The organism is Intrasporangium sp. (assembly GCF_051961875.1).
Lineage (GTDB): Bacteria > Actinomycetota > Actinomycetes > Actinomycetales > Dermatophilaceae > Intrasporangium_A.
The window spans coordinates 1-41558 of the sequence record NZ_JBQCCV010000232.1 but is presented as its reverse complement, the minus strand read 5'-3'; the positions used below and the strand labels follow the sequence as shown (position 1 = coordinate 41558).

The following is a 41558-nucleotide window of genomic DNA, read 5'->3' as shown; positions in this document are numbered from 1 at the left end:
GGGCCGCCTCGAGGATCGCGCGGAGGTCGTCGGGCGGGATGACGTACTTCCGGTCGTAGACCATGACGCTCTCGCGCTGGCGCAGCAGGGGGGTCAGTGTGTCCGATGGCGCGTCCGGGGACGCCCCACGGGGTGCGGAGTCGGACATCAGTAGGCCCGGCCCACCACCGCGAGCACGCCGTCGGCGTCCTCGCTCGGCGGGACGCTCCCGTCGGGCATCGTGAGGCACCGGACCGTGATGCCCGAGTCCGCGAGCTTCGACTCGCCCTCGACCCCGAGGACCGACCACGGGATCGTCGCCCAGCCGGCACGAGCGGCCTCCGCCGCCTCGTCGAGGCTCACCGCCGCGACCGTGCGGGACTCGCGGAAGGCGAGGGCAGCGTCATACAGCGCCTGCTGGTCCTCGGTGAGCTGGGACGGCACGGCCTCGCGGACCTGGCGCAGCGGCATGCTGCGCTTCGACCCGTCGAACCGGCGCACGAGGACGACCGAGCCCTCGGCGAGGTCACGGGGGCCGACCTCCACCCGCAGCGGGATGCCCTTGAGCTCCGCGTCGACGGCGCGCCGGCCGAAGGGCGTGTCGACGCGGTCGTCCAGCTCCGCGCGGACGCCGGCACCGAGGAGGTCGGCGACGAGCTCGCGGGCCGCCTCGAGGACGCCCTCCCCCGCCTTCACGACGGTGACGAGGACCTGGACGGGCGCCACTCGCGGCGGCACCCGGAGTCCGTTGTCGTCGCCGTGGGTCATGATGAGGCCACCGACCATCCGCGTCGAGCTGCCCCACGAGGTGGTCCAGGCGTGCTCCTCCACGCCCGCGTCCGAGAGGTAGCGGATGTCGAAGGCCTTCGCGAAGTTCTGCCCGAGCTCGTGCGACGTGCCCATCTGCAGGGCCTTGCCGTCGCGCATCATCGCTTCGAGGGCAAGGGTGTTCGTAGCGCCGGCGAACCGCTCGGCGGCAGTCTTGCGGCCGAGCACCGCCGGGATCGCGAGCAGCTCACGCATGAAGGCGTCATAGACGTCGATGTGGATCCGCTCGGCGTAGGCGCGAGCATCCTCCCGCGAGACGTGCGCCGTGTGCCCCTCCTGCCAGAGGAACTCGCTGGTGCGCAGGAAGAGCCGCGGGCGCAGCTCCCACCGCACGACGTTGGCCCACTGGTTCAGCAGCAGCGGCAGGTCGCGGTAGCTCTGCACCCACTTGGCCATGTACTCGCCGATGACCGTCTCGGAGGTCGGCCGGACGATGACGGGCTCCTCGAGCTCCCTGCCGCCGGCGTGGGTCACGACGGCGAGCTCGGGGCTGAATCCCTCGACGTGCTCGGCCTCGCGCTTGAGGTAGGACTCCGGGATGAAGAGCGGGAAGTAGGCGTTGCTGGCCCCGGCCGCCTTGATCCGTCCGTCCATGTCGGACTGCATCCGCTCCCAGATCGCGTAGCCGTAGGGCCGGATCACCATCGTGCCGCGCACCGGGCCGTTGTCGGCGAGCTCCGCCTTCGCAATGACGTCCTGGTACCAGCGGGGGAAGTCCTCCGACTGTGGGGTGAGCACGCGCTTGGCCATGCGCTCGATCCTACGGGCGCAGTGCTGCTCGACCCCGGTGGGCCGTCGGGCTCAGCCGGCGCGCAGGGTCGGCAGGAGGAACGCCCGCCAGCCCTCTACGCCGTCGTCGATGGCGTGCTCGCCGCCGTGGTCGGCGATCACCTTGCTGGTCGCGTCCCGGGTCGCCGCGTCGAACCGCCCGGTGATCTCGACGTCGCTGCGGCCCCAGACGTGGCGGCACATTGCCTGGACCGCCTGCACCTGCACCTCGGACCGAGGGATGAGCCGCGGCGCACCGTTGGGACCGAACCGCCCGGTGTCGACGTGGATGTGGTTGCTGTGGTTCGAGTCGTAGAGGTAGGTCACGACGTCGGCGAACTCGAGGTGCAGCCCCGCTGCGAGCCGCCAGTAGAGCCGCAGGCGGGTGCGCACCTCGGCGGCGGTGTCGTCCCGCCACTTGTCGTAGCGCGCCGACACGAGGTCCTTGCCCCCGGCGCGCAGCCGGGCGACGTCGAACGCCTCGCCGGAGCCGTGCCACGACCCTTCGGCGCCCGGAGTCCATGCGCCGAAGGAGCGCACCTCGTCGGGGCGCTGCCCCGTCTCCTTGAGATGCGTGGCGAACCACCGCTCGAGCCGGGCCCCGAACGCGCTCGTGGAGTAGAAGGCCGTCGGCTGCCCGTCCACCTCATACACGTATGCCGCTGACGCCACGCTGGTGTGCGTCTGCAGCTGCGTCCGCTCGACCGCGACCGGGCTCGCGTGCACCTCCGGGGTCATCGTGACGGGCAGCGGAGTCTCGACGCCGCCCGTGAGGACGGCGCTGCCGGCGCCGAGGAAGGCGGCCGCACCGAGTGCTCCGAAGGTCAGCATCCCGCGTCGGGTCAGCCTGAGCGGCGGCGGCTCGGGGCTGCGGGCCGGCACGCGGGCGGCACGCCGGGACGCCGCACCTCGGGAGGCGGCGCTTCGCGACGCGGCGCCTCGGGAGCGAGAGGGCGCTGGTCGGCTGGGCACGGCCACAGTGTGTCCGGAATCGCGTGTGCCCGCAGCCGCAGTCCGCGGCGTGTCCTCTGCACGTTGGAGCCAGGCGCCACGCAGCTGCTCGATGTCACACTTCGCGAGCCCCGCGTGTCCTCTGCGGTGAACCACCCGACACACCAGGAGGACATGATGAGCAGCACCGCCCGCATCCCGCTCGAGCACCCGGACACGATCATCACCCGCGCCGTGCGCTGGTGGAGCAAGCGGAAGTTCGGCGCGGTCCTCGAGCCGGGCCTCGCGTTGATGCACCACCGCAGGATCCTCATGTCGATGTCCCGCTTCGAGATGGGCGTCGAGCACTGGCGCAGCCTCGACGCCGGCCTCAAGGACCTCGCCATCGCATCCGTCTCTGCGCGCATCGGCTGCAGCTGGTGCATCGACTTCGGCTACTACCTCTCCCGGAGCCACGGCATGGAGGTGGCCAAGCTCGAGCAGCTCACGCAGTGGCGCACCAGCGACGTGTACTCGCCGCTCGAGCGTCGGGTGCTCGAGTACGCCGAGGCGATGACGGCCACGCCGCCGGAGGTCACCGACGAGATGGTCGAGGGGCTGCGCAAGGACCTCACGAACGAGCAGCTCGTCGAGCTCACTGCCATGATCTCCCTCGAGAACATGCGCTCTCGGACCAACTCTGCCCTCGGCCTCACGAGCCAGGGCTTCAAGGACCACTGCGAGGTGCCAGTCGGATGACGGACGATGCGACCGAGATCTTCGAGGCGCACCGCCGCCTCCTCGTCGGGGCGGCCTACCGCATCCTCGGCACCCACGCCGACGCGGAGGACGTGGTACAGGAGGCGTGGATCCGGTGGAGCACGGTCGACCCGGAGAGCATCGACGACGCCCGGGCCTACCTGCTGACGGTGACCTCCCGACTGGCCCTGAACCGGCTGCGTCACCTGAAGGCACGGCGCGAGAGCTATGTCGGCCCGTGGCTGCCGGAGCCTGTCGCGACCGGACCCGGGGTCGAAGGCGGTGCGGCGGCCGTGCTCGCCGACGAGGTGTCGATGGCGCTGCTCATCGTCCTCGAGTCGCTGAGCCCCCTCGAACGCGCGGCCTTCGTGCTCGGCGAGGTCTTCGGCATGTCGTCGAGCGAGGTCGCCGGGGCGCTGGACCGCTCACCGGCGGCCGTCCGGCAGCTGGTGCACCGCGCGCGTTCCCACGTCGAGGCCCGCCAGCCGCGGCACGTTGTGGGCGGCCCACAGCACCGGGCTGTGGTCGACCGCTTCGTCGCAGCGGCCACGGTAGGCGACCTCGAGGGGCTGCTCTCGGTGCTCTCCCCGGACGTCACCCTCGTGACGGACGGGGGCGGTTTCCGTCGAGCGGCGCTGCGTCCCATCCACACGGCCGACAAGGTCGTGCGCTGGCTTCTCGGTGTGCTGGCCGCCCCCGAGGTGGCCGGGCTCTCCCACGACTACCGCGAGGTGAACGGCGAGCTCGCCGTGGTGGCGTCGGGCCCGGATGGCACCGACAGCGTCTTCTTCTTCACCGTTGAGGACGACCGCATCACCGAGGTGTACGCGATCCGCAACCCGGAGAAGCTGACCGCCGTGTGAGGACGACGGGGTCTCGCGATCAGGTGCGGGCGGCGATCGCTTCCGCTGTGGCGAGCACCTTGCGGGCCGTGTCGACGTGGAGGTTCTCGATCATCCGGCCGTTCACCGTCACGACACCGCGACCCTCTGCCCGGGCCGCCTCGAAGGCGTCGATGATCTCCCTCGCGCTCGCGACCTCCGCCTCGCTCGGGGCGAAGGCCGCGTTGCACGCCTCGACCTGGCCCGGGTGGATGAGGGTCTTGCCGTCGAAGCCGAGCTCCCGTCCCTGGCGGCACTCGGCCGCGAAACCTTCCGTGTCCTTCACGTCGTTGTAGACCCCGTCCACGATCGCGACACCGGCCGCTCGCGCGGCGAGGACCGCGAGCTGCAGGCTCGTCTGGATCGGTGCCCGGCCCGGCACGTTCTCGGCTCCGAGCTCCTTGACGAGGTCGTTCGTGCCCAGGACGAGGACCGCGAGCCGGTCTGAGGCGCGGGCGATCTCCTCGGCATGCAGGATGGCGACCGGCGTCTCGATCATCGCCCACAGCCGAGTGTGGTCCGGAGCGCCGGCCGCTTGCATCGCCGCCACGAGTCCGCGGACCTCGCCGGCCGAGCCGACCTTGGGGACGACGATGCCGTCCGGTCCGGCGGCCGCAGCGGCAGCGAGGTCCTCATCGTGCCATTGCGTGCCGATGCCGTTCACGCGGATCGTGAGCTCGCGGTTGCCGTACTCGCCGGACCCCGCTGCAGCGCAAGCGTTCTCACGCGCCTGCTCCTTGGCATCGGGAGCGACTGCGTCCTCGAGGTCGAGGATCAGCCCGTCGACGGGCAGGCTCTTGGCCTTCTCCAGCGCGCGCTCGTTCGAGCTCGGCATGTAGAGGACGGAGCGCCGCGGACGGTAGGTGGACTGAGCGGTCACGAGAGGTCAGCCTTCCTGGGAGGCCGGCTCAGCGGCATACAGCTCGGCGAGCTCGGGGTCGGTCTCGGAGAGGCGCTCGGCCAGCTCGAGGATGACGAGGCACTGCTTGAGCGAGGCGTCGTCCTCCATCTTGCCGTCGAGCATGACGGCACCCGTCCCGTCGCCCATCGCCTCCTTGACGCGGCGCGCATGCGCGACATCCTCCGCGGACGGGGAGAAGACGCGCTTGGCGATGTCGATCTGCGCCGGGTGGAGCGACCAGGCACCGACACACCCGAGCAGGAAGGCGTTGCGGAACTGGTCCTCGCAGCCGACGACGTCCTTGATGTCGCCGAACGGGCCGTAGTAGGGGAAGATCCCGTGCGCCGCACACGCATCGACCATGCGCGCGATCGTGTAGTGCCAGAGGTCCTGCTGGTACGTGGCGCGGCCCCCGTGGATGTCGCCGTCGACGGCGTCCTGGCGCACGACGTACCCGGGGTGGCCACCACCGACCCGGGTCGTCTTCATCCGACGGTCCGCGGCGAGGTCGGCGGGGCCGAGGGAGATGCCCTGCATCCGGGGGCTGGCACCGGCGATCTCCTCGACGTTGACCACCCCCCGCGCGGTCTCGAGGATCGCGTGGACGAGAATCGGCCGGGCGAGCCCGGCCCGCGCCTCGAGCTGCGCGAGGAGCCGGTCGACGTAGTGGATGTCCTCGGCTCCCTGCACCTTGGGCACCATGATGACGTCGAGCTTGTCGCCGATCTCCGTCACGAGCGTCGTGAGGTCGTCGAGGACCCACGGGCTGTCGAGCGCGTTGACCCGGGTCCAGAGCTGGGTGTGCTCGCCGAAGTCGGTGGACTTCGCGATCGAGACGAGTCCGGCGCGCGCCGCCTCCTTGCGGTCGGCCTTCACCGCGTCCTCGAGGTTGCCGAGGAGGACGTCGACCGTGCCGACCATGGCCGGCACCTTCGCAGCCATCTTCTCGTTGCTCGGGTCGAAGAAGTGGATCATCCGGCTGGGCCGGGCCGGCACCTCGGTGACGGGTGCGGGTGCACCGACGGCGAGGGGCCGGAAGAAGTCCTTGGCACTGCGCATGCTGGGCACGCTAGCAACGCCGCCCAGCGTGGCGTTATGACTGACTTCACCTATGACCGACGTCACCGGGCTGCCGCTAGGGTGGGCGGCGTGAGCGACGTGCCGCCCGTGAACGCGAGCGCCCTGCTGGCCGAGGCCATGTCGAAGTCAGGGATGCTCTGGGTCGAGGCGCCCGACGCTCGCCCGTGGGGGGTCTGGCACGTCTGGGCCGACGGCACGGCATATGTCGTCAGCGGCCCTGGCGAGCAGAGCCTGCCCTGGCTGCCCGATGAGGTGCGGATCATCTTGCGCAGCAAGGACACCGGCGGGCGGCTGCTGACGACGCGCGCGCGGGCGACGATCGTGCAGCCGGGTACCCCGGAATGGGCGACGGCCGCGGAGCTGCTCAAAGCGGCGCGACTCAACGCCGTCGACGACAGCCTGACGCGCTGGGCCGAGCAGTGCACCATCACCGCGCTGCGGCCCTTCGACCAGCCCGTGGAGGGGCCGGGCCACTACGACTCGGCGTCACACCGCGCCGAGCCGGTCGAGACGACCGCGACGACTGCGTCATGGCGCCCGTGGCACTGGCGCGGGCGGCACCGGCGAGGGTCGCGGCGCCGTTCGTGACGAACCTCTAGCCTTGGGGGCATGAGTGCGAGCACCCGCGTCTTCGTCGCGCGCCTGACCGGTCTCGCCGTCTTCGACCCGCTCGGCGACCAGGTGGGTCGGGTGCGGGACGTCGTCGTCATGTTCTCGCACACCCGCCCCGAGCCGCGCGTCATCGGCCTCGTCGTCGAGGTCCCCGGCCGGCGCCGGGTCTTCCTCCCGATGACCCGGGTCACCTCGATCGACGCCGGCGCGGTCATCACGACGGGCCTGGTCAACATGCGCCGCTTCGAGCAGCGCACCAACGAGACGCTCGTCGCCGCCGAGCTGTTCGACCGGACGGTGATCGTGCGCGGCCCGGAGGCCGAGGCGGCCGGGATCTCGACGGCGGTCGTCGAGGACCTCGCCATCGAGCAGCGGGCCCGCCGGGACTGGTTCGCGGTCAAGGTCTTCGTCCGCCAGGCGTCCGGTGTCTCGTCGGCGTCCCGGGCTATGTCACGGCTCACCCGCCGCCGATCCGGCAAGACGATGCTCGTCGACATCCGCGACGTGACCGGGCTGCACGAGCAGTCGGCCGCCCAGAGCGCGGAGCGGCTCCTCGAGACCTACGACGACCTCAAGGTCGCCGACCTCGCCGAGGTGATCCACGACCTCAACCCGAAGCGGCGTGCCGAGGTCGCGGCGGCCCTCGACGACGACAAGCTCGCCGACGTCCTCGAGGAGCTGCCGGAGGACGACCAGGTCGAGATCATCGCCGGGCTCGACACGGAGCGCGCGGCCGACGTCCTCGAGGCCATGGAGCCCGACGACGCGGCGGACCTGCTCGCCGACCTGCCGCCGGACCAGGCCGAGCAGCTCCTCCAGCTCATGGAGCCGGACGAGGCCGCGCCGCTGCGACGACTGCTCAGCTATGACGAGAACACCGCCGGCGGCATGATGACGACGGAGCCGGTGGTCCTCGCGCCCGAGGCGACGATCGCCGAGGCCCTCGCGATGGTCCGCAAGGAGGAGCTCGCCCCCGCGCTGGCCTCGGTGGTCTACGTGTGCCGCCCGCCTCTCGAGGTGCCCACCGGCCGTTACCTCGGCCTCGTCCACATCCAGCGGCTCCTGCGCGAGCCGCCGCACGCCAGCGTCGGCACGATCATCGACAAGGACGTCGAGCCGCTCGAGGCCGGGGCGGCTCTCGGCGTGGTCGCCCGGACCCTCGCGACCTACAACCTCGTCTCCCTGCCCGTCGTGGACGACGACGGCCGCCTCATCGGTGCCGTCACCGTCGACGACGTGCTCGACCACATACTTCCCGAGGACTGGCGTGAGGAGCGCCACGAGCTGGAGGTGATGCCATGAGTGACCAGCCGACACGTGCTCCGCGGCGCACCGACCGACTCGACCAGCCTCGCGAGCAGCGCGCCAGCCTGTTCCCGCGGGTCGCGTTCTCGCAGGAGGCCTTCGGCATCGTCGCCGAGAAGTTCGCCCGCTTCATGGGTACGGCGAAGTTCCTCGCCTACATGACGGTCTTCATCATCGTCTGGATCGCGATCAACGCCATCGGGATCTTCGGGCTCCACTTCGACCCGTATCCGTTCATCCTGCTCAACCTCTTCTTCTCGACCCAGGCGTCGTATGCCGCGCCGCTCATCCTGCTCGCGCAGAACCGACAGGCCGACCGCGACAGGGTCGCGATCGAGCAGGACCGCGCCCGCGACGAGCGCAACCTCGCCGACACCGAGTACCTGACCCGTGAGGTCGCCTCGCTGCGGCTCGCCCTGCGCGAGCAGGCCACCCGCGACTTCGTGCGCTCGGAGCTGCGCGACCTGCTGGGCGAGCTCGAGGAACGCCAGCTCATCGTCCCCCGCGAGGACGCACGTCCGCCCGATGGCCCGCATCGTCAGGACTCAGAGGGCGCCCCGGGCGGGGAGGTCTCCCGGTATGCCGGTCAGCCGGCCCCGCGCGGGCCGCGCGCCTCCAGAGGGGCAGGCTGAGCGGCATACGCGGCCATGTCGCCCCGCCGTGTGGTGCGGTAGACACCGGGCGCGACCGGGAGGGCCCGGTGCGCGACATACGATGTTGACCATGTCTGCCGCCGCACTGCCGAGCCGTGAGGACCTGCTCACGGCACTGTCCACCGTCAACGACCCCGAGATCCGCAAGCCGATCACCGAGCTCGGCATGGTCAAGTCGGTCGACGTCGACGAGGCGGGCCATGTGGCTGCGACCATCTACCTCACGGTGTCGGGCTGCCCGATGCGCGACACGATCACGAAGGACTCGACGGCCGCCCTGGCCAAGCTGCCCGGGGTGACCGGCGTCGACATCACGCTTGACGTCATGAGTGACGAGCAGCGTGCGGCCCTGCGCCAGCAGCTGCGCGGCGGTGCGCCTGAGAAGGAGATCCCCTTCGCGAAGCCCAACTCGCTGACCCGCGTCTACGCGGTGGCCTCGGGCAAGGGCGGGGTCGGCAAGTCGTCGGTCACGGTCAACCTCGCCGCCGCCCTGGCCGAGCAGGGCCTGCGGGTCGGCGTCGTCGACGCGGACGTCTACGGCTTCTCGGTGCCGCGGATGCTCGGTGTCGAGCACCGCCCGACGCAGGTCGACGACATGATCCTGCCGCCGGTCGCGAACGACGTGAAGGTCATCTCGATCGGCATGTTCGTCCCGGGCAACCAGCCCGTCGTCTGGCGCGGCCCGATGCTCCACCGGGCCCTGCAGCAGTTCCTCGCCGACGTCTTCTGGGGTGACCTCGACGTCCTCCTGCTCGACCTGCCGCCCGGCACCGGCGACATCGCGATCTCGGTGGCCCAGCTCATCCCGAACGCCGAGATCCTCGTCGTCACCACCCCCCAGCAGGCCGCCGCGGAGGTCGCCGAGCGGGCCGGTGCGATCGCCCTGCAGACGCACCAGCGGGTCGTGGGCGTCATCGAGAACATGTCGTGGCTCGAGCTGCCGGACGGCACGCGGTCGGAGATCTTCGGCTCCGGCGGTGGCCAGGCCGTCGCCGACTCGCTGTCGCGCAGCATCGGCGCGCCGGTCGAGCTGCTCGGCCAGATCCCGCTCGACACCCGGCTGCGTGAGGGCGGCGACACGGGCACACCGGTGGTGCTCGGGGAGCCCGACTCCCCCGCGGCTGTTGCGCTGCGCGGCATCGCCCGTGGGCTCGCCCACCGCTCGCGCGGTCTCGCCGGCCGGTCGCTCGGCCTCACGCCCGCAGGGCGCTGACTCAGGTCGCCTCGTTGTCCCAGGGCGTCGGCTTGCTGGGGTCGTGGACGACCGGGACCGGCATCGCCACGGTCTCGGTCGCCGCGGCCGCCTCCGGATCCGGGCTCGTCAGGGCCTCGCGCACGATGCGCCGCGGGTCGTACTGGCGCGGGTCGTAGGCCCGCCAGTCGATGTCGGAGAACTCGGGCCCCATCTCGTCCTTGAGCTGGGTCTTGGCCCGCTCCGCCATGGCCTTGGCCTGGCGGACGAAGCGCCCGAGCTTCGCGGCATACTCCGGGAGCCGCTCGGGGCCGAGGACGATAACGGCGAGAACGATCAGGAAGATGAACTCCCATCCGTTGATGTCAAACACCCGCCACTCACCTCCTCGATGTCCAGCGCCGCACCATGCTACGAGACCTGCCTGCGATCAGTCGCTCGGTGCCGCCTCGAGGGTCATCTTGAGGTCGAGCTCGCTGGCGCCGCGCTTCACCTTCAGGGTCACCGTGTCGCCGACGCCCCGCGCCCGGATCGAGACGATGAGCTGATCGGGGGTGCGGATCCGCTTGCCCTCGAAGCCGACGACCACGTCACCGGGCCTGATCCCGGCCTTGTCCGCCGGTCCGCCCGACGTCACCGCGTCCGGGCCGGTCGAGACCTCGGCGCCCTCACCGGTGAAGGTGCGGTCGAGCATGACGCCGATGATCGGGTGCGTCGCGTGCCCGGTCGCGATGAGCTGGTCGGCGGTGCGCCGGGCCTGGTCGCTCGGGATGGCGAAGCCGAGGCCGATGTTGCCGCTGGACGAGGACGTCGTGCCGGGGACCCGGGCGATGGCCGAGTTGATCCCGATGACCTGGCCCTTCATGTCGAGCAGTGGCCCCCCGGAGTTGCCCGGGTTGATGGCGGCGTCGGTCTGGATCGCGTTGATGTAGGACGCCTCGTCGCCGGCGCCGGGTGTGACCGGGCGGTTCAGGGCGCTGACGATGCCGCTCGTGACGGTCTGGTCGAGGCCGAGCGGGGCGCCGACCGCGATGACCTCGTCACCGACGACGACCTGGTCGGAGGGCCCGAGCACGAGTGGGGTGAGGTCGGTGCGGGAGAGCTTGATGACCGCGAGGTCGTAGCTGCTGTCCCGCCCGACGATCGTGGCCGGCTCGGTGTCGCCGTTGCTGAGGACGGCCTCGATCGAACCGCTGCCGCTGGCGGCGGCGACGACATGGTTGTTGGTGAGGACGTGGCCCTTGCCGTCGATGACGAAGCCGGAACCGGTCGCGTCGCCCTGGCCACCCTTGACGCGGATCGTGACAACGCTCGGCAGCGCCTTCGCGGCGATGCTCGCGATGCTGCCGCTCGGGCGCGCCGTGGCGCCGGGACCGGCCTGTGGCAGTGTCGAGCCCCGGAGGGGACGGTCGGCGAGCAGCTGTCCGGCGACACCGCCGATGACACCGGAGACGAGGCACAGGGCGAGCACGAGCGCGACCAGCGGCCCACGCTGACGGCGCTGGGCGGCAGGTGGCGGGGGCGGTGGGAATGCCGGCCCCAGCGGGACGGTCTGGTCCATCCATGGGTATGTCGCCGAGCCCGACGGGCCCTGAGGCTGACCCGCCGCCGGGGCGCGCTCGCTCCCGTCGGCCTCCTCCGGCGCGCTGGTGGCGGGCTCGCCAGCATGGGGCAGCGGCTGCGTCGGCGCGAACCGCGCCGTCTCGTCCCGTCCCGTGGAGCCCGGGTCGTCCGCGGACGCCTGCTGCACCGGCGGGGGGATCAGGCCGGCACCGTGCGGGTCTGGGGCGCCATCGTCCGCACGGTCCTCCTGGGCGGCCGAAGGGCCCCAGGCCGCGTCAGCGCGCGCCGGGATCCCCGGCCCGTCGGAGGGGTGGGCGGGCACCGGCACATCGAACCAGTCCCGTGGGTGGTCTTCCTCCGCAGGGGTGGACGAGCTGGGGGTGACGTCGATGACCTCGGTGCGGTCGGTCGGCGCGGGTGCCTGCTCCTCCGGCGGGGACGCCTGCTCCTCGGGGCCGGGCGTCCTCGTCTCGTCGCTCATGGACCAGATTCTGCCGAACGAACGACGCTGATTCGAACCGGGGTGAGCACACCGGGTAGGCCGAGTGCGGTGGTCGCGGCCCAGTCCGGGGGTGTGAGCTCCCCGAGGCCACCCGCATCACTGAAGCCGCCGGAGCGCGCCAGTCGCATGGTGCGCGGCGTGGAGAATGTGCCTGCGGACCGAGCCGAGACGGCCTGGCTGAAGGACGACGGTCCGAAGCTCGTGGCGTCCACCGGCACGCGGGCCGCCGGTGCCGGGGTGCGCGCCCCCGCCTGGAGCGGCACGACGGTGAGTCCCCAGGCTGCGGCGACGGACGCGGTCGCGGCGAGCGAGGCGACGACCGCGGCCCGCACCGGGGACCGGTGCAGGGCGGGTGCGTTGGGCGCCACGGTCGGCACCGGCTCTCGGGTCACCGGCTGGACGTCCCGGAACGGGCTGGCCGGCAGGTGCATCCGCACCCGGGCGGGGGCCTGCGGGACGTCGGGCACCTCGTACGGGTCCACCGCCAGGCTCATGAGGCTGGAGCGAAGGGACTGCGGCACGCCGGTGTCGGCGCGGAGTGCGGCGACGATGCGGCGCTCCTGCTCTGCGGCTGCCCGGCACACCTCGCAGGCCACGAGGTGCTGGTCGAAGACACGGAGCGCCGTCACCGGCAGCGCTCGGTCCACGTAGGCGCGTACATGTCCGCGCAGGTGTGGGGTCACTGCGTACCCGCCGCGACTCGGCGGCCCGGCAGGCGGAGGCCCGCGCGGGTGGTCTTGGCCTTCGCAGGGGCGTCCGGCGCCCGGTGTGCGAGGGCCTCGCGCAGCTGCGCGCGCCCCCGGTGGATGCGGGACCGGACCGTCCCGAGCTTCACACCGAGGGTGGCGCTGATCTCCTCGTAGGAGAGTCCCTCGATGTCGCAGAGGACGACGGCGGCGCGGAACTCGGGCGAGAGTGCGTCGAGGGCCCGCTGCACGTCGTCGTCGAACCGGGTGTCGTAGTAGGTCTGCTCGGGGCCCTTCTCGGAGCTCGCGATGCGTCCGGCCGCATCCTCGGGAAGGGCGTCGAACCGGATGCGCTGCTTGCGGCGCATCCGGTCGAGGAAGAGGTTGGTCGTGATCCGGTGCAGCCAGCCCTCGAAGGTGCCGGGCTCGTAGGTGTTGAGGGACCGGAAGACCCTCAGGAAGACGTCGTGGGTCAGGTCCTCCGCGTCGTGCGGGTTGCCGGTCAGACGGTAGGCGAGCCGGTAGACGCGAGCGGAGTGCTGCTCGACGATCTCCTCCCAGCTCGGGGGACTCCAGGCAGCGCCGGAGTCGACGCCGTGCGCGCCTCGGTCAGTCGTGGTCGTCACGCGTTCATTCACCTCTCGGAGGGACCGTCACACAGCAGAACGCCTGTCCTGCTCGATTCGTTCCCTCATCCTCCCCCGGCCAGCCAGCCGGTCCCTGTGCCGAACCTGAGGACCCGCTGTGGAAGGGCCAGTCTAGGCGGTCCACCGAGGTCACGGGCGGGTCCCAGTAGGGTTGCGCCATGAGTTCGCAGAAGCTGGCCGCGTGGGCCCACGCCGAGGAGTTCATCGCGCCATCCGAGCACGTCGACGCGGCGCGGCGACGTGCGGAGGAACTCGGGGTCGGCTCGATCGACAACGGCGCCGGCGCGACGCTCAGGGTGCTTGCCGCCGCCATCGCGGCCAAGGCGGTCATGGAGGTCGGCACGGGCGCGGGCGCGTCCGGTCTGTGGCTGCTGGCGGGCATGGCGCCGGAGGGCGTCCTCACGACGATCGACATCGAGCCGGAGCACCAGCGGGCGGCGCGCGATGCCTTCACCGCGGCGGGGATCGCGCACCAGCGCACCCGCGTCATCACCGGACGGGCGTCCGAGGTCCTGCCACGGATGACCGACGGGGCCTACGACATGCTCGTCGTCGACGCGGACCGCGCCGGCTACCCCGCGTACGTGGAGCAGGCGAGCCGCCTGCTCCGCCCAGCGGGCACCCTCGTCATGTCATGGACCGACAAGGAGGCGGACCCGGCGGCTCGGGACGCAGACACGAGGACGCTGCGGGAGGTCGGGCGCCACATGCGCGACCAGGAGCACTTCACGACGGCGCTCCTGCCGGTCAGCTCCGGCCTGCTCGTCGCCGTGAAACGCTGAGGCGAACCGGCACGACGAAGGCCCCTGATCCGCGGATCAAGGGCCCTCATAGGAGCGCCGGCGTCAGTTGACGCCGTCACACCCCTGGATCGCGTCGCGCAGGGCTGCTGCCTCGTCCGGAGTCATCTCGACGACGAGACGACCGCCACCCTCCAGCGGCATGCGCAGCACGATGCCGCGGCCTTCCTTGACGACCTCCAGCGGTCCGTCTCCGGTCCTCGGCTTCATTGCTGCCATGACTCCCCTTCCCTAGAATGCGTGGGTGCTGCCCACCATTATTCCGGACCGCACCGACGGTTCCTAATTTCGGTGTGGCCTGGGCCACGCCGTACCCGCTCCGACTTCCGTCGGCGGCGGTGATGGGCCAGAGTTGCGGCATGACCGAGACCGTGCACGAGGCCCCGCTCCAGCTCGAGACCGCCGACGGGGTCGCCTGGGTGCGGCTACGCCGTCCGGACGCGATGAACAGCCTCGATCGCGCGCTCAAGGAGGCGCTGCGGGACACGCTGCAGCAGGTCGCCTCGGACCCGGACGTCCGCTGTGTCGTCCTCATCGGGACGGGCCGGGCCTTCTGCGTCGGGCAGGACCTCAAGGAACACGTGGCCAACCTCCGGGCCGGCGACGAGAGCCTCGGCGCCACTGTGGCCGAGCACTACAACCCGATCGTCGAGGCACTAGCCGGCATGGACAAGCCGGTCGTCGCGGCCCTCAACGGCGTCGCGGCGGGGGCGGGCCTCAGCTTCGCGCTCGCCTGCGACTTCCGCGTCGCAATCGACTCCGCCTCGCTCAACACCGCCTTCGCCGGCATCGCCCTCTCGTGCGACTCGGGCGCCTCGTGGCACCTGCCACGGCTCGTGGGGCCCGCCAAGGCGAAGGAGCTGCTCTTCTTCCCCCGCTCGATCCCCGCCGCCGAGGCCCTCGAGCTCGGCCTGCTGACGAAGGTCGTGCCGGTCGAGGCCTTCGACGACACCGTCCGCGAGTTCGCCACGATGCTCGCGCAAGGACCGACCCTCGCCTACGGCTCGATGCGCCGGGCGATCGCCTTCAGCTCGACCCACGACCTCGGCGAGGCGCTCGCGCACGAGGGTGAGCTGATGAGCCGCACCGGCGCCACCGCCGACCACCGGGCCGCGGTCGATGCCTTCCTCGCCAAGGAGAAGCCGACCTTCACCGGCCGCTGACCCATCGACGGTGCACCTTTCCAGAGAGAGTGCAGTAGTCCGAATCGGAAGTGCGCCGGCTGAAATCGACCGGTGGATCAACTGCCCGGTCGAATCGCAGAACTGGACTGCCGACTGCGAGGAATGCACTGCTGCCCGCGAGGAATGCACTCTGGATGGTGAGGAAGGCATTCGCGATCAGCGCGGCGCTTTTGGGGTTACGGCGGATAGTCGGTCGGGGGGACGAACCGCCACAGGGTGTCGGTCCACCAGTACTGCCCGATGACGAACAGGACGAGCAGCGGCACCGCCCGCACGAGCAGCCGCGCCCAGGAGTTGCCGCGGCGGTCCGCCCAGCCCGCGCCCACCAGCGGGACGAGGAGCGGGAAGAGGGGGATGAGGTAGCGGATGATGCTCGTGAACGGGTCCAGCACCGCCGCGAGGTAGAAGGGATAGGCCAGCGACCAGCTCCTCAGGTCGGCCCTCAGCGCGGCGGCCCACGGGCCAGCCACCATCGCGATGATGACGAGGGGGACGACGACGAGCAGGAGCGGCCCCCAGGTGTCGCCCAGCCACCACTTGGCCGTGCCGAGCCAGGGGGTGAAGGGCTGCACCTCCCCGGATCCGCGCCAGGCCGCCATGGTGTCGGTGTAGGCGCTGGCGCTGCCCGTGCTCCACCATGCGATGGCGGGCCACAGGAACCCGGCGACGGCGCACCCGACCAGCGCGGCGGCCATCGCGGCATACTCGCGCACGGGGATCGGCCGGCGGTCCCGGGCCCGCCATCGGACGATGACCACGACCAGGGTGACGATGCCGAGGGGCACCGCGATGGGGCGTGAGAGCCCGACGAGGACGGCGATAGCGGTCGCGACGAGCCACCGTCTCCGGTCCAGCGCGTAGAGGTAGCCGACGAGGAGCAGCATGGCGAGCGACTCGGTGTAGGCCAGCTGCAGGGTGACCGACGCCGGGAAGCTGGCCCAGAGCACGACCACGACGAGCGCCGCCCGGCTGCCGATCCGCCCGCGCAGGAGCAGGCCCATGAGCAGGGCTGCACCGAAGCCGCAGAGGAGCGCGATCGTCGACCCCGCGGCCGGGAAGTCGAGCCCGGTGACCTGCATCAGCGCCCGCGACGCGAAGGGAAAGAGCGGGTAGAACGCCCACGGGTTCTGATCCACGTGCCCGCCTGCCCCGACGGGCAGGACGCCGGGATAGCCGTGCAGCGCGATCCGCTCGTACCACTGGCCGTCCCACAGTGCCGTGAACCGCCAGTACGTCACCGGCACGTCGAGGCCGCCCGTCATGCCGCTCGGCACCTGCCGCGGCAGCACGGCCAGGAGCACCACCGTCGTGACGGCCCGGCACGCCGCATAGAGCGCGAGGACCGTGACACCGAAGGTGAGGCGGGAGCCGCCCGTGCGGGTCGTCATTCGGCGGAGGGCGCCTCACGCCGCTCGGGCGGCCCCGCCTCTGCGGGACGCCCGGCGACCGCCGCAGCGTCCCCGTGGTCATCCGCCGGTCCCTCGCCCTCCTCGACCCGCGCCGCGTCTGCCTGGTCCGCAGCCGGTCCGGCCACAGCCGGACCGGCCACTTCCACCCCTCGGGCCACTGGTGGCGCTTCGCCCCGGAGCACGGCGAGCTGCTCGTCCTTGTCCTTCAGCTCCCGCCGCAGTCGCCCGATGACCGAGTCGACCTCGCTCATCCGGTAGCCACGCAGCCCCACGTCGAACCGCAGCTGCTCGAGGTCGCTGTCGGTCAGCTCGTCGTCCGGGAGGGCCTGGTGGCTGAGCGTGGAGGTGGCGCGTCCCATCCCGCCCCCGACATACCCGAGCACCAGCGCGGCCACCCCGCACAGGACGACGATGCCGACGAGGAGGATGAACCACTTCACGCGAACGGCTCCTCGTAGGTCTGGATGATCTTGACGGCCTCGGCCGGGTCGTCGGTCAGGGTGAGGCGGTCGATGTCGCCGGGACCGATCATCCCCTTCGTGAGCGGACCGTCACTGAGCCAGCCGATGAGGCCCTGCCAGTAGCTGGTGCCCATGAGGACGACGGGGAACTCGGTCACCTTCCGGGTCTGGGCGAGCGTGAGCGCCTCGAAGAGCTCGTCGAGGGTGCCGTAGCCACCGGGCAGCACGATGAAGCCGCGCGAGTACTTGACGAACATCGTCTTGCGGGCGAAGAAGTAGCGGAAGTTGATGCCGAGGTCGACGTAGGGGTTCAGGCCCGTCTCGAAGGGCAGCTCGATGCCGAGCCCGACCGAGGTGCCGCCCGCCTCGAAGGCGCCCTTGTTCGCTGCCTCCATGGCTCCCGGGCCGCCCCCGGTGATCACGGCGAAGCCCGCCTCGGCGGCGAGCCGGCCGACCTCGACACCCATCGCGTAAGCCGGGTCTTCGGGCAGGATCCGCGCCGACCCGAAGACACCGACGGCCGGGCCGAGCTCGGCCAGCGCGCCGAAGCCCTCGACGAACTCCGACTGGATCCGCATGACCCGCCACGGGTCGGCGTGGAGCCAGTCCGCCGGCTGCTGGCGGTCCAGCAGCCGCTGGTCCGTCGTCGTCTCGGGCACACGGGTGCGTCGCAGCGTCACCGGGCCGGACCGGCGCTCGGTGTCACGCCGCACCAGGGGCTCTTCGTCCGGCTTCTCGGTGGGTCCAGGTTGCGTCACAGGGCAACCCTATGCGCGGCGGCTGGGGAAGGTGGGCGAGCGTGTCAGGAGAGCCAACGCAGCAGCGCCTGCTCCGCCCGCACGTACTGCTCGACCGGGCACCGCTCGTCGTCCATGTGCGCGAGGTTCGGGTCACCGGGGCCGAAGTTGACCGCCGGGATCCCGAGCTCGGAGAAGCGGGCCACGTCGGTCCACCCCTCCTTGGCCGACACGGGCAGCCCCAGGGCCGCGACGAACGCCTGGGCGGCCGGCAGCTGCAGCCCCGGGCGGGCCCCGGCTGCGGCGTCACCGAGCACGCACTCGAACCCGTCGAACACGTGCTGGACGTGCGCGAACGCCTCGTCCACCGACTTGTCCGGGGCGAACCGGTAGTTGACGGTGACGACGCACCGGTCGGGGATGACGTTGCCCGCGATCCCGCCGGAGATCCCGACTGCCTGGAGCGCCTCGTGGTAGTCCAGCCCGTCGACCGTGACCGTCTCGGCCCCGTATGCCGTGAGCCGGGAGAGCACCGCGCCGGCGTCGTGGATCGCGTTGTGCCCGTTCCAGGGCCGTGCCGAGTGGGCCGCGACACCGGTCGTGACCACATCGACCCGGAGGGTTCCCTTGCACCCGCCCTCGATGGCGGCGCCCGTCGGCTCGAGCAGCACCGCGAAGTCGCCGGCGAGCAGCGCCGGTCGGTCGGCGCCGAGGCGGGCCAGCCCGTTGAACTCCGCCTCGATCTCCTCGCAGTCGTAGAAGAGGAAGGTCAGGTCGCGGCTCGGCTCCGTCACCTGGGCGGCCACCTTGAGCATGACGGCGACGCCGCCCTTCATGTCGACCGTGCCTCGTCCCCACAGCTCGTCACCGCGCAGCCGAGTCGGCACGTTGGGCTCCCGGCTGTCCGGGAAGGCCGTGATCGGAACGGTGTCGAGATGGCCGGCGAGGACGACCCGCTCGGCCCGACCGAGGTTCGTCCGGGCGACGACCGTGTTGCCGTCCCGGATCACCTCGAGGTGTCCCAGCCCACCCAACGCCGCCTCGACGGCGTCGGCGAGGGCTGCCTCGTCGCGGCTCTCGGAGGGTATGTCGCAGAGGGCCGCGGTCAGGTTCGCGACGTCACTCGACAGGTCGAGAAGGGCACGGGCGCGGGGCGGGTCGGTGAGCGGCATACGGGGAAGGCTATCGGGAGTCAGCCCACCACTCGGGCTGCGTTTCGTGCGGTGGGCCGCCCCCAATACCCTTGCCACATGGCTGAGCGCACCGCATGGGGACACGGACTCGCGACCATCACCGAGGGCGGACAGGTCCTCGACACGTGGTTCCCGCAGCCGGCGCTCGGCGCGGCACCCGAGGGCGCGGAGGCCCCGGACGAGCTCACCGCGCTGGCTGGCGAGGACAAGCGACGCCGGGTGCGCACCGAGGTGCGGCTCGTAGAGATCGACCTCGACGCCGCCCCGGCCGACGCCGGCGACGCCTACCTGCGCCTGCACCTGCTCTCCCACTGCCTCGTCCAGCCCAACACGATCAACCTCGACGGCCTCTTCGGCGCGCTCGCCAACGTCGTGTGGACCAACCACGGCCCGTGCGCGGTGGACGGCTTCGAGCAGACCCGCCTCGCGCTCCGCGCGGACGGCCCGGTTCAGGTCTTCGGCATAGACAAGTTCCCGCGGATGACCGACTACGTCGTGCCCGCCGGCGTCCGGATCGCCGACGCGGACCGGGTGCGGCTCGGCGCGCACCTCTCCCCCGGGACCACCGTCATGCACGAGGGCTTCTGCAACTTCAACGCCGGCACGCTCGGCAGCTCGATGGTCGAGGGCCGGGTCAGCCAGGGAGTCGTCGTCGGCGACGGCTCCGACGTCGGCGGCGGCGCCTCGATCATGGGCACGCTGTCGGGCGGCGGCACGGAACGGATCAGCCTCGGCCGGCGTTGTCTCATCGGTGCCAACGGGGGTGTCGGGATCTCCCTCGGCGATGACTGCGTCGTCGAGGCGGGGCTCTACGTCACCGCGAGCACCAAGGTGACCCTGCCCGACGGGTCCGTCGTCAAGGCGCGCGAGCTGTCAGGGTCGGACAACGTACTGTTCATCCGCAACAGCGAGACCGGCGTCGTCGAGGCCCGCGACCGGAAGGGCACGGGGATCACGCTCAACGAGGCACTGCACGCGAACTGAGCCGGACGACCGGCTCCCGAAGGGAACCGATGCCCAGCGACCGTCCCGGCCTGGCTCTTGCCGAGTCCCGCCGGAAACGACCGCCCGCCCGCCGGGCCCGGCGCCGGCGGCGCGGCCCTGTCGTCGTGCTCGTCGTGCTCGCCCTGCTCGTGGGCGCCGGCTGGCTGGGGGTCTCGGCCCTCGTCCGCAGCACCCAGAAGCCGGTCTGCACGATCAGCGCGGCCGGGATGACCGAGACCTTCGACCCGGAGCAGACCGCGAATGCCGCGCTCATCGGCGCCATCTCGCTCAAGCGTGGGCTGCCGGCCCGGGCGGCGACGATCGCGATCACGACCGCCTACCAGGAGTCGAAGATCCGCAACATCCGCTTCGGCGACCGGGACTCGCTCGGGCTCTTCCAGCAGCGGCCGAGCCAGGGCTGGGGCACGGCCGAGCAGATCCTCGACCCGGTCTACTCCACCAACAAGTTCTACGACGAGCTGGTCAGGTTCAAGGGCTACGAGACCGCCGACATCACGACGATCGCGCAGAAGGTGCAGCGCAGCGCCTATCCCGAGGCCTACCGCGACCACGAGGGTCAGGGCCGCGTCCTCGCCTCGACCCTGACCGGCTGGTCCCCCGCTGGGCTGACCTGCCGGCTCGACCCCGCCACGTCGCACGCCACGCCGGCCCAGGTCGCCGCGGCCCTGGTGCAGCAGGCCGGGGTGCAGGGCTCCGCCGCGGGGGACGCGCTCACGGTGCAGGCCCGCGACGGCCGCCAGGCCTGGGCCGTCGGCCAGTGGGCCGTGGCGAACGCCGAAGGGTTCGGGATCACCCGAGTCTCCGTCGGCGACCGGACCTGGGACCGCGCCAAGGGCGATGCCGGCTGGTCGGGCGGCACCGCCTCGACGACGGTCCGTATCGCGCTGGGCTGATCCAGCCCGCTGGGAGGGCGCAATGCGGAAGGCCCGCCCCCGGCAGGGGACGGGCCTTCTCCGCGGGAGCTCGTCAGCGGTTGTCGACCGACACGTAGTCGCGCTCGGCCTCGCCCGTGTAGATCTGGCGCGGCCGGCCGATCTTCGTCTCGGAGTCCGTCATCATCTCGCGCCACTGGGCGATCCAGCCGGGGAGGCGGCCGATGGCGAACAGGACGGTGAACATCTTCGACTCGAAGCCCATCGCCTTGTAGATGAGGCCCGTGTAGAAGTCGACGTTCGGGTAGAGCTTGCGCTCGACGAAGTACTCGTCTGCGAGGGCCACCTCCTCGAGCTGCTTGGCGATGTCGAGCAGCGGGTCGTTCGCACCCAGCTTCTCGAGGACGTCGTCGGCCGCCTTCTTGACGATCGCGGCGCGGGGGTCGTAGTTCTTGTAGACCCGGTGGCCGAAGCCCATGAGGCGGACGCCCGCCTCCTTGTTCTTGACCCGCTCCATGAACTTCTTCGGGTCCTCGCCCGACTCGTGCAGCTGCCCCAGCATCTCGAGGACCGCCTGGTTCGCGCCGCCGTGCAGCGGGCCGGAGAGGGCGTGGATACCGGCGGAGACCGAGTTGAACATGTTCGCGTGGGCCGAGCCGACGAGGCGGACGGTCGACGTCGAGCAGTTCTGCTCGTGGTCGGCGTGCAGGATGAAGAGCTGGTCGAGCGCCTTGACGACGACCGGGTCGAGCTCGTACGGCTCGGCCGGCATGCCGAACGTCATGCGCAGGAAGTTCTCGACAAGCCCCAGCGAGTTGTCGGGGTACATGAACGGCTGGCCGACGCTCTTCTTGTGGGCATAGGCGGCGATGGTCGGCAGCTTCGCGAGGAGCCGGACCGTGGAGATCTCGACCTGCTCCTGGTCGAACGGGTCGAGGCTGTCCTGGTAGAAGGTGCCGAGGGCCGAGACCGCCGAGGAGAGGACCGGCATCGGGTGCGCGTCCCGGGGGAAGCCGTTGAAGAAGGCCCGGAGGTCCTCGTGCAGCATCGTGTGGCGGCGGATGAGGTCGTCGAACCGCTTCAGCTCGTCGGACGACGGCAGCTTGCCGTAGATGAGCAGGTAGGCGACCTCGACGAAGGTCGACTGCTGCGCGAGCTGGTCGATCGGGTAGCCGCGGTAGCGCAGGATGCCTTGGTCGCCGTCGATGTAGGTGATGGCGCTCCGGCAGGCCGCCGTGTTGACGAAGCCGACGTCATAGGTGACGAGACCGGTCTGCTTGAGCAGGGGCGAGATGTTGAGCCCGTCGTTGCCCTCGACCGCGTCCACACCCTCGAAGTTGACTTCCTTGTCCCCTACCTTGAGGGTCCCGTCCACTGCTTCGCTCACTGTTCCTTCGCCTCCTCGGGGCCGGCCCTGGCGGACCGGAAGTCTTTATCGTCCGCGACGTTACCCCAGCAGGGCGCCCTCGGAGAAAAGTGGGCACCCGGGGGTCCCACCCGGGGCCGGTGGTATCAGAGCCGTGCGCATGCCGCCTCGATCCGCTCGTCGGTCGCGGTCAGTCCGATACGCACGTGCCGCTCGCCGAGGGGGCCGTAGAAGGACCCTGGGGCGACCAGAATGCCCCTGTCGGCGAGGTCGGAGACCGTCCGCCAGCAGTCCTCGTCGCGGCTCGCCCACAGGTAGAGGCCCGCCTCGGACTGGTCGACCCGCAGCCCCGCCCGCCGGACGGCCGAGAGCAGCCGCTCACGTCGTCGCCCGTATGCCGCTCGCTGGGCCTGGACGTGCTCGTCGTCCTGGAGCGCCACCGCCGTCGCGTGCTGCACCGGGGTGGGCATCATCATGCCGGCGTGCTTGCGGACCTCGAGGATCCGCGCGATGAGCGCGGGGTCACCCCCCACGAAGGCGGCCCGGTAACCGGCGAGGTTGGACTGTTTGGACAGGGAGTAGAGGGCGAGCAACCCCTCGTGGCTCTCCCCGCAGACATCCGGGTGCAGGATGCTCGGCGTCGCCTGGCCGACCTGGTCCTGCCGCCAGTCGAGCTCGGCGTAGCACTCGTCGCTCGCCACGACGACATCGTGGGCGCGAGCCCAGTCGACGACCTTGCGGAGGTGATCGACCCCGAGCACCTGCCCGGTCGGGTTGCCCGGGCTGTTGACCCAGAGCAGCCGCGGGGTCGTCGCACTCGTGAGGGGGCCGAGCCCGGTCAGGCTGTGCACGACGACCGGAGTGGCCCCCGCGATCCGGGCGCCGACGTCATACGTCGGGTAGGCGATCGCGGGGATGCCGACGATGTCTCCGGCGCCAAGGCCGAGGAGGGTCGGCAGCCAGGCGACGAGCTCCTTGCTGCCGATCGTCGGCAGCACCGCCTCAGCGGCGATGGTGACGCCGCGGCGCCGGGCGAACCACCCGGTGATCGCGTCGCGCAGCTCGGGGGTGCCGATCGTCTGCGGATAGCCGGGGGCGTCGGAGGCCTCGGCGAGGGCCCGCCGGACGAGCTCAGGCGTCGGGTCGACCGGGGTGCCGACGGACAGGTCGACGATGCCGTCCGGATGCGCGCTCGCTCGCGCCTTGTCGGGCGCGAGCGAGTCCCACGGGAAGTCGGGTAGGTCGAGGACCGTCACTCGACGGTCACTCGTCGTGCGGCTGCGGCGGGAGCGCCTCGATGATCGGGTGGTCCTTGTCGATCATGCCGAGCTTGGCTGCCCCGCCCGGGCTGCCGAGGTCGTTGAAGAACTCGACGTTGGCGGTGTAGTAGTCGCTCCACTCCTCCGGGACGTCGTCCTCGTAGTAGATCGCCTCGACCGGGCAGACCGGCTCGCACGCGCCGCAGTCCACGCACTCGTCGGGGTGGATGTAGAGCGAGCGCTTGCCCTCGTAGATGCAGTCGACCGGACACTCCTCGATGCACGCCTTGTCCTTGAGGTCGACGCAAGGCTGGGCGATGACGTAGGTCATGGAAGGAGTCCTCCTGGACGGGATGGTCTGCAGCAGCCCTAGTATGCCGGACATGACTGGCCCCGCCGCGACGGACCCATGGGATGCGAGAGATGCCGGGGACCCGTCCGGCCGGCTGACGGTCGGTGAGCGCGTCGTCGTGCGCTACCGGCTGCCCCAGGGTTCGGAGGCGGGCGCGACGGATGTGCTGGGAATGCTCCGGTCACGGGACGAGCAGGACCTCGTCGTGGACAGCCCCTTCGGGCAGGTGAGGATCCCCCGCCGTGACGTCGTCGCCGCCAAGGACGTGCCGCCGCCCCCGGCGCGCTCCGGCCCCGCGCACACCCGCATCGGCATCGCCGACCTCGAGCTGCTCATGGCCAAGGGCTGGGTCGCAACCGAGCAGAGCGGGTTGGGTTCCTGGCTGCTCCGGTCCGCGCCGCGCTTCACGGGGCGCGCGAACTCGGCTCTGCCCGTGGGCGATCCGACGCTGCCGCTCGAGCGGGCTGTGGACTTCGTCGAGAACTGGTATCGGCAGCGGGACCAGAAGCCGATGTTCCAGGTGCCCGGCCCGGTCGGATTCGACCCGGCCGACGACGAGGTTGGCGCCCACCTGCTGAGCCGGGGCTATGCGGCTGGCGTCGGCCAGTCGCGCGGGGAGCACGTGAGGGTCATGACCGCCCCTCTGGCCGCCCTGCCGGCCCTGACCGAGCAGTCCCCGCCCGTCACCGGCGACGCCCGGCTGCAGCCCGAGTGGCTCATGGCCTACGGGGAGTCGCGCACCACCGTCCCGGGCATCACCGAGAGGGTGCTGACGGGCAGCCGTGGACAGCTGTTCATGTCGGTGAGAGACGAGGGCTCGGGCCGGCTCGCCGGCATCGCCCGGATGGCGATCCACCCTGGCTGGGCCGGCATCTTCGGGCTCTGGGTCCACCCGGAGCACCGGCGTGGCGGGATCGCGACGGCGCTGGTCTCGGCCGTCGCGATGGCAGCCAAGGACAACAACATGCCGTCGGTCTACCTACAGGTGTCCGGAGACAACACCGGGGCCATCGCCTTCTGGGAGGAGCTCGGCTTCAGCCGGCATCACGACTACACCTATCTCGCTCCGGCCGACGCCTGAGCGAGTCCGGCCCGCCTCAGGGCTTGGCCTTGGGGTTCGTGCAGACGATCTTGTCCTCGGGGATGTAGTGCGTGTGCACGTCCTCGCTCTTGACGAGCGTGGACGACCCGGGCTTGAACCACTGCCGGGTCACCGTCACGTCGAAGCCGGGGTTCGGCTGCTGGGGGTAGCACTTCAGGGAGTCATCGCGAATCGTCTTGGGCGGCACGACGTTTCGCCGCGGCCCCTTGACGGACTTGATGTCCCAGGTCTTGGTCGACCAGACGCGCCCGTGGACGTAGCCACCCTCCACCCAGGTCTGAAGGAGCATCCCGTGCGGGGTGTCGTTCTTCCACTTGTTGTCGACGGTCGGCCAGAAGACCGTGGCCTCGCGACCCTCCGGGTAGCGGGGGATGAAGAAGGCGTGCGGTGTCGCCTCGAGGATGTTCGCCCCGGCGAAGTAGGCCATGTTGTAGATCGTCGTCGAGACCTGGGAGATGCCCCCGCCCGTGCCACGGGTCAGCCGTCCGTTGATGATGACGGTGCCGTCGGCGTAGCCCTTGTCCGTGGTCCGCTCGCCGAGGATCCCGTTGAGCGAGAACGTTCCTCCCGGTGGGACGTAGGTTCCGTTGATGGTCCCTGCCGCGACGATGAGGTTGTGGGTGCGGGTCGTGTCCTCGGGCGGGAAGGGTGACCTGAAGTCGACGATGAGGTCCTTGACGCCGGCCGCGTCGGCATCGGACGTCGTGAAGGCGGGCTTGGTCACGGTCGCGCGGACCGTCACGGTGCGCGCGTCGGAGGACATCGCAGCGATGACCTCCTTGGTGAGGGCCTCCTGGTCGACGGCTGTCCCGTCCACCGACGGCACGATCTTGGGGCGGCCGTTGCCCGCCTCGAAGGTCCACCGCGCCTCCCGCGCCTGCGTGGTCTTGACCTTGACCGTCTCGGCGATGACGGCCGAGAGCTTGGCCTCGTCGAACTGCGGCTTCAGGCTGCCGGCGCCGTCTTGGACGAACGAGATCGCCGGCGCGAACTGCTCGGGTCGGAGCGGCATCTGCTTGCCGTCCGCCACGAGCGTGATCGGCGCGGAGACGGCGGTGCGGGCGAAACCGTCGGCCACGGCGCGGATCTGGTCGGCGCTGACCTGCGGGGGCACGTCCTTGAGGACGGCCGTTGCAGCGGTGGTGTCCGGGAAGGCCCGGCGGAGGGCGAGCTTGGTCCCGGCGATGTCGAGAGCCCGGCCGACCTTCGGCAGCGTCACCGCCACCTCGCCGTCCTCGAAACGGACCGACCCCTCGGCAGCGGGTGACTCCACGGACGGCGCCAACCGCTCGAGGTAGGCGGTGAGCTGGTCGTCGTCGGCCTTGGTCAGCAGGGGGAGGTCGACCGACCCGGTCAGCTTGTCCCACGCTGCGCGGGGGTTGAGCGTGAACCCGGTGAGCCCGTCCAGGCTCCGCTCGGTGTCGACGGAGAAGCCCGCCTCTCCGGGCTTGACCTGGACTGTCCTGTCGCTGCCCGGGATCGTCACGTCGATCGGCGTGGCCAGCAGGGACCGGCTCTGCTTCTCCACCGTGGCGGTCGCGTCGGCCGGCGACATGCCGCCGATCCGGATGCCCCCGACGGTTGCGCTCGCGGGGACGTGCCCCGAGGTCCAGACGCAGAGGCCGACGTAGGCGCCACCGAGGACGAGCAGGGAGACGACGAGCCGCACGAAGGTGCTGCGACGGTCGCTGTGAGCCATGGTTCCTCCGGACAGACTGGGTTGCCGGGGACGATAGCCCGCCCAGGGTCTGGCCCGGAGTGGCCGCGCCGCGCGGTCCGGAGTCGTCCCCGAATCGTTGCCGGGACTCTCTCGAGACGCCGTCAGGCGAAGAGCGAGTCGCGCCGCCTGCCGCCGCCGACGGCAGTCCACGCGCGCGGGTCGACCCGCCCGTACCCCTCGCGCTCGCTCGTGCGGGCGGCGATGTTGTTGGACAGCGCGTAGATGTCCTCGCTGAAGACCGTGACCTGCGTGCGATGGGCCCGCAGCGCCGCGTTCTTCACGGCACGGGCCGCCGAGTCCTCGACGACGTGGGTGACCTCGGCATCGGGCACGACCGAGGGCGGGTAGGGGTCCGTGGAGGACGGGAGGATGAGGCCGTATGCCGCTGCGCCGAGCTCCGGGAGGAGCGTCCGGTCCTGCTCGGCCCAGGAGCGTGCGACGAGGATCTGGAAGACCCGCTCCGGCAGCTCCGCGTCGTCGAGCCGGCCCAGGGCCGCCCGGGTGACACGGTGGGTCTGGACGTGGTCCGGGTGACGGTAGCCGCCCTCCGGGTCGTAGGTGATGAGGGCGTCGGGTCGCACCGCGCGGATCACCTCCGCGACGAGGTCGCCGACCTCGTCGAGGTCGGCGTTGACGAAGGCCTCCGGGCGGGCAGCCGCCTCCGAGCCCGCCATCCCCGAGTCGCGGTAGCGCGAGAGCCGGCCCGCCGCGGGGTCGGCCCCGAGCACGTGCAGGTGCGACCCGATCCGGGACATCGCCTCCGTGAGCTCCCCGTAGCGGTAGGGGGCGAGGGCGTCGTCCGGGTGCCCCTCGAGGTGGCGCAGCTCGGCCGGGATCACCTCGCCCTCCTCGCCGAGGGTGCACGTCAGAACGTGCACCTCGTCACCGGCCGCGACGTGGTGCGCCATGGTGACGCCGCAGGTGAGGGTCTCGTCGTCGGGGTGCGCGTGGACGAACAGGAGGCGGCGCGGCATACGGCTCCGATCAGCGGACGGCGGCAGTGGCGAGGTCCACCATGCCACCGACCACGTGGTCCTCGTAGTGCGTCACCCCGGGCCCGTGCAGGTAGGTCGACTTCGAGGCCGCGAGCGCCACGTAGCCGCCCTGCTCCCGGACTCGGTCGTCGGCCTGCTCCCAGATGGCCCGGCGCTGGCGCGGGTCGGCGGCGGCGGTCGCCTTGTCGACGAGGGCCTGGAAGGGACCGTCGGAGAAGTAGCCGACGTCCTGCCCCGGGCCGGACGAGTCGAGGTTGATCCGGGCGTCGAAGAGGGCGGGCAGGATCGCCCCGGCGGACGGCCAGTCGGGACTCCATACGCCGCGGAAGACGTCGTACTTGGACGCGGAGTCGGGCCGCTCGATCGTCTCGTAGTACTTCTCGGGCGGCACTTCGTTCAGCTCCACGTCGAAACCGGCCCGTTCCCACGCGGCGGCGAGAGCGGCATACGCCTTGTCCCCCAACGCGCTCTGGACGTGCACGACACGGACCTTGACGGGCGTGCGCACGCCCGCCTTCGCGAGGAGGGCCCGGGCCGCCTCGGGATCGCCCTCGACCGGGCGCCCCGGCTCTGCCGCGACGCCCCGCTCGCTCACGCTCGGGGGCAGGATCGACCAGGTGGGCGCTCCGGCGTCCGGTCCGCCGTTCGCCGTCACGTAGGTCGCACGGTTCGTCGCGAGCGCGAACGCCTGACGCACCTCCGGCCGGGACATGATCCGGCTCTTCATGTTGAGGGCCAGGTAGTCGACGTCCCCGTTCCACGGAGAGGTCATCCGCGCCTTGATCTCCGGCGAGGCCTGGTTGCGCAGGGTCGGCGACGCCTCGACCCACGAGACCGCCTGCGCGTCCGTGCCGCTCGCGTTGAGCAGCCGCTGGATGACCGCGCTCTCGTCGAGGCCCGCCTCGACGACGATCCGGTCCGGGTAGGCCTTGCGGACCGGGTCGGAGGCCGGGGCCCAGCGCTCGTTCCGGACGAAGGTGCCGCCCTTGGCCGAGTCCCAGGTCCCGGAGAGGCGGTACGGGCCGGTCGACATGACCGCGTGGCCCTGCCGGGTGTCGTCACTGTCCATCGACGCCTTGCGCGGCGCGAACTCGGCGAGCGAGACGATGTAGGGGAAGTCCGGCTCGGGCTCGCGCAGGTGGAAGGTGATCTGTTGGCCCTTGCACTCGACCGCCTTGGTGAAGGCCGCCGCGTTCCGGGTGTCCTTCGGACCGGTGTAGACGGGCTTCTCCAGCCCCTCGGCCGTCACCTGGGTCGGCACGTCGAGCAGGAAGCTCGCGTAGTTCGTCCCGGCGATGTGCGTCGTGCGGTCGAAGGTGCGTGCCACGCCGTGGCGCACGTCGTCACAGGTGACGGGCGAGCCGTCCTGCCAGGCGATTCCGTCCCGCAGGGTGAAGCTCCACGTGCGCCCGCCGTCCGTGGGCGTGCCCGTCGTCGTCGCGAGGTCACCGACGAGCTCGCGCTGGTCCTTGCCCGTGCCATACGTGGTCAGCGTCCGCACGAAGGTGCGCTCGGCGAAGAACGCCTCGGGGCCCACGTACATCAGCTGGGGGTCCCAGGTGCGGACGTCGCCCGCGACGAGGACGTGCAGGTCACCGCCCTTGGCGGCCGTGTCCGGGGAGGCTCCGGCGACCCGGTCGGTCGCCGCCGAGCCGCCCGTCAGCGAGGTACAGGCCCCCGCGGCCGTGACGGCCAGCGACGCCAGCGCACCGGCGAGGACACGCCTGACCCGCACCGCTCAGCCTTCCGCCTTGGCGGCCGCGCGGACGCGCGCCGCGGTGCGGGCGCGCTCGTGGCCGTCGAGGACGACCTTGCGGATCCGGACCGCGTCCGGGGTCACCTCGACGCACTCGTCCTCGCGGCAGAACTCGAGGGACTGCTCGAGTGAGAGCTTGCGGGGCGGCACGATCTTCTCGAAGTTGTCCGAGGAGGAGGCCCGCACGTTCGTCAGCTTCTTCTCCTTGGTGATGTTGACGTCCATGTCGTCGGCGCGGGAGTTCTCACCGACGATCATGCCCTCGTAGACCTCGGTCGTGGGCTCGGTGAAGAGGGTCCCGCGCTCCTGCAGGTTGACCATCGCATAGGCCGTCACGACGCCGCTGCGATCCGAGACGAGTGAGCCGCTCGTGCGGGTCTTGATCTCGCCGTGCCACGGCTCGTAGCCCTCGAAGACGTGGTTCGCGATGCCGGTGCCGCGCGTCTCGGTGAGGAACTCGGTGCGGAAGCCGATGAGCCCGCGGGACGGGACGACGAACTCCATCCGCACCCAGCCGGTGCCGTGGTTCGTCATCTGCTCCATGCGGCCCTTGCGCGAAGCGAGGATCTGCGTGATGGCACCGAGGTACTCCTCGGGGGTGTCGATGGTCAGGCGCTCCGTCGGCTCGTGCACCTTGCCGTCGACGTGGCGGATCACCACCTGCGGCTTACCGACGGTCAGTTCGTAGCCCTCGCGGCGCATCTGCTCGACGAGAATCGCGAGGGCGAGCTCGCCGCGCCCCTGGACCTCCCAGGTGTCCGGCCGTTCGGTCGGAAGGACGCGCAGCGACACGTTGCCGACGAGCTCCCGGTCGAGGCGGTCCTTGACCATACGGGCGGTGACCTTGGAGCCTCGGACCCGGCCGACCATCGGGGAGGTGTTCGTGCCGATCGTCATCGAGATGGCAGGCTCGTCCACGGTGATGAGCGGCAGCGGCCTCGGGTCGTCGGCGTCGGCGAGCGTGTCTCCGATCATGATCTCGGGGATTCCGGCGATGGCGATGATGTCGCCCGGGCCGGCCTCCGCGGCCGGGACCCGCTCGAGCCCCTCAGTGATGAGCAGCTCGGTGATCTTCACCTGCTCGATGGATCCGTCGTGCTTGCACCAGGCGACCTGCTGGCCCTTGCGGATCGTCCCGTTGTGCACCCGCAGCAGGGCCAGCCGGCCGAGGAAGTTCGACGAGTCGAGGTTGGTCACATGGGCCTGCAGCGGCGCCGTGGGGTCATAGGTCGGAGCCGGGATTGTCTCGAGGATGGTGCTGAAGAGCGGCTCGAGGTTGTCCTCGGCGGGCAGGGCGCCGTCCGCGGGCCGCTCGAGCGAGGCGCGGCCCGCCTTGGCGGACGCGTAGACGATCGGGAAGTCGAGCGCGGCCTCGGAGTCCGACCCTGAGTCGAGCAGATCCATGAACAGCTCGTACACCTCGTCGACGACCTCGGCGATCCGGGCGTCGGGGCGGTCGACCTTGTTGATGCACAGGACGACCGGCATCTTGGCGGCCAGCGCCTTGCGCAGGACGAACCGGGTCTGCGGGAGCGGGCCCTCGGAGGCGTCCACGAGCAGCACGACGCCGTCCACCATGGACAGGCCGCGCTCCACCTCGCCGCCGAAGTCAGCGTGGCCGGGGGTGTCGATGATGTTGATCGTCATGCCGTCGGTGAGTCCGGCAGCCACGGCAGAAGGGCCGTTGTAATGGATGGCGGTGTTCTTCGCGAGGATCGTGATGCCCTTCTCGCGCTCGAGGTCGCCGGAGTCCATGACGCGCTCCCCCGTCGTCGCCACGGTCTGACGTGCATCGAACGCGCCGCCCTGCCACAGCATCTTGTCGACGAGCGTCGTCTTGCCGTGGTCGACGTGGGCGACGATGGCGACATTCCGGATATCGGCGCGGGTGCTCAGTGGCATGGGTGTCAGTCTCTCAGGGTCGGGGGATGTGGGGCGTCGTGCAGGCGGGCCGCGACGGCGTCGACGATGGACAGGTCGGCCGGGAGCCACGCAACCTCGTGCAGCGCCTGGCGGGTGAGCCAGCGCAGCTCGTCGTGGTCCTCGAGCGGCTCGGGGACGCCGCCGGCCACCTCGGCGAACCAGACGAGCATCTCGTAGCGGTCGCCGAGCGGCCACGTCTCCCCGGGCAGCGGGCCCGGGAGGTGGGGGCCTACCACGATCTCGACGCCCAGTTCCTCGGCGATCTCCCGGTGCAGCGCGATCAGCGGTGACTCGCCCTGGTCCACCTTGCCGCCGGGCAGCTCCCAGCCCCCTGCGAGCTCGGTCGGCTCGGTTCGCCGGGCGGCGAGGAGCCGGGTGGGGGCGGCGAGGTCGTCGACGAGTGCCGCACCGACGACCAGCCGCACGTCAACGGGGTCGTGGGACGGGTTCTCGGTGCGCATGACGGAGAAGATGGTGACACATGAAGGCGCATTTCCGGGCATGGCGACCACCGCCGGTATCCTGCCCCCATGACATCGGCGCCCCAGGAGGGCCACAGTCCCCTGCCGGGTGACGCCCGGCTCCCCCACTCGATCACGACGGCGTGGTGCTGACGCATGGACCTCGTCCTCGGGATCGGCCTCGTCCTCGCGTTGACGGCCGCGACCGGTTACTTCGTCGCCCAGGAGTTCGCCTACGTCGCCGTCGACCGCAACGCCCTGCGTGACCTCGCCCAGTCGGGCGACGCGGCGGCGGAACGGGCCCTGCGCGTGACCTCGCGGCTGTCCTTTGCCCTGTCCGCGGCCCAGTTCGGGATCACCGTGACGGCGTTGCTCGTCGGCTACGTCTCGGAGCCGCTCGTCGGCGTCGGGCTCGCTCACCTGCTCGGCTTCACCGACCTGTCGTATGCCGCTCGCCTCAGTCTCAGCGTCACCGCGGTTCTCGTGTTCTCGACCGTCGTGCAGATGGTCTTCGGCGAGCTAGCGCCGAAGAACCTGGCGATCGCACGCACGGTCCGGGTCGCGCGGGCGCTGAGCCGCAGCACCCTCGCATACCTGGCGGTCGTCGGGCCGGTCGTCCGCCTCTTCGACACGGCCTCGACCCGGCTGCTCCGGGCCGTCGGCATCGAACCCGTGGAGGAGCTCGACCACGGGGCGACCCCGCAGGACCTCACCCGGATCATCGACGAGTCGCATGCGGGCGGGCTGCTGAGGGACGAGCTGTCCGGCACGCTCGAGGGTGGGCTGCGGCTGCGCGACCTCACGGCCGACGACGCCATGACGCCGCGCGTCCGTGTCGTCACCATCCCCGCCGCGGTGACCGTCGACGAGCTGGTCGCCCGGCTCGACACCGGCTACTCGCGGTTCCCCGTGACCGGGCGGGACCGGGACGACATCGTCGGGGTGGCCGGCCTCGCGGAGCTGCTGTCCGTGCCCGCTGCCGAGCGTGGCGCCACGACGGTCGGCCAGGTCGCCTCCCCTGCCTGCGTCGTCCCGACGAGCGCCCCGCTCGCAACCGTGCTCGAGCAGCTCCGTCGGGAGCACCGGCAGCTGGTCGTCGTCATCGACGAGCACGGCGGCTTCGCCGGCGTCCTCTCCCTCGAGGACATTGCGGAGGAGCTCGTCGGCGACATCCTCGACGAGGACGACATACCCGAGCTGGGGGCCGTCAGCGACGGACCGGGGGCCTGGCTCGTGCCGGCCCGCCTCCGGCTCGACGAGGTCGGTGCCCGCACCGGTCTGCTGCTCCACGCGACCGACCCCTTCGACACGGTCAGTGGTCTCGTCCTCGAGCTCCTCGGCCGCACCCCGGCCGTCGGGGACGAGGCCGTCGTCGCCGCGACCTCGGAGGCACCCGTGTCGGTCGCCACGGCGGACGGCGGCGTGCGCGAGGCGCTCGCCACGGCTGTCCGCCTCGTCGTCACCACCGTCGACCGGCACGTCGCCGGGACGGTGCGGCTGGAGGCGCTCGACACGCTGCCGCAGGTCGAGAGACCCGACACGAACCACCCGGGGGGTGAGCACCGGTGATGACCGCACTCATCGTCTCGGTCGTCCTGCTCGTCCTCAACGCCTTCTTCGTCGCCGCGGAGTTCGCCCTTGTGGCGAGCCGCCGGCACCGGCTCGAGGACCTCGCCGAGGACGGGAGCCGCTCCGCACGGGCGGCGGTCGCCGGCTCGCGCGAGCTCTCACTCATGCTCGCCGGCGCCCAGCTCGGCATCACCCTGTGCACACTCGGCCTCGGCGCGCTCGCGAAACCGGCGGTCGCCGACCTCATCGGTTCGGGCCTCGGTGCCGCCCGGGTCCCGGCCGAGGTGGCGACCGTCGTCGGCGTCGTCCTCGCGGTCGCCATAGTCGTGTTCCTCCACATGGTCATCGGGGAGATGGCCCCGAAGTCGTGGGCGATCGCCCACCCGGAGCGCTCGGCGCTGCTGCTCGCGCTGCCGTTCCGCGGCTTCGCGCGGCTCGTCCGGCCGGTGCTGACCGTCCTCAACGGCATGGCGAACCTGTCCCTGCGCCTGTTCGGCGTCACGCCGCAGCCCGAGCTCGCCCAGGCCCACGGCCCCCGGGAGCTGCAGCTGCTCATCGCCGCCTCCCGGGAGCACGGGACCCTGACCGAGCCCGAGCACCGCGTCCTCACGGGCGCGCTCGACCTCGAGACCCGGACGCTCGCCTCGCTGATGGTCCCCCTCGCGGACGCCGTCGTCGTGCCGGCCGGCGCGACCGGCATGGAGGCGGAGGCCGTCTCCCGCACCTCCGGGCGGTCCCGGCTCGTCGTCGTCGAGCAGGGGATGCCGGTCGGCCTGGTCCACGTGCGGGACGTCGTCCGTGCGACGGCCGCGGAGGCGATCGACCCCTTCGTGGCGCCCGCCGAGGTCCTGCCGGCCGAGCTGACGCTGCTCGAGGCTCTGAGCCGGATGCGCGCGACCCGTCAGCAGCTCGTCCTCGTCGGAGACCCGGACCAGCCCGTCGGACTCGTCTCGATGGAGGACCTCCTCGAGCGCGTCATCGGCCAGTTCGACGACGAGACCGACTGACCTCTACCCGCATTGCTCGTCGAGTGAGCACCCATCCCCACCAGTCACATCGGCCACGTCCTCCCGATGGTGGCGCGTGAGTCGGAGCGCTCGCTCAAGTGCGGATTTGTGACCGGTCGACCGAGGGAACGTGACCGGTTGACCGAGGGAACGTGACCGATCGACGGGGTCAGTCGGTGTGGGACTGGGCCCGCACGATGCCGACCGGGACGAGCGAGCGCTGCATCACCTTGTGGCTGACCGAGCCCAGCGCCATACCGGCGAACCCGCCGCGGCCGCGGCTGCCGACGACGACCAGGCCGGCGTCCCGCGCCCGCTCGAGGATCACGTCGACGGGCCGACCGTTGCGCAGGTCCACCTCCACCGCGAGGTCGGGATGCTTCTCCCGGACCGGCTGCAGAACGTGCTCGACCATGGCCCGATAGCGGGCCTCGACCTGAGCCCACTCGGGCGTGCCCTCCTCGGTGACCACGATCCCGTCGACCACCTCGAGCCACCACGTCGTCACGACGACGAGGGCGACGCCGCGGCGGGCGGCCTCGTCACCGGCGACGGTGACGGCACGGACGCTGTGCTCGCTGCCATCGACCCCGACCACGACCGGGCGACCCACGTCCCCCGGGTCCTCTCCGACCACGACGACGGGGCACGCCGCGTGCATTGCGGTGTCGAGCGAGGTAGTGCCGAGCAGGACCCTCTCCAAGGTGCCCTTGCGGCCGCTGCCGACCACCACGAGACGGGCCTCGGCTGAGGCGTCGACCAGTGCCTGGGAGGCGGTCCCCCAGGGCTGGCTCGACGTCACGGCGAGGTCGGGGTGCCGGTGGCGCACAACCCTCCGCGCATCATCGATGATCCGCGCACTGGCCTCGCCCATCTCCGGCTCGAGGCCGATGGGCGCGAACCCCGCGTCCCAGGCACCGACGAGCCCGGCATGCACCTCCTGTGCCGTCAAGAGGTGCAGCGGTGATCCGAGCAGCTGCGCCTCTCGCGCGGCGAAGGCGAGCACGGCCCGATCCTTGTCGCTGCCGTCGAGCGCCGCGACGAGCGCCCCGATGGGGACCTCGTCGTCGCGGCGACGCGACTCCGGTTGGACCGTCGCTGCATCGTGGGGTTGCTGCCCAGCGGCGTCACTCTGATCGGCGGTCATGCCTCATTCTGGCCCGTCCACCGTCTCTGGCGGCGACAGACCGAGCCCCGACGCGGGGTCTCGGACGGATAAACATTGGGCGTGGAGCACCACAACTGTGCCCCACTTCACTATGTTTCCTCCAACCGGCGGCGCCAACAGCGCCGTCGGTCCCTTGGCCGCTCCAATGGCGGGGCGTCCCGGAACCGAGCGAGGTAACTCACATGAAGTTCTTGCGCAAGATGACTCCGGTCGTGGTCCTCACGACCGGGGCCCTGGTCCTCACGGCCTGCGCCCAATCCGACCGGGGGGCCGACCCCGGCTCGACCAACGGTGCCAAGACAGGCGGCACGCTGACCTTCGGAGCGGCCGGTGCCCCGAAGCTGTTCGACCCCTTCTACGCGACTGACGGCGAGACCTTCCGGGTCAGCCGACAGCTCTTCGACGGCCTCCTCGGCGTCAAGCCTGGGACGGCCGAGGTCGTGCCCGAGCTCGCAGCAGAGATGCCGACGTCCGACAACGGGACCGACTGGACGTTCAAGCTCCGGACGGGCGTGAAGTTCCACGACGGCACACCGTTCAACGCTGAGGCCGTCTGCAAGAACTTCGAGCGCATGTTCGACCAGAACCCGGCGGCCCAGAGCAGCGCCGCCTCCTACTGGGCCGACACCATGGGCGCCTTCAAGGACAAGGCGTCCGAGTCGCTCTACAAGGGCTGTGCTGCGAAGGACGACTCGACGGTCGTCATCTCGGTGAACCGCACCACCTCGAAGTTCCCGACCATGCTGACCCTGGCGTCGTTCTCGATGCAGAGCCCGACCGCCATGGAGAAGGGCAACGCCAACGACGTGAAGGCGCAGGGTGACGGCTTCGTCTTCCCGCCCTACTCCCAGGCGCCGGTCGGCACCGGGCCGTTCAAGTTCGACAAGTACGACGAGGCCAACAAGACCGTCACGCTGGTCCGCAACGAGGACTACTGGGGCGAGAAGGCCAAGCTCGACAAGCTCGTCTTCAAGATCATCCCCGACGAGAGCACCCGCCGGCAGGAGCTGAAGGCCGGGAGCATCCAGGGCTACGACCTGCCCAACCCGGTCGACTGGAAGGGTCTCAAGGACGACGGCAACCAGGTGCTCGTCCGCCCGGCCTTCAACATCCTCTACATGGGCCTCAACCCGAAGAAGAACCCGAAGCTGGCCGACCTCAAGGTTCGCCAGGCCCTCTACTACGCCCTCAACAGGGACCAGCTCGTCAAGACGCAGCTGCCGGAGGGTGCCTCGGTGGCGACGCAGTTCATGCCTGACACGGTCAAGGGCTACAACAAGAACCTCCAGCCGGTGGCCTACGACAAGGCCAAGGCGCAGCAGCTGCTCAAGGAGGCGGGGGCCGAGGGCATGACGCTCGAGTTCGCCTACCCGACCGAGGTGTCGCGGCCCTACATGCCCAACCCGCAGAAGATCTACGAGGCGCTGCGCACCGACCTCGAGGCCGTCGGCATCAAGGTCAAGGTCATCGCCAAGCCCTGGAACGGCGGCTACCTCGAGGGCATCGACAACGGGCTGTTCGATGCCTGGATCGTCGGCTGGACCGGCGACTACGACGCGGCGGACAACTTCATCGGCACGTTCTTCGGCTCGGAGACGAACGACTTCCAGACGTTCAGCCAGCCGTGGGGCAAGGAGCTGTCCAACAAGCTGAAGGCCGCCGACTCGATCGTCGACGAGGACCAGCGGACCGCGGCCTATGAACAGCTCAACCAGGAGATCATGGACAAGTACCTGCCGGGACTGCCGCTGACGCACTCCCCGCCGGCGCTCGTCGTCGGCAAGGACGTCCAGGGACTGGTCGCCTCACCACTCACCGCGGAGGAGTTCAACTCGGCCACCGTCGGTGGCAAGTGATCTGAAGCCTGTTCGCACGGATCACCGACCATCCGAGAGCGTGGGCCGTCCCTAACACCCGTCGGGGCGGCCCTCGCCGGTGAGAGAGGTCTCCAACGCCCATGCTCCGATTCATCCTGCGACGGCTGCTCCAGATGCTCGTCGTCGTCCTCGTCCTCTCCCTCCTGCTCTTCCTCTGGCTCAGATCGCTTCCCGGTGGCACCGTCTCGGCTCTCCTCGGGGAGCGCTCGACGCCCGAACGCGCGGCCGCGCTGTCCAAGGCGCTCGGCCTGGACCAGCCCATCTGGGTCCAGTACTGGAACTACCTGGGCCGCGTCATCCATGGTGAGTTCGGGCCCTCCACGGGGGTGCTCCCCGGGCGCGACGCCGTCGACATCTTCATCGCGCGGTTCCCCGCCACGGTCGAGCTGAGCATCTTCGCGATCCTCCTGGCCGTCGCGATCGGCATCCCCCTCGGCTACCTGTCCGCGCGCCGCAAGAACACGTGGTTCGACAACCTCTCGGTGATCGGGTCCCTGATCGGGGTCGCGGTGCCGGTCTTCTTCCTCGCGTTCCTGCTCAAGTACTGGTTCGCGATCCAGCTCGGCTGGCTGCCCGTCTCCGGCCGGCAGAGCACCAGCCTCGACGCCACGCGGGTCACCGGCTTCTTCGTCCTCGACGGGGTCCTCACCAGGGAGTGGGACGCCGCCTGGGACGCCCTCAGGCACCTCATCCTGCCGGCGCTGGCCCTCGCGACCATCCCCTTCGCGGTCGTCTTCCGGATCACCCGCGCCTCGGTCCTCGACGTCCTCGACGAGGACTTCGTCCGAACCGCACAGAGCAAGGGGCTCACCGCCCGCATCATCCGCGGCCGGCACGTGCTGCGCAACGCGCTGCTGCCCGTCGTCACGACGATCGGCCTGCAGATCGGCGGCCTGCTTGCCGGCGCGGTCCTGACCGAGCGGGTCTTCTCCTTCGGCGGGATCGGTGAGGCCCTGGCGATGTCCTTCGAGCTGCGGGACTACCCCGTGCTCCAGGTGCTGATCCTGGCCGCCGCCGCCGTCTATGTCGTCGTCAACCTGCTCGTCGACATCACATATGCCATCATCGACCCCCGCGTCAGGACGAGGTGACCGCCATGACGAGCACCCCCAAGGGCCCCGGCAGCCGCAAGAAGCAGCGCATCGACTCGCTCGCCGCCACCGCGGCGCGCAGCACCGGCCCCGACACTCGCGCCGGCGGCCCCGCTCTGGCTACCACGACGCTCGTGGCCGACGCCGGCCGAGTCAGCGGAGGTGCGGGCCAGTCGCTCCTCGCCAGCGCGTGGAGCAGGCTGCGCCGCAACCCCGTCTTCCTCGTCGGCGCGACGGTCACCGTCGTGTTCGTCGTGCTCGCCGTCATCTCCCCGTGGATCGCCCCCCACGACCCGGCGGCCCAGCCCCTCCTCGACAAGGTTCGTCCGCAGTCGAACCCGGTGCCCGGCGCGGAGCCCGGGTTCCCACTCGGCGCCGATCCGATCGGCCGCGACCTGTTCTCCAGGCTGCTCGTCGGCAGCCGACAGACGCTCATCGTCGGCGTCTTCGCGACGCTCGGTGGCCTGCTCGGTGGCCTCACGCTCGGCACGCTCGCCGGCGCGATCGGCGGCTGGGTGGACACGCTGGTCATGCGCATCGTCGACGTCATGCTCTCGATCCCGTCGCTCATCCTCGCGGTCTCGATCGCGGCCCTCGCATCGAAGCCGAGCCAGGTGACCGTCATCATCGCGATCGCCATCGTGCAGATCCCCATCTTCGCCCGCCTCCTGCGGGGCTCGATGCTCGCGCAGCGCTCGAGCGACCACGTCCTTGCGGCCCGGGCCCTCGGGGTGAGGCCCCGCGCAATCGTGTTCCGGCACATGCTGCCGAACTCGCTCGGTCCGGTCATCGTGCAGGCGACCCTCGTGCTCGCCACCTCGATCATCGACGCCGCCGGCCTGTCCTTCCTCGGGCTCGGCAACCCTGACGACCGCGCGCCTGAGTGGGGCCAGATGCTCGGCATGTCCCAGCAGTACCTCGCCGACTACCCCCACCTCGCCGTCTGGCCGGCGATGTGCATCATCGTCGTCGCACTCGGGTTCACCCTCATGGGGGAGTCGCTGCGCGAGGCCCTCGATCCCAAGAGCCGGAGATGAGCGCATGACGCAGACCACCATCCCCACCACGGGCAGCGCCCGTCGTGGCGACGAGCCGCTCCTGCAGGTGCGCGACCTGCGGGTCGCCTTCGGCCACTCCGGCGACGAGCCCTTCACCGCCGTCGACGGCATCTCCTTCGACGTCCGGCCGGGCCAGACGGTCGGCCTCGTCGGGGAGTCCGGTTGCGGCAAGTCGGTGACGTCACTGGCGATCATGGGCCTGCTCCCTCGCCGGGGCAACCGCGTCGAGGGCGAGGTCCTCTTCGACGGCACTGACCTGCTCCGGCTGTCCGACCGCGAGATGCGCGACCGCCGCGGCAGCGACGTCGCGATGATCTTCCAGGACCCGCTGAGCTCACTCAACCCGGTCGTCTCGATCGGCACCCAGGTCGCCGAGGTCCTCGAGCGGCACAAGGGCATGAGCCGCAAGGCGGCCCTCGAGGTCTCCCGCGACATGCTCCACAAGGTCGGCATCCCCGACCCCGACCGGCGGCTCAAGGACTACCCGCACCAGCTATCGGGTGGGATGCGTCAACGGGCACTCATCGCGATGGCGCTGGCCTGCGAGCCCCGCCTGCTCATCGCCGACGAGCCGACGACCGCGCTCGACGTGACGATCCAGGCGCAGATCCTCGCCCTGCTCGCCGATCTCGTGCGTGACACCGGCACGGCGCTCATCATGATCACCCATGACCTCGGGGTGGTGGCCGGCCTCTGCGACACGGTCAACGTGCTCTATGGAGGGCGGATCGTGGAGCGGGCCGAGCGGCATACCCTCTTCGCGCAGCCCCGCCACCCCTACACGCATGGGCTGCTCGCGTCGATCCCCCGCCTCGAGGCGGAGCGCGACGCGCGGCTGACCCCGATCCCAGGATCGGTCGCCGATAACCTGCCGTGGGAGGGCAACTGCGCCTTCGCGCCGCGCTGCAGCAACGCGATCCCGATCTGCACCCAGCAGACGCCCGCACTGGTCGAGGAGTTCGGCCGCGCCCTGCGCTGCCACAACCCGGTGGAGGAGTCCTGATGACCGCGACCGCGCCGATTACGGAGACGGGCACCGACGAGCATGAGGTGCTCCTCGACGTGCAGGGCCTGAAGGTCCACTTCCCCATCAAGAAGGGGGTCGTGTTCGACAAGGTCGTCGGGCACGTCTACGCCGTCGACGGTGTCGACCTGCAGATCCGGCGCGGCGAGACCTATGGGCTCGTCGGCGAGTCCGGCTGCGGCAAGTCGACGCTCGGGCGCGCCATCCTCAACCTCGAGACCCCGACGGCCGGGACCGTGTCGTTCGACGGCGTCGACATCGCCTCCCTCAAAGGCGAGGCGCTCCGCCGCAAGCGCCAGGACATGCAGATGGTCTTCCAGGACCCGATGAGCAGCCTCGACCCGCGCCAGTCGGTCGAGTCGCTCCTGCTCGAAGGGATGCGCGCCCACGGGCTCGCCAGCGACGACGCAGCCGCGGCCACGCGGCTACGCGAGCTGCTCGCCGCCGTGGGCCTGCCCCCGGCGGCGCTGAAGAAGTACCCGCACGAGTTCTCCGGCGGCCAGCGCCAACGGATCGGCATTGCGCGGGCGCTGTCGGTCAATCCTGTGCTCATCGTCGCCGACGAGCCGGTGTCCGCCCTCGACGTGTCGGTGCAGGCCCAGGTGGTCAACCTCCTCGAGGACCTGCAGGAGGAGTTCGGCCTGACCTACCTCGTCGTCGCCCACGACCTCGCCGTGGTCCGGCACATCAGCGACCGGGTCGGAGTCATGTATCTCGGGGCGCTCGTCGAGGAGGCGGATGCCGACGACCTCTACGCCTTGCCCCTGCACCCCTACACGCGGGCGCTGCTGTCGGCCGTGCCGGTGCCTGACCCGATGGTCGAGGACCGACGGGAGCGGATCCTGCTCACGGGCGACCTGCCCTCGCCGTCGAACCCACCGAC

Annotated in this window: 40 protein-coding genes; 18 read left to right on the top strand and 22 right to left on the bottom strand. The window is 71.0% G+C overall.

The genetic code is table 11. The annotated features are described in order from the left end of the window. Positions 1–147: 147 nt before the first annotated feature. Together proS and ACTHJJ_RS13875 are read right to left on the bottom strand one after the other, a co-directional pair. Positions 148–1557: a proline--tRNA ligase gene (gene proS / locus ACTHJJ_RS13880; protein WP_440303526.1), complete on the bottom strand. Its 1410-nt coding sequence runs from the start codon at positions 1555–1557 to the stop codon at positions 148–150. Between the two features lie 51 nt (positions 1558–1608). Further along, positions 1609–2406: an extensin family protein gene (locus ACTHJJ_RS13875; RefSeq protein WP_440303525.1), complete on the bottom strand. Its 798-nt coding sequence runs from the start codon at positions 2404–2406 to the stop codon at positions 1609–1611. Positions 2407–2703: 297 nt separating this feature from the next. Between ACTHJJ_RS13875 and ACTHJJ_RS13870 the strand changes: the two genes are divergently transcribed. Then, the gene (locus ACTHJJ_RS13870; protein ID WP_440303524.1) at positions 2704–3264 is read left to right on the top strand and encodes a carboxymuconolactone decarboxylase family protein; all 561 of its coding nucleotides are present in this window, start codon (positions 2704–2706) and stop codon (positions 3262–3264) included. Beyond that, the gene (gene sigJ, locus ACTHJJ_RS13865; protein WP_440303523.1) at positions 3261–4127 is read left to right on the top strand and encodes an RNA polymerase sigma factor SigJ; all 867 of its coding nucleotides are present in this window, start codon (positions 3261–3263) and stop codon (positions 4125–4127) included. The genes ACTHJJ_RS13870 and sigJ overlap by 4 nt, the downstream gene beginning before the upstream one ends. 19 nt (positions 4128–4146) lie before the next feature. Here sigJ and ACTHJJ_RS13860 read toward each other — a convergent pair whose 3' ends face one another. After that, the gene (locus tag ACTHJJ_RS13860; RefSeq protein ID WP_440303522.1) at positions 4147–5025 is read right to left on the bottom strand and encodes an HpcH/HpaI aldolase/citrate lyase family protein; all 879 of its coding nucleotides are present in this window, start codon (positions 5023–5025) and stop codon (positions 4147–4149) included. Between the two features lie 6 nt (positions 5026–5031). Then, entirely contained in the window at positions 5032–6105 is a 1074-nt protein-coding gene (locus ACTHJJ_RS13855) for an HpcH/HpaI aldolase/citrate lyase family protein (protein ID WP_440303521.1), read from the bottom strand. Positions 6106–6195: 90 nt separating this feature from the next. Here ACTHJJ_RS13855 and ACTHJJ_RS13850 point away from each other — a divergent pair, with 90 nt between their 5' ends. From ACTHJJ_RS13850 to ACTHJJ_RS13835, 4 genes are all read left to right on the top strand, one after another. Further along, positions 6196–6714 carry a hypothetical protein gene (locus ACTHJJ_RS13850; protein ID WP_440303520.1) on the top strand — a complete coding sequence of 173 codons (519 nt, stop codon included), beginning with the start codon at positions 6196–6198 and terminating at the stop codon, positions 6712–6714. Positions 6715–6735: 21 nt separating this feature from the next. Then, positions 6736–8040, top strand: a complete 1305-nt coding sequence (locus ACTHJJ_RS13845) for a magnesium transporter MgtE N-terminal domain-containing protein (RefSeq protein ID WP_440303519.1) — start codon at positions 6736–6738, stop codon at positions 8038–8040. Continuing rightward, positions 8037–8675: a DUF1003 domain-containing protein gene (locus ACTHJJ_RS13840; RefSeq protein ID WP_440303518.1), complete on the top strand. Its 639-nt coding sequence runs from the start codon at positions 8037–8039 to the stop codon at positions 8673–8675. The genes ACTHJJ_RS13845 and ACTHJJ_RS13840 overlap by 4 nt, the downstream gene beginning before the upstream one ends. A gap of 91 nt (positions 8676–8766) precedes the next feature. Next, on the top strand, positions 8767–9909 hold the full coding sequence (locus tag ACTHJJ_RS13835) for an Mrp/NBP35 family ATP-binding protein (protein ID WP_440303517.1): 1143 nt from the start codon (positions 8767–8769) through the stop codon (positions 9907–9909). A gap of 1 nt (position 9910) precedes the next feature. On the opposite strand, the gene ACTHJJ_RS13830 is transcribed toward ACTHJJ_RS13835, so the two are convergent. From ACTHJJ_RS13830 to sigE, 4 genes are read right to left on the bottom strand one after another with little or no spacing between them, the layout of a single operon-like run. After that, complete coding sequence (locus tag ACTHJJ_RS13830) at positions 9911–10261, bottom strand: twin-arginine translocase TatA/TatE family subunit (RefSeq protein ID WP_440303516.1); 351 nt, start codon at positions 10259–10261, stop codon at positions 9911–9913. Between the two features lie 57 nt (positions 10262–10318). Further along, positions 10319–11932, bottom strand: a complete 1614-nt coding sequence (locus tag ACTHJJ_RS13825; protein ID WP_440303515.1) for a trypsin-like peptidase domain-containing protein — start codon at positions 11930–11932, stop codon at positions 10319–10321. Further along, positions 11929–12600: a hypothetical protein gene (locus ACTHJJ_RS13820; protein ID WP_440303514.1), complete on the bottom strand. Its 672-nt coding sequence runs from the start codon at positions 12598–12600 to the stop codon at positions 11929–11931. The genes ACTHJJ_RS13825 and ACTHJJ_RS13820 overlap by 4 nt, the downstream gene beginning before the upstream one ends. 32 nt (positions 12601–12632) lie before the next feature. Further along, positions 12633–13265: an RNA polymerase sigma factor SigE gene (sigE, locus tag ACTHJJ_RS13815; protein ID WP_440303513.1), complete on the bottom strand. Its 633-nt coding sequence runs from the start codon at positions 13263–13265 to the stop codon at positions 12633–12635. A 179-nt stretch (positions 13266–13444) separates the two neighbouring features. Between sigE and ACTHJJ_RS13810 the strand changes: the two genes are divergently transcribed. Further along, positions 13445–14068, top strand: coding sequence for an O-methyltransferase (locus tag ACTHJJ_RS13810; protein ID WP_440303512.1), 624 nt, complete (start codon positions 13445–13447; stop codon positions 14066–14068). A gap of 63 nt (positions 14069–14131) precedes the next feature. On the opposite strand, the gene ACTHJJ_RS13805 is transcribed toward ACTHJJ_RS13810, so the two are convergent. Further along, a complete protein-coding gene (locus ACTHJJ_RS13805) occupies positions 14132–14305 on the bottom strand; it encodes a DUF3117 domain-containing protein (protein ID WP_013493416.1) in 174 nt (57 codons plus the stop codon). 140 nt (positions 14306–14445) lie between these two features. On the opposite strand from ACTHJJ_RS13805, the gene ACTHJJ_RS13800 reads away from it, so the two are divergent. Further along, the gene (locus ACTHJJ_RS13800) at positions 14446–15249 is read left to right on the top strand and encodes an enoyl-CoA hydratase/isomerase family protein (protein WP_440303511.1); all 804 of its coding nucleotides are present in this window, start codon (positions 14446–14448) and stop codon (positions 15247–15249) included. Positions 15250–15446: 197 nt separating this feature from the next. On the opposite strand, the gene ACTHJJ_RS13795 is transcribed toward ACTHJJ_RS13800, so the two are convergent. The 4 genes from ACTHJJ_RS13795 to dapE all read right to left on the bottom strand — a co-directional run bounded on the left by ACTHJJ_RS13795 (position 15447) and on the right by dapE (position 19049). Beyond that, the gene (locus ACTHJJ_RS13795) at positions 15447–16658 is read right to left on the bottom strand and encodes a hypothetical protein (RefSeq protein ID WP_440303510.1); all 1212 of its coding nucleotides are present in this window, start codon (positions 16656–16658) and stop codon (positions 15447–15449) included. Next, a complete protein-coding gene (locus ACTHJJ_RS13790; protein ID WP_440303509.1) occupies positions 16655–17119 on the bottom strand; it encodes a DivIVA domain-containing protein in 465 nt (154 codons plus the stop codon). The genes ACTHJJ_RS13795 and ACTHJJ_RS13790 overlap by 4 nt, the downstream gene beginning before the upstream one ends. Then, entirely contained in the window at positions 17116–17856 is a 741-nt protein-coding gene (locus tag ACTHJJ_RS13785; protein ID WP_440303528.1) for a TIGR00730 family Rossman fold protein, read from the bottom strand. Before ACTHJJ_RS13785 ends, ACTHJJ_RS13790 begins: the two co-directional genes overlap by 4 nt. Positions 17857–17942: 86 nt before the next feature. Continuing rightward, the gene (gene dapE, locus ACTHJJ_RS13780) at positions 17943–19049 is read right to left on the bottom strand and encodes a succinyl-diaminopimelate desuccinylase (protein WP_440303508.1); all 1107 of its coding nucleotides are present in this window, start codon (positions 19047–19049) and stop codon (positions 17943–17945) included. 78 nt (positions 19050–19127) lie between these two features. Between dapE and dapD the strand changes: the two genes are divergently transcribed. Together dapD and ACTHJJ_RS13770 are read left to right on the top strand one after the other, a co-directional pair. Next, positions 19128–20054 carry a 2,3,4,5-tetrahydropyridine-2,6-dicarboxylate N-succinyltransferase gene (gene dapD, locus ACTHJJ_RS13775; protein WP_440303507.1) on the top strand — a complete coding sequence of 309 codons (927 nt, stop codon included), beginning with the start codon at positions 19128–19130 and terminating at the stop codon, positions 20052–20054. Positions 20055–20083: 29 nt separating this feature from the next. Further along, positions 20084–20968, top strand: a complete 885-nt coding sequence (locus ACTHJJ_RS13770) for a hypothetical protein (protein WP_440303506.1) — start codon at positions 20084–20086, stop codon at positions 20966–20968. A gap of 73 nt (positions 20969–21041) precedes the next feature. Here the strand turns inward: ACTHJJ_RS13770 and ACTHJJ_RS13765 are convergent, their stop codons facing one another. The 3 genes from ACTHJJ_RS13765 to fdxA all read right to left on the bottom strand — a co-directional run bounded on the left by ACTHJJ_RS13765 (position 21042) and on the right by fdxA (position 23903). Continuing rightward, positions 21042–22322 (bottom strand): citrate synthase, encoded by a 1281-nt coding sequence (locus tag ACTHJJ_RS13765; RefSeq protein WP_440303527.1) that lies wholly within the window; start codon positions 22320–22322, stop codon positions 21042–21044. A 137-nt stretch (positions 22323–22459) separates the two neighbouring features. Next, entirely contained in the window at positions 22460–23569 is a 1110-nt protein-coding gene (dapC, locus tag ACTHJJ_RS13760; protein WP_440303505.1) for a succinyldiaminopimelate transaminase, read from the bottom strand. A gap of 7 nt (positions 23570–23576) precedes the next feature. Then, positions 23577–23903, bottom strand: coding sequence for a ferredoxin (gene fdxA, locus ACTHJJ_RS13755; protein ID WP_440303504.1), 327 nt, complete (start codon positions 23901–23903; stop codon positions 23577–23579). A 52-nt stretch (positions 23904–23955) separates the two neighbouring features. Between fdxA and ACTHJJ_RS13750 the strand changes: the two genes are divergently transcribed. Continuing rightward, the gene (locus ACTHJJ_RS13750; protein WP_440303503.1) at positions 23956–25005 is read left to right on the top strand and encodes a GNAT family N-acetyltransferase; all 1050 of its coding nucleotides are present in this window, start codon (positions 23956–23958) and stop codon (positions 25003–25005) included. Positions 25006–25021: 16 nt separating this feature from the next. On the opposite strand, the gene ACTHJJ_RS13745 is transcribed toward ACTHJJ_RS13750, so the two are convergent. The 5 genes from ACTHJJ_RS13745 to ACTHJJ_RS13725 form a co-directional block, all read right to left on the bottom strand. Continuing rightward, the gene (locus tag ACTHJJ_RS13745) at positions 25022–26725 is read right to left on the bottom strand and encodes a VanW family protein (RefSeq protein ID WP_440303502.1); all 1704 of its coding nucleotides are present in this window, start codon (positions 26723–26725) and stop codon (positions 25022–25024) included. A gap of 122 nt (positions 26726–26847) precedes the next feature. Beyond that, on the bottom strand, positions 26848–27720 hold the full coding sequence (gene mshB / locus ACTHJJ_RS13740; protein ID WP_440303501.1) for an N-acetyl-1-D-myo-inositol-2-amino-2-deoxy-alpha-D-glucopyranoside deacetylase: 873 nt from the start codon (positions 27718–27720) through the stop codon (positions 26848–26850). 10 nt (positions 27721–27730) lie between these two features. Continuing rightward, positions 27731–29476, bottom strand: a complete 1746-nt coding sequence (locus ACTHJJ_RS13735) for an ABC transporter substrate-binding protein (RefSeq protein ID WP_440303500.1) — start codon at positions 29474–29476, stop codon at positions 27731–27733. A gap of 3 nt (positions 29477–29479) precedes the next feature. Continuing rightward, positions 29480–31399, bottom strand: coding sequence for a translational GTPase TypA (typA, locus tag ACTHJJ_RS13730; RefSeq protein WP_440303499.1), 1920 nt, complete (start codon positions 31397–31399; stop codon positions 29480–29482). Between the two features lie 5 nt (positions 31400–31404). Beyond that, a complete protein-coding gene (locus ACTHJJ_RS13725) occupies positions 31405–31881 on the bottom strand; it encodes a (deoxy)nucleoside triphosphate pyrophosphohydrolase (RefSeq protein WP_440303498.1) in 477 nt (158 codons plus the stop codon). Positions 31882–32037: 156 nt separating this feature from the next. On the opposite strand from ACTHJJ_RS13725, the gene ACTHJJ_RS13720 reads away from it, so the two are divergent. Next, a complete protein-coding gene (locus ACTHJJ_RS13720) occupies positions 32038–33450 on the top strand; it encodes a hemolysin family protein (RefSeq protein ID WP_440303497.1) in 1413 nt (470 codons plus the stop codon). Beyond that, on the top strand, positions 33450–34457 hold the full coding sequence (locus ACTHJJ_RS13715; RefSeq protein ID WP_440303496.1) for a hemolysin family protein: 1008 nt from the start codon (positions 33450–33452) through the stop codon (positions 34455–34457). The genes ACTHJJ_RS13720 and ACTHJJ_RS13715 overlap by 1 nt, the downstream gene beginning before the upstream one ends. A 169-nt stretch (positions 34458–34626) precedes the next feature. Here ACTHJJ_RS13715 and ACTHJJ_RS13710 read toward each other — a convergent pair whose 3' ends face one another. Next, positions 34627–35604, bottom strand: a complete 978-nt coding sequence (locus ACTHJJ_RS13710; protein ID WP_440303495.1) for a universal stress protein — start codon at positions 35602–35604, stop codon at positions 34627–34629. A gap of 203 nt (positions 35605–35807) precedes the next feature. On the opposite strand from ACTHJJ_RS13710, the gene ACTHJJ_RS13705 reads away from it, so the two are divergent. From ACTHJJ_RS13705 to ACTHJJ_RS13685, 5 genes are all read left to right on the top strand, one after another. Beyond that, the gene (locus ACTHJJ_RS13705) at positions 35808–37481 is read left to right on the top strand and encodes an ABC transporter substrate-binding protein (RefSeq protein WP_440303494.1); all 1674 of its coding nucleotides are present in this window, start codon (positions 35808–35810) and stop codon (positions 37479–37481) included. A gap of 101 nt (positions 37482–37582) precedes the next feature. Continuing rightward, the gene (locus ACTHJJ_RS13700; protein ID WP_440303493.1) at positions 37583–38593 is read left to right on the top strand and encodes an ABC transporter permease; all 1011 of its coding nucleotides are present in this window, start codon (positions 37583–37585) and stop codon (positions 38591–38593) included. A gap of 5 nt (positions 38594–38598) precedes the next feature. Beyond that, complete coding sequence (locus tag ACTHJJ_RS13695) at positions 38599–39630, top strand: ABC transporter permease (protein ID WP_440303492.1); 1032 nt, start codon at positions 38599–38601, stop codon at positions 39628–39630. A 4-nt stretch (positions 39631–39634) separates the two neighbouring features. Further along, positions 39635–40654 (top strand): ABC transporter ATP-binding protein, encoded by a 1020-nt coding sequence (locus tag ACTHJJ_RS13690; protein WP_440303491.1) that lies wholly within the window; start codon positions 39635–39637, stop codon positions 40652–40654. After that, the coding region (locus tag ACTHJJ_RS13685; RefSeq protein ID WP_440303490.1) for an ABC transporter ATP-binding protein at positions 40654–41558 on the top strand (905 nt) is incomplete at its 3' end. The genes ACTHJJ_RS13690 and ACTHJJ_RS13685, both read left to right, overlap by 1 nt.

Coding starts and splice junctions, on each gene's coding strand:
- proS (WP_440303526.1), bottom strand. CDS start 1,557: ATGGCCAAGCGCGTGCTCACCCCACAGTCGGAGGACTTCCCCCGCTGG.
- ACTHJJ_RS13875 (WP_440303525.1), bottom strand. CDS start 2,406: ATGCTGACCTTCGGAGCACTCGGTGCGGCCGCCTTCCTCGGCGCCGGC.
- ACTHJJ_RS13870 (WP_440303524.1), top strand. CDS start 2,704: ATGAGCAGCACCGCCCGCATCCCGCTCGAGCACCCGGACACGATCATC.
- sigJ (WP_440303523.1), top strand. CDS start 3,261: ATGACGGACGATGCGACCGAGATCTTCGAGGCGCACCGCCGCCTCCTC.
- ACTHJJ_RS13855 (WP_440303521.1), bottom strand. CDS start 6,105: ATGCGCAGTGCCAAGGACTTCTTCCGGCCCCTCGCCGTCGGTGCACCC.
- ACTHJJ_RS13845 (WP_440303519.1), top strand. CDS start 6,736: ATGAGTGCGAGCACCCGCGTCTTCGTCGCGCGCCTGACCGGTCTCGCC.
- ACTHJJ_RS13840 (WP_440303518.1), top strand. CDS start 8,037: ATGAGTGACCAGCCGACACGTGCTCCGCGGCGCACCGACCGACTCGAC.
- ACTHJJ_RS13835 (WP_440303517.1), top strand. CDS start 8,767: ATGTCTGCCGCCGCACTGCCGAGCCGTGAGGACCTGCTCACGGCACTG.
- ACTHJJ_RS13825 (WP_440303515.1), bottom strand. CDS start 11,932: ATGAGCGACGAGACGAGGACGCCCGGCCCCGAGGAGCAGGCGTCCCCG.
- ACTHJJ_RS13810 (WP_440303512.1), top strand. CDS start 13,445: ATGAGTTCGCAGAAGCTGGCCGCGTGGGCCCACGCCGAGGAGTTCATC.
- ACTHJJ_RS13805 (WP_013493416.1), bottom strand. CDS start 14,305: ATGGCAGCAATGAAGCCGAGGACCGGAGACGGACCGCTGGAGGTCGTC.
- ACTHJJ_RS13800 (WP_440303511.1), top strand. CDS start 14,446: ATGACCGAGACCGTGCACGAGGCCCCGCTCCAGCTCGAGACCGCCGAC.
- ACTHJJ_RS13795 (WP_440303510.1), bottom strand. CDS start 16,658: ATGACGACCCGCACGGGCGGCTCCCGCCTCACCTTCGGTGTCACGGTC.
- dapE (WP_440303508.1), bottom strand. CDS start 19,049: ATGCCGCTCACCGACCCGCCCCGCGCCCGTGCCCTTCTCGACCTGTCG.
- dapD (WP_440303507.1), top strand. CDS start 19,128: ATGGCTGAGCGCACCGCATGGGGACACGGACTCGCGACCATCACCGAG.
- ACTHJJ_RS13770 (WP_440303506.1), top strand. CDS start 20,084: ATGCCCAGCGACCGTCCCGGCCTGGCTCTTGCCGAGTCCCGCCGGAAA.
- fdxA (WP_440303504.1), bottom strand. CDS start 23,903: ATGACCTACGTCATCGCCCAGCCTTGCGTCGACCTCAAGGACAAGGCG.
- ACTHJJ_RS13750 (WP_440303503.1), top strand. CDS start 23,956: ATGACTGGCCCCGCCGCGACGGACCCATGGGATGCGAGAGATGCCGGG.
- ACTHJJ_RS13745 (WP_440303502.1), bottom strand. CDS start 26,725: ATGGCTCACAGCGACCGTCGCAGCACCTTCGTGCGGCTCGTCGTCTCC.
- mshB (WP_440303501.1), bottom strand. CDS start 27,720: ATGCCGCGCCGCCTCCTGTTCGTCCACGCGCACCCCGACGACGAGACC.
- typA (WP_440303499.1), bottom strand. CDS start 31,399: ATGCCACTGAGCACCCGCGCCGATATCCGGAATGTCGCCATCGTCGCC.
- ACTHJJ_RS13725 (WP_440303498.1), bottom strand. CDS start 31,881: ATGCGCACCGAGAACCCGTCCCACGACCCCGTTGACGTGCGGCTGGTC.
- ACTHJJ_RS13720 (WP_440303497.1), top strand. CDS start 32,038: ATGGACCTCGTCCTCGGGATCGGCCTCGTCCTCGCGTTGACGGCCGCG.
- ACTHJJ_RS13715 (WP_440303496.1), top strand. CDS start 33,450: ATGACCGCACTCATCGTCTCGGTCGTCCTGCTCGTCCTCAACGCCTTC.
- ACTHJJ_RS13710 (WP_440303495.1), bottom strand. CDS start 35,604: ATGACCGCCGATCAGAGTGACGCCGCTGGGCAGCAACCCCACGATGCA.
- ACTHJJ_RS13705 (WP_440303494.1), top strand. CDS start 35,808: ATGAAGTTCTTGCGCAAGATGACTCCGGTCGTGGTCCTCACGACCGGG.
- ACTHJJ_RS13700 (WP_440303493.1), top strand. CDS start 37,583: ATGCTCCGATTCATCCTGCGACGGCTGCTCCAGATGCTCGTCGTCGTC.
- ACTHJJ_RS13695 (WP_440303492.1), top strand. CDS start 38,599: ATGACGAGCACCCCCAAGGGCCCCGGCAGCCGCAAGAAGCAGCGCATC.
- ACTHJJ_RS13690 (WP_440303491.1), top strand. CDS start 39,635: ATGACGCAGACCACCATCCCCACCACGGGCAGCGCCCGTCGTGGCGAC.